The 57,671-nt window shown below is 73.0% G+C and carries 38 protein-coding genes (2 of these 38 cut by a window edge); 15 read left to right on the top strand and 23 right to left on the bottom strand.

Annotation, left to right across the window (positions count from 1 at the left end; translation table 11 throughout):
• From ABZX11_RS30235 to ABZX11_RS30265, 7 genes are all read right to left on the bottom strand, one after another.
• Positions 1–17,816, bottom strand: the 5' portion of a protein-coding gene (locus tag ABZX11_RS30235; RefSeq protein WP_354919227.1) for a type I polyketide synthase. It extends 529 nt beyond the left edge of the window; only the first 17,816 of its 18,345 coding nucleotides appear in the window; the start codon lies at positions 17,814–17,816; its stop codon lies beyond the left edge, outside the window.
• 138 nt (positions 17,817–17,954) lie between these two features.
• Positions 17,955–19,496: a long-chain fatty acid--CoA ligase gene (locus ABZX11_RS30240; protein WP_354919230.1), complete on the bottom strand. Its 1,542-nt coding sequence runs from the start codon at positions 19,494–19,496 to the stop codon at positions 17,955–17,957.
• On the bottom strand, positions 19,493–20,782 hold the full coding sequence (gene hemA, locus ABZX11_RS30245; protein WP_176172658.1) for a 5-aminolevulinate synthase: 1,290 nt from the start codon (positions 20,780–20,782) through the stop codon (positions 19,493–19,495). Before hemA ends, ABZX11_RS30240 begins: the two co-directional genes overlap by 4 nt.
• 52 nt (positions 20,783–20,834) lie before the next feature.
• Positions 20,835–22,406 (bottom strand): long-chain fatty acid--CoA ligase, encoded by a 1,572-nt coding sequence (locus tag ABZX11_RS30250; protein WP_354919233.1) that lies wholly within the window; start codon positions 22,404–22,406, stop codon positions 20,835–20,837.
• A 248-nt stretch (positions 22,407–22,654) separates the two neighbouring features.
• Positions 22,655–23,215, bottom strand: coding sequence for a hypothetical protein (locus ABZX11_RS30255; RefSeq protein WP_176172660.1), 561 nt, complete (start codon positions 23,213–23,215; stop codon positions 22,655–22,657).
• Between the two features lies 1 nt (position 23,216).
• Positions 23,217–25,067: a DEAD/DEAH box helicase gene (locus ABZX11_RS30260; protein WP_354919236.1), complete on the bottom strand. Its 1,851-nt coding sequence runs from the start codon at positions 25,065–25,067 to the stop codon at positions 23,217–23,219.
• An 8-nt stretch (positions 25,068–25,075) separates the two neighbouring features.
• Positions 25,076–26,641 (bottom strand): MFS transporter, encoded by a 1,566-nt coding sequence (locus tag ABZX11_RS30265; RefSeq protein WP_217709627.1) that lies wholly within the window; start codon positions 26,639–26,641, stop codon positions 25,076–25,078.
• A gap of 502 nt (positions 26,642–27,143) precedes the next feature.
• Here ABZX11_RS30265 and ABZX11_RS30270 point away from each other — a divergent pair.
• Genes ABZX11_RS30270 through ABZX11_RS30280 form a run of 3 tightly spaced genes read left to right on the top strand, consistent with a single transcriptional unit; the run spans position 27,144 to position 31,343 of the window.
• Positions 27,144–27,896: a response regulator transcription factor gene (locus ABZX11_RS30270; protein WP_354919239.1), complete on the top strand. Its 753-nt coding sequence runs from the start codon at positions 27,144–27,146 to the stop codon at positions 27,894–27,896.
• Between the two features lie 49 nt (positions 27,897–27,945).
• On the top strand, positions 27,946–31,119 hold the full coding sequence (locus tag ABZX11_RS30275; RefSeq protein ID WP_354919242.1) for a chemotaxis protein CheB: 3,174 nt from the start codon (positions 27,946–27,948) through the stop codon (positions 31,117–31,119).
• Between the two features lie 8 nt (positions 31,120–31,127).
• Positions 31,128–31,343, top strand: coding sequence for a hypothetical protein (locus ABZX11_RS30280; protein ID WP_354919245.1), 216 nt, complete (start codon positions 31,128–31,130; stop codon positions 31,341–31,343).
• Here ABZX11_RS30280 and ABZX11_RS30285 read toward each other — a convergent pair.
• Complete coding sequence (locus ABZX11_RS30285) at positions 31,340–31,780, bottom strand: MarR family transcriptional regulator (protein ID WP_354919248.1); 441 nt, start codon at positions 31,778–31,780, stop codon at positions 31,340–31,342. The two genes, ABZX11_RS30280 and ABZX11_RS30285, sit on opposite strands and share 4 nt — an antisense overlap.
• 62 nt (positions 31,781–31,842) lie before the next feature.
• Here ABZX11_RS30285 and ABZX11_RS30290 point away from each other — a divergent pair, with 62 nt between their 5' ends.
• From ABZX11_RS30290 to ABZX11_RS30305, 4 genes are all read left to right on the top strand, one after another.
• Positions 31,843–32,211, top strand: a complete 369-nt coding sequence (locus ABZX11_RS30290) for a VOC family protein (protein WP_176172665.1) — start codon at positions 31,843–31,845, stop codon at positions 32,209–32,211.
• Positions 32,212–32,368: 157 nt separating this feature from the next.
• Positions 32,369–33,262, top strand: coding sequence for a TIGR03619 family F420-dependent LLM class oxidoreductase (locus ABZX11_RS30295; protein WP_354919251.1), 894 nt, complete (start codon positions 32,369–32,371; stop codon positions 33,260–33,262).
• Positions 33,263–33,551: 289 nt separating this feature from the next.
• Positions 33,552–34,208: a lytic polysaccharide monooxygenase gene (locus tag ABZX11_RS30300; RefSeq protein WP_176172667.1), complete on the top strand. Its 657-nt coding sequence runs from the start codon at positions 33,552–33,554 to the stop codon at positions 34,206–34,208.
• Positions 34,209–34,375: 167 nt separating this feature from the next.
• The gene (locus ABZX11_RS30305) at positions 34,376–35,830 is read left to right on the top strand and encodes a ricin-type beta-trefoil lectin domain protein (RefSeq protein ID WP_354919255.1); all 1,455 of its coding nucleotides are present in this window, start codon (positions 34,376–34,378) and stop codon (positions 35,828–35,830) included.
• Positions 35,831–36,139: 309 nt separating this feature from the next.
• Here ABZX11_RS30305 and ABZX11_RS30310 read toward each other — a convergent pair whose 3' ends face one another.
• A complete protein-coding gene (locus ABZX11_RS30310) occupies positions 36,140–36,691 on the bottom strand; it encodes a TetR/AcrR family transcriptional regulator (protein WP_176172668.1) in 552 nt (183 codons plus the stop codon).
• A 131-nt stretch (positions 36,692–36,822) separates the two neighbouring features.
• On the opposite strand from ABZX11_RS30310, the gene ABZX11_RS30315 reads away from it, so the two are divergent.
• Positions 36,823–38,274 (top strand): aldehyde dehydrogenase, encoded by a 1,452-nt coding sequence (locus ABZX11_RS30315; RefSeq protein ID WP_354919258.1) that lies wholly within the window; start codon positions 36,823–36,825, stop codon positions 38,272–38,274.
• A 6-nt stretch (positions 38,275–38,280) separates the two neighbouring features.
• Here ABZX11_RS30315 and ABZX11_RS30320 read toward each other — a convergent pair whose 3' ends face one another.
• Together ABZX11_RS30320 and ABZX11_RS30325 are read right to left on the bottom strand one after the other, a co-directional pair.
• A complete protein-coding gene (locus ABZX11_RS30320) occupies positions 38,281–38,772 on the bottom strand; it encodes a carboxymuconolactone decarboxylase family protein (RefSeq protein WP_354919261.1) in 492 nt (163 codons plus the stop codon).
• Between the two features lie 71 nt (positions 38,773–38,843).
• Positions 38,844–39,026 (bottom strand): hypothetical protein, encoded by a 183-nt coding sequence (locus ABZX11_RS30325; RefSeq protein WP_354919264.1) that lies wholly within the window; start codon positions 39,024–39,026, stop codon positions 38,844–38,846.
• 52 nt (positions 39,027–39,078) lie between these two features.
• On the opposite strand from ABZX11_RS30325, the gene ABZX11_RS30330 reads away from it, so the two are divergent.
• Entirely contained in the window at positions 39,079–39,636 is a 558-nt protein-coding gene (locus tag ABZX11_RS30330; protein WP_354919267.1) for a hypothetical protein, read from the top strand.
• 22 nt (positions 39,637–39,658) lie between these two features.
• The gene (locus ABZX11_RS30335; protein ID WP_354919270.1) at positions 39,659–40,264 is read left to right on the top strand and encodes a GNAT family N-acetyltransferase; all 606 of its coding nucleotides are present in this window, start codon (positions 39,659–39,661) and stop codon (positions 40,262–40,264) included.
• A gap of 313 nt (positions 40,265–40,577) precedes the next feature.
• Here the strand turns inward: ABZX11_RS30335 and ABZX11_RS30340 are convergent, their stop codons facing one another.
• The 3 genes from ABZX11_RS30340 to ABZX11_RS30350 all read right to left on the bottom strand — a co-directional run bounded on the left by ABZX11_RS30340 (position 40,578) and on the right by ABZX11_RS30350 (position 45,659).
• Complete coding sequence (locus ABZX11_RS30340; protein WP_354919273.1) at positions 40,578–43,322, bottom strand: alkaline phosphatase family protein; 2,745 nt, start codon at positions 43,320–43,322, stop codon at positions 40,578–40,580.
• Between the two features lie 5 nt (positions 43,323–43,327).
• Complete coding sequence (locus ABZX11_RS30345) at positions 43,328–44,659, bottom strand: ABC transporter permease (protein ID WP_354919276.1); 1,332 nt, start codon at positions 44,657–44,659, stop codon at positions 43,328–43,330.
• Positions 44,660–44,762: 103 nt separating this feature from the next.
• On the bottom strand, positions 44,763–45,659 hold the full coding sequence (locus tag ABZX11_RS30350; RefSeq protein WP_354919354.1) for an ABC transporter ATP-binding protein: 897 nt from the start codon (positions 45,657–45,659) through the stop codon (positions 44,763–44,765).
• A gap of 310 nt (positions 45,660–45,969) precedes the next feature.
• Between ABZX11_RS30350 and ABZX11_RS30355 the strand changes: the two genes are divergently transcribed.
• On the top strand, positions 45,970–46,182 hold the full coding sequence (locus ABZX11_RS30355) for a DUF5988 family protein (protein WP_176172675.1): 213 nt from the start codon (positions 45,970–45,972) through the stop codon (positions 46,180–46,182).
• A gap of 183 nt (positions 46,183–46,365) precedes the next feature.
• On the opposite strand, the gene ABZX11_RS30360 is transcribed toward ABZX11_RS30355, so the two are convergent.
• Positions 46,366–47,031: a polysaccharide deacetylase family protein gene (locus ABZX11_RS30360; RefSeq protein WP_176172676.1), complete on the bottom strand. Its 666-nt coding sequence runs from the start codon at positions 47,029–47,031 to the stop codon at positions 46,366–46,368.
• Between the two features lie 2 nt (positions 47,032–47,033).
• Positions 47,034–47,699 (bottom strand): glycoside hydrolase family 11 protein, encoded by a 666-nt coding sequence (locus ABZX11_RS30365; RefSeq protein WP_354919281.1) that lies wholly within the window; start codon positions 47,697–47,699, stop codon positions 47,034–47,036.
• A gap of 204 nt (positions 47,700–47,903) precedes the next feature.
• Between ABZX11_RS30365 and ABZX11_RS30370 the strand changes: the two genes are divergently transcribed.
• Positions 47,904–48,224, top strand: a complete 321-nt coding sequence (locus ABZX11_RS30370) for a hypothetical protein (RefSeq protein ID WP_176172678.1) — start codon at positions 47,904–47,906, stop codon at positions 48,222–48,224.
• A gap of 41 nt (positions 48,225–48,265) precedes the next feature.
• On the opposite strand, the gene ABZX11_RS30375 is transcribed toward ABZX11_RS30370, so the two are convergent.
• Together ABZX11_RS30375 and ABZX11_RS30380 are read right to left on the bottom strand one after the other, a co-directional pair.
• A complete protein-coding gene (locus ABZX11_RS30375; protein ID WP_354919285.1) occupies positions 48,266–50,806 on the bottom strand; it encodes an ABC transporter permease in 2,541 nt (846 codons plus the stop codon).
• The gene (locus ABZX11_RS30380; protein WP_354919287.1) at positions 50,800–51,540 is read right to left on the bottom strand and encodes an ABC transporter ATP-binding protein; all 741 of its coding nucleotides are present in this window, start codon (positions 51,538–51,540) and stop codon (positions 50,800–50,802) included. Before ABZX11_RS30380 ends, ABZX11_RS30375 begins: the two co-directional genes overlap by 7 nt.
• A 118-nt stretch (positions 51,541–51,658) precedes the next feature.
• Between ABZX11_RS30380 and ABZX11_RS30385 the strand changes: the two genes are divergently transcribed.
• The 3 genes from ABZX11_RS30385 (at position 51,659) to ABZX11_RS30395 (ending at position 53,766) form a co-directional block, all read left to right on the top strand.
• Positions 51,659–52,858, top strand: a complete 1,200-nt coding sequence (locus ABZX11_RS30385) for a sensor histidine kinase (protein WP_354919290.1) — start codon at positions 51,659–51,661, stop codon at positions 52,856–52,858.
• Positions 52,846–53,499 (top strand): response regulator transcription factor, encoded by a 654-nt coding sequence (locus tag ABZX11_RS30390; RefSeq protein ID WP_176172682.1) that lies wholly within the window; start codon positions 52,846–52,848, stop codon positions 53,497–53,499. Before ABZX11_RS30385 ends, ABZX11_RS30390 begins: the two co-directional genes overlap by 13 nt.
• A gap of 72 nt (positions 53,500–53,571) precedes the next feature.
• Positions 53,572–53,766: a hypothetical protein gene (locus tag ABZX11_RS30395; RefSeq protein WP_354919293.1), complete on the top strand. Its 195-nt coding sequence runs from the start codon at positions 53,572–53,574 to the stop codon at positions 53,764–53,766.
• Here the strand turns inward: ABZX11_RS30395 and ABZX11_RS30400 are convergent.
• From ABZX11_RS30400 to ABZX11_RS30420, 5 genes are all read right to left on the bottom strand, one after another.
• Entirely contained in the window at positions 53,742–54,806 is a 1,065-nt protein-coding gene (locus ABZX11_RS30400; protein ID WP_354919296.1) for an MFS transporter, read from the bottom strand. The genes ABZX11_RS30395 and ABZX11_RS30400 overlap by 25 nt on opposite strands.
• 136 nt (positions 54,807–54,942) lie before the next feature.
• Positions 54,943–55,305, bottom strand: coding sequence for an HPF/RaiA family ribosome-associated protein (locus ABZX11_RS30405; protein ID WP_354919299.1), 363 nt, complete (start codon positions 55,303–55,305; stop codon positions 54,943–54,945).
• A 67-nt stretch (positions 55,306–55,372) separates the two neighbouring features.
• Positions 55,373–55,939 (bottom strand): TetR/AcrR family transcriptional regulator, encoded by a 567-nt coding sequence (locus ABZX11_RS30410; protein ID WP_354919302.1) that lies wholly within the window; start codon positions 55,937–55,939, stop codon positions 55,373–55,375.
• A gap of 59 nt (positions 55,940–55,998) precedes the next feature.
• Complete coding sequence (locus ABZX11_RS30415; RefSeq protein WP_354919305.1) at positions 55,999–57,312, bottom strand: ABC transporter substrate-binding protein; 1,314 nt, start codon at positions 57,310–57,312, stop codon at positions 55,999–56,001.
• Positions 57,299–57,671 carry the end of a branched-chain amino acid ABC transporter permease gene (locus ABZX11_RS30420; protein WP_176172687.1) on the bottom strand. 698 nt of this gene lie beyond the right edge of the window, so the window shows 373 of its 1,071 coding nt (coding positions 699–1,071); its start codon lies off the right edge, out of view — the gene reads right to left on this strand; it ends in the stop codon at positions 57,299–57,301. The genes ABZX11_RS30415 and ABZX11_RS30420 overlap by 14 nt, the downstream gene beginning before the upstream one ends.

The following is a 57,671-nucleotide window of genomic DNA, read 5'->3' on the forward strand; positions in this document are numbered from 1 at the left end:
AGGCCGCGGAACAGCTCGGGCAGCGCGTCCCCGAGGGCCCGCAGCGCGGCGAGGTCGAGGGCCACCGGCGCGAGCACCGGCCGGGCACCCGGGTTGACGGACATGGCCAGGTCCAGCGCCGCGAGAGCCTGGTCGTCGGGCATCGGCAGCACGCCGCCCCGCAGCAGCCGGGCCCGGTCGGCGTCCCCGAGGGCCGCCGCCATCCCGGCCTCCCACATGCCCCACGCCAGGGACACCGCGGGCAGGCCCGCGCCGCGGCGGTGCTCGGCCAGCGCGTCCAGGAAGGTGTTGCCCGCGGCATAGCCGGCCTGCCCGGCGTTGCCCACCAGCCCGGCCACCGAGGAGAAGAGCACGAACGCGGTCAGATCCAGCCCGGCGGTCAGCTCGTGCAGGTGCCAGGCCGCTTCGACCTTCGGCCGCAGGACGCGGGCGAGGCTCTCCTGGCTCAGACCCTCCACAGTGGAGTCTTCGACGACGCCGGCCGCGTGCACCACCGCGGTGAGCGGGTGCTCGGCCGGGACCGAAGCGAGCAGCCCGGCCAGCGCGGCCCGGTCGGCCACGTCGCAGGCCGCGACCCGCACCTCGGCGCCCAGCGCCGTCAGTTCGGCGACCAGGTCCTCCGCGCCGCCGCGGCGGCTGGTCAGCAGCAACCGGCGGGCGCCGTGGCCGGTCACCAGGTGCCGGGCGACCAGGCCGCCGAGCGCGCCCGTGCCGCCGGTGACCAGCACCGTGTGGTCCGGGTCGAACCGGGTGCCGGAGCCTTCGGCGGGCACCTTGGCCAGCCGGGTCACCCAGGCCTGGCCCCCGCGCAGTTCGAGCTGGGGCCGGGGATCCGCCAGGGCCGCCCGCAGCGCGTCACCCGCGAGCGGGCCGTCGGCGAGCACGTGCTGGAACCGGCCCGGGTGTTCCGACGCGGCCGTCCGGATCAGCCCGGACAGCGCACTGTGCCCCAGTTCCCCGGTGCCGAGCACGGCCAGCCGCGACCCGGACAGTGCCTCGGTGGCGAGCCACTGCCGCACCACCGCCAGCACTTCGCCGGTGACCTGGCCCGTCTCCTGCGGGGTCGACGGCCGGACCGGCAGCACGACCACGTCGGGCACGGCCGCCGCCGTCAGGGCGGCGAGGTCGGAGTGGCACTCGGCGCCGAGGCCCAGGTCGTCCGAGCCCAGCACCGCGATCGTCGGGGCTCCCGCGGCGGGGAGGTCCACCGCGGTGCGCTCCACCGCGTACACCGACGGAGCGGTGGGGCCGGCCGGCAGGGCGCGCAGCGCGAGCGACTCGACGGTGGCGACCGGCGTTCCCGTCTCGTCGGCGATGTGCACCGAGACGGCACCGTCCGGACCGGCCGAAAGCTTCACCCGCAGGGAGCCCGCCGGGCTTCCGGACAGCTGTACCCCGGAGAAGGCGAAGGGCAGCCGGACCTCCGGCTGGTCCTCCAGGAGCAGCGCGTGCAGCGAGGCGTCGAACAGCGCCGGGTGCAGGACGAACCCGTCGGTCTCGACGGAAGCCCTTACCTCGGCGTAGAAGTCGCCACCCGATCGCCAAGCCGCCTGGAGGCCCTGGAACGCCGGGCCGTACGTGTAGCCGCGGTCGGCGAGGCGGTCGTAGAGGTCGTCGACCGGCTGCGGTTCGGCCCCGGACGGCGGCCACGACCCGAGCTCCGGGTCCGGGCCGACGGGGAGAGCGGGCACCACGCTTCCGGTGGCGTGCCGGTTCCAGCCGTCGCCGTCCCGGTCACCCCGGGAGTGGACGGCCACCGGACGGCGGCCGCCGTCGTCGGGGCTGCCCACGGTGATCTGCAGCTGGAGTGCCCCGGTTGCGGGCAGCACCAGGGGTTCCTGCAGGACCAGCTCCTCCAGCCGGGCGCAGCCGGCCGCGGCGCCCGCGTGCAGGGCGAGCTCCACCAGTGCGGTTCCCGGCAGGAGCAGGGTGCCGGCGACGACGTGGTCGGCGAACCACGGGTGGCTGCGGGCCGAGACCCGGCCGGTGAACAGGACGCCGTCGGAGTCCGCGAGCGGAACTCCGGCGCCGAGCAGCGGGTGCCGCGCGGAGTCCAGGCCGGCCGAGGTGACGTCGCCGCCGCCGGAGCCGTCGGTGAGCCAGAAGTGCCGTCGCTGGAACGGGTACGTCGGCAGGTCCGCGCCCGGGCCGTCCGCACCGAAGAAGCCGGGCCAGTCCACCGGGACACCCCGGACGTGGGCGGTGGCCAGTGCGGTGACCGCGGTGTGCGGTTCGGGACGCCCGTCGCGCAGCACCGGGACCAGCAGCGCGGTCGCGTCGAGGAAGTCCTGCCCCAGCGCGCTGAGCACGCCGTCCGGGCCCAGCTCCAGGAACGTCCGGACGCCTTCGGCCTCGAGCGAACGGGCGGCGTCCAGGAAGCGCACCGGCTCCCGGACGTGGCGGACCCAGTACTCCACCGTGGTCAGTTCCTCGGCGGCCGGCTTCCCGGTCAATGCCGACACGATCGGGATGGCGGGCGGGGCGAGGGCGAACTCCTTCACCACCGCGTGGAAGTCGTCCAGCATCGCGTCCATGTGCGGGGAGTGGAACGCGTGGCTGACGCGCAGCCGCTTCGTGCGCCGCCCCCGCGCGGTGAGCTCCGCGCCGGCCGCTTCGACGGCGGCCGTGTCGCCCGAGAGCACCACGGACGCAGGGCCGTTGACGGCGGCGATGTCCAGCCGGCCCTCCCGCCCGTCGAGCAGGGCCAGCACCTCCTCCTCGCCGGCCTCGACGGCGAGCATCGTGCCGCCGCCGGGCAGGGCCTGCATCAGCCGGCCGCGGGCCGCGACCAGCTTCGCCGCGTCCGCCGCGGAAAGGACGCCGGCGACGTGCGCGGCGGCCAGCTCGCCGATGGAGTGCCCGGCGAGGAAGTCCGGCCGGAGCCCCCAGCTTTCGAGGAGCCGGTAGAGCGCCACCTCGGTGGCGAACAACGCGGCCTGGGCGAAATCGGTCCGGTTCAGCAGCTCGGCGTCCGCGCCCCACAGGACGTCGAGCAGCGGCCGCTCCAGCCACTGGTCGAGCTCGGCGCAGACGGCGTCCAGGGCTTCGGCGTACGCCGGGTAGGCGGCGGACAGCTCCCGGCCCATGCCGAGCCGCTGGCTGCCCTGGCCGGTGAAGAGGAACGCGGTCCGGCCGGCCACCGGCGTGCCCCGCACGCCCGGGGCCGCGAGGTCCCGGACGGCGTCCGGGACGGTGGCCGCCACGACCACCGCGCGGTGCGGCAGGGCGGCGCGCCCGGTGGCCAGGGTCCGGCCCGCCGCGGCCAGGTCCTCCGGCGTGGCCCCGGCGAGGGCCGCGCCGATCCGCTCGGCCTGCGCCGGCACGGCCGCTTCGGTGTGCGCGGACAGGACCAGCGGCACGACCGGCATCGGCCGGGACGGCGGCACCGGCTCGGCGGCCGGTGGCTGCTCGACGATGACGTGGGCGTTGGTGCCGCTGATGCCGAAGGAGGAGACACCCGCCCGGCGCGGCCGCCCGGACTCCGGCCACGGCGTCGCCGCGGTGAGCAGCTCGACCTGACCGGCGGACCAGTCCACGTGCGGGCTGGGCTCGTCGATGTGCAGGCTCTTCGGCACGACCCCGTGCCGCATCGCCATGACCATCTTGATCACGCCGGCCACCCCGGCCGCCGCCTGGGAGTGCCCGATGTTCGACTTCAGCGAGCCCATCAGGAAAGCCGACGGGCGCTCCCGGCCGTAGGTGGCGAGCACCGCCTGGGCCTCGATCGGGTCGCCGAGGGTGGTGCCGGTGCCGTGGGCTTCGAGCGCGTCGACGTCCGCGGCGGTCAGGCCCGCGTTGGTCAGCGCCTGCCGGATCACCCGCTCCTGCGAGGGGCCGTTGGGCGCGGTGAGGCCGTTGCTAGCGCCGTCGGAGTTGACCGCGGTGCCACGGAGCACGCCGAGGATCCGGCGGCCGTGACGCCGGGCGTCGGAAAGCTTTTCCAGCAGCAGGATTCCGGCACCTTCGGCCCAGGCGGTCCCGTCCGCCCGGCCGGCGAAGGGCTTGCACCGGCCGTCCGGGGCCAGCCCGCGCTGCCTGCTGAACTCGACGAACATCCGCGGCGTGGCCAGGACGGTCACGCCGCCGGCCAATGCCAGCCGGCATTCGCCGTTGCGGAGTGCCTGCGCGGCGAGGTGCATCGAGACCAGCGAGGAGGAGCAGGCGGTGTCGACGGTGATCGCCGGCCCCTGCAGGCCGAAGGTGTAAGCGACCCGGCCGGAGGCGACGCTGACCGTGCTGCCGACCGAGAGGTAGCCCTCCATGGCCTCGGGGGCGTCCTGCAGCCGTCCCGCGTAGTCGTTCGCCATCACGCCGGCGAACACCCCGGTATCGCTGCCCTTGAGCGAGGCCGGGTCGATGCCCGCGCGCTCGAACGCCTCCCAGCAGATCTCCAGCAGCAGCCGCTGCTGCGGGTCGACGGCGGTGGCTTCGCGGGCGCTCACCCCGAAGAACTCGGGGTCGAACCGCGTTGCCCCGTCGAGGAATCCGCCGTGCCGGGTGTAGGAGGTGCCGGCGTGGTCCGGGTCCTCGTCGTACAGGTTGTCCAGGTCCCAGCCGCGGTCGGCGGGGAACGGCCCGATGGCGTCCCGCTCTTCGGACAGCAGCGCCCACAGCTCTTCCGGCGAGCTGACGTCACCCGGGTAGCGGCAGGCCATCGCCACGATCGCGATCGGCTCGTCCGCCGCGGCAGCGACCGGTTCCGCGACCGCCGCCGCGGGGGCGGCCCCGAGGAGCCCGGTCCGCAGGAAGGCGGCCAGCTCGGCCGTGGACGGGTGGTCGAACACGACCGTCGCGGGCAGCTTCAGCCCGGACGCCGCGTTCAGCCGGTTGCGCAGTTCCACCGACTTGAGCGAGTCGAAGCCGAGGTCGTTGAACGCACGGTCCGGGGACACCTCGGCCCCGCCGGTGTACCCCAGCACCGAGGCCACCGCGTCCCGGACCAGCTCCAGCAGGACGCGGTCCTGCTCCGGGCGGGGCAGGACGGCCAGCCGCTCCGGCAGCGGGCTTTCCGCGGCCCGCTCCCCGGCGGCCGACCGGCGGGCCGGGGGCACCAGCCCGGAGAAGAGCGCGGGCAGCGTGCCCTCGTCGCGCTGCCGCCGCAGGGCGGTGTGGTCCAGCGGGGCCGGGACGAGCACCGGCCGCCCGGTCGCCAGAGCGGCGTCGAACAACGCCGTCCCCTGCTCGCTGCCGATCGCGGCGATCCCGCTCCGGGCCAGCCGGGCCAGGTCGGCGTCGGTCAGGTGGGCCGTCATCCCGCTGTCGTCGGCCCACAGGCCCCAGGCGAGCGACGTCCCCGGCAGGCCCAGCGCCCGGCGGTGCACGGCGAGGGCGTCGAGGTAGGTGTTGGCCGCCGCGTAGTTGGCCTGTCCCGCAGTGCCGACCGTGCCGGCCAGCGAGGAGAACAGGACGAACGCGGCCAGGTCGAGGCCGGCGGTGAGCTCGTGCAGGTGCCGGGCGGCGTCGACCTTGGGCCGCAGCACCGCGTCCAGCTGCCCGGGCGTGAGCGCCGGCAGCGTGCCGTCGTCGAGCACGCCCGCGGTGTGGAGCACCGCGGTGAGCGGGTGCTCGGCGGGGACGTCCGCCAGTACCGCGGCGAGCGCGGCGCGGTCGGCCGTGTCGCAGGCGGCCACCGAAACCCCGGCCCCGTGGGCGATGAGCTCGGCTTCCAGTTCCAGCGTGCCCGGGGCCTCCCGCCCGCGGCGGCTGACCAGCAGCAGGTGCCGCACGCCGTGTTCGGCGACGAGGTGGCGGGCGAACAGCCGGCCCAGGGTGCCGGTCGCGCCGGTGATGAGCACGGTGCCGTCGGGGTCGAGGGCCGGCGTGGCCGCACCCGCCGCCGGTGCCTTGACCAGCCTGGGGACGAACAGCGTGCCGTCCCGGAAGCTCACCTGGGCGTCCGGGACCGCCAGCGCGCGGCCCAGCTCGGCCTCGGTGAGCTCGCGGTCCGCCACGTCCACCAGGCCGAACCGGCCGGGGTTCTCGGCCATCGCGGTCCGCACCAGCCCCCAGACGGGCGCCGAGGCGAGACCGGTCTCCGTGCGGGCGGTGGTCGCGTCCCGGGTCAGGAAGACCAGCCGTGAGCCTTCGAACCGCTCGTCGGCCAGCCAGTCCTGCGCCAGCCGCAGGGCGCGGTGGGCCACGGCACGAGGACCGTCCGCCGCGTCGACGGGCACCACGACGAACGGGGGCACGTCGACGATGTCCGGCAGGGCCGCGTAGGTCCCCGCGGGGGCCGGCCGGCCGTGGCCGCGCACCGCCCACCGGGTACTCGCCGGGCCGTCCGGGGCGGCCGTCCACGCCACTTCGAGCAGCGGGGGCTCCGGGGTGGTCCGGCCGGTCAGCTGCGCCGGGTCGACCGGCCGCAGGTTGAGCGATTCCACCGTGGCGATCGGGGCACCGGTGGGGTCGGCGAGGGAGAGCCTGGTGCCCGAGCCGTCCGGGGTGAGCCGCACCCGCAGCGCGGTGGCGTGCGCCGCGTGGAGCCGGACGCCGGTCCACGCGAACGGCAGCACCAGCCTGCCGTTTCCGGCCAGCGCCAACGGGTGCAGCGCGGCGTCGAGCAACGCGGGGTGGATGCCGAACTCGCCCGGTGCGACGTCCTCCGGCAGGGCGACTTCGGCGAACATCTCGTCGCCGTCCCGCCACAGCGCGCGCAGCCCCTGGAAGGCAGGGCCGTACTGGAAGCCCCGCTCGGCCAGCGTTTCGTAGCCTGCCGACAGGTCGACCGGTTCGGCACCGGCGGGCGGCCAGGCCGTCGCGTCCGGCAGCTCGGTACCCGCCTGCGCGCGGCAGAGCGTTCCGGTGGCGTGCAGCACCCACGGGCCGGGCGGCGCGTCGGCGTTCTCCGGCTCCGGCCGGGAATGGATCGACAGGGCACGCCTGCCCTCCTCGTCCGGCGCGTCGACGACGACCTGCAGCTGCACCCCGCCGCGGCCCGCGAGGACCAGCGGGGCCTGCAGCATCAGCTCGTCGAGCCGGTCGAGCCCGGTGTGGTCGCCCGCGCGGACGGCGAGGTCGACGAAGGCACTCGCCGGCAGCAGCACCGTGCCCGCGACGGCGTGGTCGGCCAGCCACGGCTGCGCGGCCGCGGCGATCCGTCCACTGAGGACGATCTTGTCCTCGTCGGCCGTCCGGAGCACAGCACCGATGAGCGGGTGGCTTTCGGCGGTCAGCCCGAGGCCGCCCGCGTCCCCGGCGAGCGGCGGGCCGTCGAGCCAGTGGCGCTGCCGCTGGAAGGGGTACGTCGGCAGGTCGACCGGGACGGCGGGGCCGCCGGTCACCGCCGCCCAGTCGACCGCCACGCCGGCGACGTGCGCCTCGGCGACCGAAGCCAGGAACCGGCCCCGGCCACCCTCGTCGCGGCGCAGCGAACCGACGACGACGGCGTCGCCCACTCCGGCCGCGTCGGCGGTGTCGGCGAGGGCCGAGGTGAGCACCGGGTGGGCACTGACCTCGACGAACACCCGGTACCCGGCACTGAGCAGCGCCCGGGTGGCCTCTTCCAGCCGGACGGTCTGCCGGAGGTTGCGGAACCAGTACCCGGCGTCGAGCTCGGCGCCGTCCAGCGGCTGCCCGGTGACGGTGGAGAAGAACTCGACGGTGCCGGGACGCGGCGAGACGCCGGCCACCAGCTCCCGCAGCTCGGCTTCCAGCACGTCGACGTGGGCCGAGTGGGAGGCGTAGTCGACCGGGATCGCGCGGGCCCGGGTGCCGTGGGCCTTGCTGTGCGCGACGAGCTCGGCCAGCGCCTCCGGGTCACCGGAGACGACCGTGCTCGCCGGGCCGTTGTGCGCGGCGATGTCGATCGCGCCGTCCCAGCGGGCGATGAGCTCGCGCACCTCGCCCGCCGGCAGCGCCACCGACACCATCCCGCCCGTGCCGACCAGCCGCACGATCGCCCGGCTGCGCAGCGCGACGAGCTTCGCCGCGTCCTCGAGCGACAGCACCCCGGCGACCACGGCCGCCGCGATCTCGCCCTGCGAGTGACCGGCCACCGCGTCCGGCTCGATGCCCACCGAGCGCCACAACGCCGCCAGCGACACCATCACGGCCCACAACGCGGGCTGCACGACGTCCACCCGGTCGAGACCGGGCGCACCGGCCACACCGCGCAGGACGTCCAGCAGCGACCAGCCGGTGTGGGGCGCCAGCGCCTGGGCGCACTCCGCCAGCCGCGAGGCGAACACCGGGGCGGCATCGACCAGCTCCAGCGCCATCCCCGGCCACTGCGAACCCTGGCCGGGGAAGACGAACACCGTCTTGCCCGCACCGGAAGCCGTGCCCTGCACCAGGTTCGGCGCGGACCGCCCGGAGGCCAGCGCCTCGAGACCCGCCAGCAGATCGTCGCGGTCGGCACCCGACACAGCCGCCCGGACCGGGAGGTGCGGGACGCGCGTTGCCAGCGTCGAAGCGACCGCCGCCGGCGTCACGTCCGGGGAAGCCAGGAGGCCGCGGATCTGCTCGGCCCTGGCCGCCAGCGCCGCCTCGCTCCGGGCGGACACGACCACCGGAAGCCCCGCCGCGTCCGGCGTCCCGGCCACGACCGCCGGCCCCTGTTCCAGGACCACGTGCGCGTTCGTGCCGCTGATCCCGAACGAAGACACCGACGCGCGGCGGGGACGGTCCCGCTCGGGCCACTCCCGAGCCTGCGTCAGCAGCTGCACCGTGCCCGCCGACCAATCGACCTCGGGGGACGGCTCGGCCACGTGCAGGGTCGACGGCAGCTCGCCGTGGCGCATCGCCATCAGCATCTTGATGATGCCCGCGACGCCGGCCGCGGCCTGCGTGTGCCCGATGTTCGACTTGATCGAGCCGAGCCACAGCGGCTGCTCGCCGGACCGCTCCCGGCCGTAGGTGGCCAGCAGGGCCTGCGCCTCGATCGGGTCGCCCAGCCGGGTGCCCGTACCGTGCGCTTCCACGGCGTCCACTTCGGACGCCGCCAGGCCCGCGTTGGCGAGCGCCTGCCGGATCACCCGCTGCTGCGCCGGGCCGTTCGGGGCGGTGAGGCCGTTGCTCGCCCCGTCCTGGTTCACCGCCGAGCCGCGGATCACGCCCAGGACGTGGTGTCCGTTGCGCTGCGCGTCCGACAACCGCTCCAGCACCAGCACGCCCGCGCCCTCGGCCCAGCCCGTGCCGTCCGCCGACGACGAGAACGCCTTGCACCGGCCGTCCGGCGACAGCCCGCGCTGGCGGGAGAACTCGATGAACGTGTTCGGCGTCGACATCACCGTCACGCCGCCGGCGAGCGCCATCGAGCACTCGCCGCGGCGCAGGGCCTGGGCCGCCAGGTGCACCGCGACCAGCGACGACGAGCACGCCGTGTCCAGCGTGACCGCCGGGCCTTCGAGGCCGAAGGTGTAGGCCACCCGGCCCGAGAGGACGCTCGAGATCGTGCCGGTCAGCAGGTGCCCCTCGAAGCCCTCGGGCGCACTGCCCAGCCGCGAGCCGTAGTCGTTGTACATCACGCCCGCGTACACGCCGGTCGCAGAGCCGCGCAGCGAAGCCGGGTCGATGCCGCCCCGCTCCAGCGCCTCCCACGCGACCTCCAGCAGCACCCGCTGCTGCGGGTCCGTCGCCACCGCCTCACGCGGGCTCAGCCCGAAGAACTCGGCGTCGAAATCCGCGGCGTCGTAGAGGAAACCGCCGCGGCGGGTGGACGACTTGCCGGTCTTGTCGGGGTCCGGGTCGAAGAGCCCGTCGACGTCCCAGCCGCGGTCCTCGGGGAACTCGCCGGTCGCGTCGCGGCCCTCGGCCACCAGCCGCCACAGCTCTTCCGGCGAACCGGCCCCGCCCGGGTACCGGCAGCCCATGCCGACCACGGCGATCGGCTCGTCCGCCACCGCGTCGTGGGCGGCCACCACCGGGACGCCTGCCGATCCGGCGCCGCCGAGCCGCTCCAGCAGGAAGTCCGCCACGGCGGCCGGCGACGGGCAGTCGAACACCAGGGTGGCGGGCAGCCGCAGCCCCGTGGTTTCACCGAGCCGGTTGCGGAACTCGACGCCGGTCAGCGAGTCGAAGCCGGCGTCCTTGAACGCCCGGCCCGGGTCGACGTCGACCGCGGCGCCGTGCCCGAGCACGAGGGCGACGGTCTCGCGGACGGTGTCGAGCACGGCCTGCGCCCGGTCGTCCGCGGCGGCCATCCGCTGCGGCCAGGACGAGCCGGTGGCGGCGACGGCACCGGCCGCCGTCCGCCGTCGCACCCGGACCAGACCGGAGTACAGGCCGGGCAGGCCGGCCCCCTCGGCCAGGGTGCGCAGCGCGCCCAGGTCCAGCTCGACCGGGACCAGCAGCGGCTCCGGCGAACCCAGGGCGGCATCGAACAGTGCCATGCCCGCTTCCGGGCCCAGCGGGCGAATCCCGCTGCGCTGCCACCGGGCGACGTCCGCGTCGCCCAGGCTGCCCGCCATGCCTTCGGTGCTGTCCCACAGGCCCCAGGCGAGCGAGGTGGCCGGCAGGTCCTGCGCCCGGCGGTGCTGCGCGAGGGCGTCCAGGAAGGTGTTGGCGGCCGCGTAGTTCGCTTGACCGGCGTTGCCCACGAGCCCCGCGATGGACGAGAAGACGACGAAGGCGGACAAGGTGCTTTCACGCGTGAGCCGGTGCAGGTTCCACGCCGCGTCCACCTTGGGCCGCAGCACCTGCTCCAGGTGGTCCGCCGTCAACGAGCCGATGGTCGCGTCGGCCAGCACGCCCGCCGTGTGCACCACGGCGGTCAGCGGGTGCTCGGCCGGGACCCCGGCCAGCAAAGCGGCCAGTGCGGCGGCATCCGCCACGTCGCACGCGGCCACCGAAGCCCGCGCACCCAGTTCCGCCAGCTCCGCCACGAACTCCGCGGCACCCGGCGTCTCGGCGCCGCGGCGGCTCACCAGCAGCAGGTGCCGCGCACCGTGCCGTTCGACCAGGCGCCGGGCCACCAGCCGGCCCAGCGTGCCCAGGCCACCGGTCACCAGGACGGTGCCCTCGGGGGCCAGGCCCGCGAACTCGGCCGCCGAGGCCGTCGCCCGCGCCAGCCTCGGCACGAACAGCTCGCCGCCGCGCACCGCGACCTCGGGCTCGCCCGACGCCAGCACCGCCGGGAGCGCCGCCGCACCGGTTTCGTCCAGGTGCGCCAGGACCAGCCGGCCCGGGTGCTCGGACTGGGCCGTGCGGATCAGGCCGGTGAGCGCGGCGGTGGGCAGCGCGCCGTCCGGCAGCGTGACGACCAGGCGGCTCCCGGCGAACTGCGGGGCGGTCAGCCACTCCTGCACGGCTGCCAGGCCGCGTGCCGCCGTCGTGTGGGTCTGCGGCAGCACATCGGGCGCAGCACCGGCCGCCAGTTCGTGGCCGTCGATGACGACGAACTCCGGCGCCGGACGGCCCGCGTCGACGGCGGCGCGCAGCGCGTCGAGATCGGTGTGCGGTGCCTCGCCCGAGCGGACCCACTGCTGCTCGCCGACGGACTCGGCCGCGGGCACGGCCTCCCACGCCACCCGGTACAGGGACTCCGTGGCCGGGCCGGCCGGAGCGAGCTGGTCACGGCTGATCGGCAGCAGGGCGACGGCGTCGATCGTCGCCACCGGTGCGCCGGCGCCGTCCGCGACGACCAGGCGCGCGGTGTCCTGGCCCGTGTGGGTCCAGCGGACGCGGAGCACGGTGGCACCGACCGCGTGCACGGCGAAGCCGGTGAACGAGAACGGCAGGCGGATCGTGCGGTCGTCCTGCGCCCCTTCGAGGACCAGGACCAACGGGTGCAGCGCGGCGTCGAGCAGTGCGGGGTGCACACCGAACCGGCCGGCTTCGTCGTGCAGCCTGCCGGGCAGCACGACCTCGGCGAAGAGGTCGTCACCGGCCCGCCAGGCCGCGCGGAGCCCGGAGAAGGCCGGCCCGTAGTTGTAGCCGAGGTCGTCGAGGCGGTCGTAGACGCCCTCGAGCGGGATGGCGACGCCGCCGGCCGGTGGCCACTGGTCCAGGGACACCCCGGGTGCGGGGGCGGCGGCCGTGAGCAGGCCGGCCGCGTGGGCGGTCCACTGCTCGCCGTCGGTGCTCGAGTACACCGTGAACCGGCGGTCGCCGCCCGGACCGGCCGGGTCGACGGTCAGCCGGAGCGAGACGGTGCCGGCCAGGCTGAGCGGGGTCTGGAGGGTGAGCTCTTCGACGGCGGCGCAGCCGAGCTGTTCGGCCGCCTGTCCGGCCAGTTCGAGGAACAGGGTGCCCGGGACCAGGATCGTCCCGCCGATCGCGTGGTCGGCCAGCCAGGGGTGCGCCGTCAGCGACAGCGACCCGGAGAACTGGACCCCGGCGCCGTCCGGCTCCGCGATCACCGCGGCCAGCAGCGGGTGGTCCACCGCCGTCAGGCCCAGGCTGCTCGCGTCACCGGACCTGGGGGCGGTCAGCCAGTAGCGCTCACGCTGGAACGCGTAGGTGGGCAGGTCCACCACACCGGTGCCGGGCAGGAACCCCGTCCAGTCCACGTCCACGCCGTGCGCGTGCACCGCGCCCAAGGCGGTGAGGAGGGACCGCTTCTCGCTACGGTCCTTGCGCAGCACCGGAACCACGACGACACCCTCGGCCAGACATTCACTCGCCAGACCCGCCAGCGTCCCGTCGGGGCCCAGCTCGATGAAGGCCGTCACGCCGAGACCGGCCAGCGTGGTGATGCCGTCGGCGAACCGCACGGCCGACCGGGCCTGCACCGCCCAGTACTCCGCCGTGAACTCCTCGACCACCTCACCGGTCACGTTCGAAACGACCGGGATCCGCGGAGCCGAATACGTCAGCTCCCGCGCCACCTCGGTCAACTCCGCCAGCATCCCGTCCAGGTGTGCGGAATGGAACGCATGACTCACCTTCAACCGGGTCGCCTTCACACCCTCCGCACGAGCCAGCTCCAGAACTTCGAGCACCGCGGCCTCGTCACCCGAGATCACCGTGCTCGCCGGGCTGTTGACTCCGGCAATGTCCACATCGGACCGACCGGCGAGCCACCCGGCGACCCGTTCTTCGCCCGCGTTCAGGGCCACCATCGCGCCGCCGTCGGCCACCGCGTCCATCAGCCGGGCCCGCGCGCACACCAGGCGCGCCGCGTCCTCGAGCGACAGCACGCCCGCCACGTGGGCGGCCGCCAGCTCGCCGACCGAATGCCCGACCAGGTAGTCCGGCGTCACCCCGTGGTGGGCCAGCAGCCGGAACAACGCGACCTCGATCGCGAACAACGCGGGCTGGGTGAACGCCGTCCGCTGAAGCAGCTCCGGCTCACCCCCGATGACGTCGGCGAGAGAACGATCCAAATGTACGTCAAGGGCCGCAACGACTTCGTCGAACGCCGCCGCGAACACCGGTTCGCCCGCATACAGTTCACGGCCCATCCCGACGCGCTGGCTGCCCTGCCCGGAGAACAGGAACGCCACCGAACCGGCCGAGACGGCCTCGCCCGGCGTCAGCGTCCGCAGCCCGGCCAGGAGTTCTTCGCGGGTCTCCCCCACGAGCACCGCGCGGTGGCCGAACCGGGCCCGCGCCCCGGCCAGTGACCGGCCCACGGCCACGACGTCCAGCTCCGGCCGCTCCGCCACGAACGGCACCAGCCGGGCCGCCTGCTCGGCCAGGGCGGCACGCGACTTGCCCGACAGCACCCACGGCACCGGACCGGTCGACGCCGTCACCGGAGCTTCGGTCTCGGCGACCTGCTCGACGACGAGGTGCGCGTTGGTCCCGCTGATGCCGAACGACGAGATGGCCGCCCGGCGCGGGCGGTCCAGCTCCGGCCACGCCTGCGCCCGCGTCAGCAGCTCCACCTTGCCCGCGGACCAGTCGACGTGCGACGTCGGCTCGGCCACGTGCAGCGTCGCCGGGAGAACACCGTGGCGCAGGGCCATCACCATCTTGATCACACCGGCAACGCCCGCCGCGGCCTGCGTGTGCCCGATGTTCGACTTCAGCGACCCGAGCCGGAGCGGCTCCTCGCGGTCCTGGCCGTAGGTGGCCAGCAAAGCCTCCGCCTCGATCGGGTCGCCGAGGCGGGTGCCCGTGCCGTGCGCCTCCACGACGTCCACATCGGACGCCGAAAGCCGCGCGTTCGCCAGCGCGGTCCGGATGACCCGCTCCTGCGACGGACCGTTCGGGGCGGTGAGCCCGTTGCTCGCGCCGTCCTGGTTCACCGCGGAGCCGCGGATCACGGCCAGCACGCGGTGCCCGTTGCGCTGGGCGTCCGACAGCCGTTCCAGCACCAGCACGCCGACACCCTCGGCCCAGCCGGTACCGTCGGCCGACGACGAGAACGCCTTGCACCGCCCGTCCGGCGACAGCCCCCGCTGCCGGGCGAACTCGACGAACATGCCGGGCGTCGCCATCACCGACGCGCCACCGGCCAGCGCCATCGTGCACTCGCCCTGCCGCAGCGCCTGGGCCGCCAGGTGCAGCGCGACCAGCGACGACGAACAGGCGGTGTCGACCGTCACCGCCGGGCCTTCCAGGCCGAACGTGTAGGCCAGCCGTCCCGACGCGATGCTGGCGGAGTTGCCGGTCAGCAGGTAGCCGTCGTGGCCGCCGGACGACTCGTGCAGCCGCGGCCCGTACTCCTGTGCCGTCGCGCCGACGTACACGCCGGTGCGGGTGCCGCGCAGCACGGCCGGGTCGATACCCGCGTGCTCGAACGCCTCCCAGCCCGTCTCCAGCAGCAGCCGCTGCTGCGGGTCCATTGCCGCCGCTTCACGCGGGCTGATGCCGAAGAACCCGGCGTCGAACCGGTCCGCGTCGTGCAGGAACCCGCCCTGGGTGGTGTAAGTGGTCCCGGTGCTGTCCGGGGCGAAGAGCGCGTCGAGGTCCCAGCCGCGGTTGGCCGGGAAGCCGCCGACCGCGTCGACCTCGCCGTCGACCAGCCGCCACAGGTCGTCCGGGGAGGCGACCCCGCCGGGCAGCCGGCAGGCCATGCCCACGATCGCGATCGGCTCACCCGGGGCGACGGCCTCGGGGGTGTCGTCGCCGCGGCCCTGGTCCAGGCCGCCGAGGTGACCGGCGAGGATGGCCGGGGTCGGGAAGTTGAAGAGGAGGCCGGAGGGCAGCGGAAGCCCGGTGGCCGCGGTCAGCGCGTTGCGGAGTTCGACCGCCGCGAGGGAGTCGAACCCGAGGTCCTTGAACGTCGTGTCGACGTCGACGTCCTGGGCGGAGCCGTGGCCCAGGACGGCCGCCACGTGCGCGCGCACCAGGTCCAGGCGGTCGCCGCGCGGCGCGGGCCGCTCCGGCTCGGCCGCCGCACCGTCCAGCCAATAACGCCGGCGCTGGAAGGCGTAGGTGGGCAGGTCCGCCAGAGCCGAGCCCGGCAGGAATCCCGTCCAGTCCACGTCCACGCCGTGCGCGTGCACCGCGCCCAGGGCAGCGAGGAACGACCGCTGTTCGGCCCGGTCCTTGCGCAGCACCGGGACCACGACGACACCCTCGGCCAGGCACTCGCCCGCCAGACCCGCCAACGTCCCGTCGGGACCGAGTTCGACGAACGCCGTCACGCCGAGACCGGCCAACGCGGCAACCCCGTCGGCGAACCGCACGGCCGACCGGGCCTGCACCGCCCAGTACTCCGCCGTGAACTCCTCGACCACCTCACCGGTCACGTTCGACACCACGGGAATCCGCGGCGGCGAATAGGTCAGCTCCCGTGCGACCTCGGTCAACTCCGCCAGCATCCCGTCCAGATGCGCGGAGTGAAACGCGTGACTCACCTTCAGCCGAGTCGCCTTCACACCCTCCGCACGAGCCAGCTCCAAGACTTCGAGCACGGCCGGCTCGTCACCCGAGATCACCGTGTTCCCCGGACTGTTGAACCCGGCGACGTCCACGCCCGGCCGCAGCCACCCCGAAACCCGTTCTTCGCCCGCGTTCAGGGCCACCATCGCCCCGCCTGCGGTCACCGCACCCATCAACCGCGCCCGCGCGCACACCAGACGCGCAGCGTCCTCGAGGGACAGCACACCAGCGACGTGAGCCGCCGCCAGCTCCCCCACCGAATGCCCCACGAGATAGTCCGGGGTCACCCCGTGGTGGGCCAGCAGGCGGAACAACGCGACCTCGATCGCGAACAACGCCGGTTGCGTGAACTCCGTCCGTCCCAACAGCTCCGGCTCGCCCTCGATCACGTCGGCGAGGGATCGATCCAGATGGACGTCAAGCGCCGCAACGACTTCGTCGAACGCCGCCGCGAACACCGGCTCCGCCGCGCACAGCTCACGGCCCATGCCCACCCGCTGGCTGCCCTGCCCGGAGAACAGGAACGCCACCGAACCGGCCGCCACGCGACCCGACACCACATCGGCGGCGGGGAGCCCCGTGGCCAACGCCCCAGCACCCGCGAGCAGCTCCTCACGGGTCTCCCCCACGACCACCGCCCGGTGGTCGAAGCGGGCCCGGGACACCGCGAGCGCACGGCCCACCGCCGTGACATCCAGCTCCGGCCGCTCCTCCAGGAACGAAACCAGCCGCCGCGCCTGACCGGCCACGGCCTCGGCCGAACGACCCGACAGCACCCACGGCACCGCACCCGGGTCCGACCCGGCACCGGGCAGCGGCGCCGGCTCGGCCGTCCAGCCGGAAAGCACGACGTGGCAGTTGGTCCCGCCCATGCCGAACGAGCTGACCCCGGCGTAGAGCGGCTCGTCCGGCCGCGGCCACGGCCCGGCGTCCCGCTGGACGGCGAGCTTCCACTCGTCGAACGCGATGTCCGGGTTGGGGGTCTCGAAGTTCAGGCTGGGCACCAGTTCGCGGTGGTGGAGGCAGAGCGCCGCCTTCAGCAGGCCGACGATGCCTGCCGCCCCTTCGAGATGCCCGACGTTGGTCTTCACGGAGCCGACGCGCAGCTCGGCCCCGGTCCCGCGGCCGTCGCCGAGCACCGCGCCCAGCGCCGACGCCTCGATCGGGTCGCCCAGCTTGGTGCCCGTGCCGTGCAGTTCGACGTACTGCACCCGGTCCGCGGCCACCCCGGCGCGCTCGTACGCCTGGCGCAGGACGTCCTGCTGGCCGGCCGGGCTCGGCACGGTGAGGCCCTCGGTCGTGCCGTCGTTGTTCATCGCGCTGCCGTGCAGCACGCAGTAGACCGGGTCGCCGTCCGCCACGGCGGCGGACAGCGGCTTGAGCACCACGAACCCGCCGCCCTCACCGCGGACGTAACCGTTCGCCCGCGCGTCGAAGGTGAAGCTGAGGCCGTCCGGCGAGAGCGCACCGAACCGCTCCGCGCCGATCGTGCTGTCCGGCACGAGGTTCAGGTTCACGCCGCCGGCGATGGCCAGCTCGGACTCGCCGCGGCGCAGGCTTTCGGCGGCCAGGTGCACGGCGACCAGCGAGGAGGACTGGCCGGTGTCCACGGCCGCGCTGGGGCCGTGCAGGCCCAGGGTGTAGGAGATCCGGTTGGCGACGACCCCGCGGTTGAGCCCGGTCAGGGTGTGGCGGGTGATGCCGTCGATCCCCCGCTGGTGCGTCAGAGCGGCGTAGTCGTCGGCGATGATGCCGACGAAGACCCCGGTCCGGCTTTCGGCCAGCGAAGCCGGGACGATCCTGGCGTCCTCCAAGGCTTCCCAAGCGAGCTCGAGCATCAGCCGCTGCTGCGGGTCCATCGCCGACGCCTCGCGCGGGCTGATGCCGAAGAAGGCCGCGTCGAACCCGCTGACGTCCTCGAGGTAGCCGCCCGGCCGGGAGGGCAGTCCGGGACGGTTCGCCGGCGGCGCGCCGATCGCGCTGCGGCCTTCGCGCAGCAGCTGCCACAGCCGGGCGGGGTTCTCCGCCTGCGGCAGCCGGCAGGAGAGCCCGACGACGGCGATCGCCTCGGTCGATGTCGACGTGTCCGCTTGGAATTCCACCATGGTCGAGCTGCCCTACCCCTGTTGTCACGTACGAAGCCTGAGCGCAGGCGTAGCACCCGCAGCGGTGCTGCGGGCGCTACGCCGTTGTGCTGTTCCGATTGCTCGGCGGAGGTCGCGGGGGCACCGCCGGGGTTCCCGCTACGCGACGGTCGTCGCCGCGTATTCCGCGACGAGCACCCGCTTGAGCACCTTTCCGCTGGACCCCGTCGGGAGTGCGTCGGTGAACTCGATCCGACGGGGGTACTTGTAGGCGGCGAGCCGCTGCTTGGTCCATTCGACGAGCTCCCCGGCCGAGCTGCCGGTGACGTCCTGCGGCCGGGACGGCACCACGACCGCCCAGACCTCCTCCCCGAGCACCGGGTGCGGGACGCCGATCACCGCCACCTGCGCCACGGCCGGGTGCCCGGCGAGCAGCTCCTCGATCTCGCGCGGGTAGACGTTGTAGCCGCCCCGCAGGATCAGGTCCTTCTTCCGGCCGACGACCGCGAGGTAGCCGTCGTCGTCCAGCCGGCCGAGGTCGCCGGTGCGGAACCAGCCGTCGCGCAGCACCTCGGCGGTGAGGTCCGGGCGGCCGAGGTAGCCGGCCATCACGCTCGGCCCGCGCACCACGATCTCGCCCACCTCGCCGACGGGCAGGAGCTCGACCGCCTCGGCGTTCGGCTGCGCGATCCCGACGACGACACCGTTGATCGGCACCCCGACCGTGCCGGGCCGGAACGCCACGCCCGGGTAGTGGTAGGCCACGCTGCAGGACAGCTCGGTCGCCCCGTAGCCCTCGTACACCGGGCACCCGAACACGGTCCGGACCTCTTCGAGGGTCTGGGCCGGGAGCGGCGAACCCCCGCTGTACACGCGGTCGAGCCGGGGCACCGGCCCGCCCTGCGCCACGGCGTCGAGCAGCCCGAAGTACATCGTCGGCACCCCCATGAACACCGTGCACCGGTGTTCCGCCATCAGGTCGAGGGCCTCCCGGCCGGAGAACTTCGACATCAGGACGAGGGTGATCCCGGCGCGGAAACCGGTGAGCATGACGCAGATCTGCCCGAAGCTGTGCGCCAGCGGCAGGCAGGCCAGCAGCACGTCGTCGCCACGGAACACGTACGGCGTGGCGACCATCCTCTCGACGTTGTAGAGGATGTTCCGGTGGGTGAGCATGACGCCCTTGGGCGCCCCGGTCGTGCCGGACGTGTAGAACACGACCGCGACGTCGTCGGGCGCCGGCTCGGCGAGGTCCTCGAGCGGCGCGGTGTCCCCCGCGGCGGCCACCAGGTCGACGGTGCCCGCGGGCCCGGGGCCGACGGTGAACAACGCCGTGCCGCGCGGCCCCGCCGCCTCGCTCGCCCGGGCGAGCAAGGAGGCGGAGCAGACCAGGACCGGCGCGTCGGCGTCGGTCAGCACGTGCCCGACCTCCGCCGCGGTCGACAGGACGTTCAGCGGGATCGCGACCGCACCGGCCGCCAGCACACCGAAGTAGACCGCGGGGAACTGCGGGGTGTCGACCAGGAGCAGGACGACCCGGTCCCCCGGCCGCACCCCGTTTGCCCGCAGCACGGCGGCGTACCGCCGGGCCCGGTCCCACAGCCACTCGTAGCTGACGGTCCCGGACTCGTGCACCACGGCGGGGTGGCCGGGCCGCTGTGCCGCCGTCTCGGCCAGCACGCCGGCGACTGACCTGGTCATCGCGGCAGCAGTCCGGCTTTCGCGGCGGTGCGGGCGCCGTCGCCGCGGAACTCCGAGGTCAGCCAGTCCCGCGCGCTCGCGGTCGGGATGCCGAGCTCCGTCCAGATGCCGTGCAGGGCGTCGGCGAAGCTTTCGACCTCCTTCTGCTCGTGCACGGCGGACGGGGCGATCCGCAGGATCTCCCGGCCCGCGGGCACGCTGGGGGCGTTGATCGACTGGACGTAGATCCCGTGCCGCTCGAACAGCAGCCGGGACGCCCGCTTGCACAGCTCGTCGTCGCCGATGAAGGCCGAAACGATGTGCGAGTCCGTGGAAAGGAACGGGATGTCGGCCTCGACCAGCAGGCGGTGCAGCAGCTTCGCGTTCTCCGACAGCAGCTTCCGCTCGACGTCGGAGGACCGCAGGTACCGGACCGACGCCAGCCCGCCCGCCGCGATCGCCGGCGGCAGCGAGGTGGTGAAGACGAACGAGCGCGCGTAGGTCCGCACCGCGTCGACGAGGGCCGCCGGTCCGGTGATGTAGCCGCCGACCAGGCCGAAGCCCTTGGCCAGGGTGCCCATCACGACGGTGAACCGGTCGGCGATGCCCTCCCGCGCGGCGATCCCGGCGCCCTGCGGGCCGTACATGCCGACCGCGTGCACCTCGTCGATGAAGGTGGTGGCGCCGTACCGCTCCGCGATGTCGGCGATCTCGGCCAGCGGCGCGACGTTGCCGGACATGGAGTAGACCGTCTCCACGACGATGAGCTTCGGTCGCTCCGCGGGCGCGGCCGCGATCAGCTCTTCCAGGTGGGCGACGTCGTTGTGCCGGAAGACCTGCTTCTGCGCGCCGCTGTGCCGGAGGCCGTCGATGATCGAGGCGTGGTTCTTCGCGTCGGAGAAGACGATGGTGTCCTTCGGCATGCTCGCCAGCACGGTGAGGGCACCTTCGTTCGCGGTGTACCCCGAGGCGAACAGGAGCGCGGACTCCTTGCCGTGCAGGTCCGCGAGCTCGTTTTCCAGCAGGACGTGGTAGTGGTTGTTCCCGCCGATGTTGCGGGAACCGCCGGAGCCGACGCCGTGGACGTCGATGGTGGCCTGCACCGCGTCGATCACCTGGCGGTTCTGGCCCATGCCCAGGTAGTCGTTGCTGCACCAGACACTCACTTCCGAATCCACCCCGTCGCGCCGCGCGCTGGCCATGGGGTAGTTGCCGGAACGGCGGCCGATCTCCAGGAACTCGCGCTTGCTTTCCGCAAGGTCGTGCGCGGTCTGCCCGCTCAGGTAGGAATCCAGGTGGACGTTCATTCACTCGCCTTCTCGACGTAGCAGCTGGTTTTGGTGGGACGAACCGGAAAGGTCAGTGCCGGGCGGCCGCCGACCGCAGGATCACCTTGTCCGGCTTGCCGTTCCGGTTCATCGGCAGCACTTCCAGGACGTTGATCGTTTCCGGTACGTGGATCGGGGAGAACGCTTCGGCGATGCTCGCGCGGATGTCGTCCACGTCGACCGCCAGCGTGGGATCGCATTCGATGGCGGCGTGGATGTGCTCGCTGCCGTCCTCGTCGCGCACGCCGTAGACGGCGGCGTGGCGGACACCGGGGTGGGCCAGGATCTCCGACTCGACCACGATGGGGTGCACCTTGACGCCGTCGACCTTGATCACGTCGGCCACCCGGCCCAGCAGGGTCAGGTACCCGCGCTCGTCGAGGCAGCCGATGTCCCCGGTGAAGTACCAGCCGTCCCGCAGCACCCGGGCGGTGAGCTCCGGGTCGCCGAGGTAGCCGTCCATCGTCTGCGGCGTGCGCACGCGCACCTCGCCGATCTCGCCCGCGGCCAGCGGCGCACCCGATTCCGAGTTGCAGACGACGACCTGCACCTCGGGGAAGGGCCGCCCGACGGTGCCCGCGAGGTCCGGGTCGCCGTGCTGCAGCGGGGTCAGCGTGGTGATCCGGCCGGACTCGCTCGTGGCGTAGCCCTGCGCCAGCACCGGGCCGAAGAGCTCGAAGGCCTGCGCGATCCGGGCGGGCGCCGCGGGGCTGCCGCCGTAGACGATCCGCTTCAGCGAGGACAGGCCCGCGGCCGCCACCGCGGCCCGGTCGCCGATGCCCTGCTCCAGCAGGTGGTCGCTGAGCTGGAAGACGTGCGTCGTCGCCATGAACGTCCAGGTGATCTCCGGTTCCGCGGCGACGGTCTGCACGAAATTCGCGGCGTCGAAGCTTTCCTGCGCGTAGAGCGCCGAGCCCGAGGCGAGGACCGCGTCGGCCATCGGGGCGACGCCGTGGCTCAGCGGGGTCGACACCAGTAGCGACGTGCAGCCGGCTTCCCCGCCGAGGCCCTGCCACGCCCGGAGGGTGGCGTCCCACGCCCGGCCCGAAACCCGGATGCCCTTGGGCCGTCCCGTGCTGCCGCTGGTGAAGTTGATGAAGGCCAGCGCCTCGGAGTCCCACGCCGCGGCGTCCGGGACGTCGGCGCCTTCGCTGTGGCCGGCCTCGCCGCGCGTCACCGGAATGCCGTGGGCGGCCGCGATTTCCGTGGCCCGTTCCGCGCATTCGGCGTCGGTGAACACGGTCACGGCGCCGGTGTCCTGCAGGATCTGGATCTGCTGGTCCAGCGGCAGGACGGTGACCTTGGTGCCGGGGTTGGTGGTGCGCAGGTAGCACACGGCCCCGCCGAGCAGCTGGGTGGCGTACCGCGCGGTGAGCGTCTCGGGGCTGTTGGCGGCGACCAGGATCGCCACGACGTCGCCGCGGCCCACCCCGCGCTCGCGCAGCGCGAGGTAGGTGTCCGTCACCGACCGGATCAGGTCAGCACCGGTGAAAGCCGTGCCACGCCAATGGAAAACCTCGCGCCCGGGCTCGGCCGCGAACAGCGAGAGGATCTCCGAGACGTAGCTTTTGCTGGCACTCCACCAATGCCCGGACAGGCTCATGGGAACTTCCTTCGATTTCGCCGGCTACCGCGATGTCGTCAAACAAGCGGTTTTCATCTTCGCCGTGCGATCGAGGAGCGCGGGAGCTCGTTCGACGGGCTACAACGGAGTGCCGGAAGGCATCCCGGCCCGGGTAGCCGATCGGGGCGCCCTCTCGGGGTAGCCGATCGGCTACCCCGAGGGCCCGGGCGTCCCGGAACGAGGAAGGGGAATGCGTGCGGGTGCGTCGGTGCGAGCGGTGCGGCCGGTTACCCGGAGACGGTGAAGTACCCGGCCGGATCCAGCGCGGTGAGCGCGATCCACCGCTGCGGGGCCGCCGCCGCGGGCACCCGGGTGTTCTCCGAGGAGGCGTGGAAGAACTCCTGGACCTCGAGGGCGATCCGCGGGTCGTCGTCGACGCGCCGGGCCATCTCGTAGAAGACGGCGAGCACGTGGATGCACCGCCCGGTGTCGTCCGAGCAGGAGCAGTCGACGCCGGCGAGGACCGGCGCGGGCGGGTGGCCTGCCTCGGTGACCACGCGGTGCACCTCGTCGGTGAGGATGGGCCGCGCCCCGCACAGCTGGCCGGTGATCCCGGTGATCGTCTCGCGGGCCATCGGGGCCACCTCGATGCTGGTCACCGAGGTGGTGCGGCCGCGCTGGACGGTCCCGCGCACGGTGCGGCCGTCAATCGTGAGCTGCACGCCGCCGAGGCGCGCCAGCTTGCGGGCGCGGGGGAGCGCCGGGTTGGGCAGGGTCTGGCGCAGCGGCTGGGCCAGCCGGACCCAGTCCCGCCCCCACGCCGTGTAGCCGAAGTCGTCGTCGGGCACGTCAGCTGCTCCGCTTCCGGCGCAGGGTCGCGATCAGGCGGTCGTCGTCCAGCTTGGCCAGTTCGGCGACGCCGGACATGTCGGCGATGTCGGAGAGCGCCGACTTGCGCGAGTGCATGGCCGCGATGTGCTCCTCGACGGTGGTGTTGGTGGTCAGCGTGGTGACGGTCACCGTGCGGGTCTGCCCGATCCGGTGCACCCGGTCGGAGGCCTGCGCCTCCACGGCCGGGTTCCACCACCGGTCGAAGTGGATGACGTCGGCCGCGCGGGTGAGCGTGAGCCCGGTGCCGCCGGCCTTCAGGCTGAGCACCAGCACCTTCGGCCCGTCGTCGGCCTGGAAGCCGCGGACGATTTCGGCCCGCTGGTCGGAGTTCAGGCCGCCGTGGAAGAACGGGACGGACACCCCGAACTGCTCGCCGAAGTGCCGCACGAGCAGCTCACCGGTCTTCCGGTACTGGGTGAAGATCAAGGTCGGCGAACCGGTTTCGAGGTTGTTGGCCACGATGTCCGTGCACAGGTCGAGCTTGCCCGACCGCCCGGCCAGTTCCCCGGCGTCGGGGTCGTCGGCGTCGGCAGGCCCGCCGGCGACCAGGGTCGGGTGGTTGCAGACCTGCTTGAGCGCGGTCAGTGCCGCCAGCACCCGGGCCTGGCGCTGGGCGCCGCTGCCGAAGCCGTCGTCGATCGCCTGCTCCAGCACGCGGTCGTACCGCCGCTGCTGCTCTTCGGTGAGGTCGCAGATCAGGTCGGCGTGGATCTTGGGCGGCAGCGAGCCGGCGACCTGGGACTTCTTCCGCATCAGCACGACCGGCTCGATCACCCCGCGCAGCCGGGCCGCGGCGGCGACCGAGCCGTCCGCGATCGGCCGGATGAACCGGCGGCGGAACTGCGTCTTGTGCCCGAACAGCTGCGGTGCGACCAGGTTGAGCAGCGCCCAGAGTTCTTCGAGCCGGTTCTCGACGGGGGTTCCGGTCAGCGCGATCCGCGCGTCGGCCGCGATGGTCCGCGCGGCCTTCGACACCTGGGTGCGCGGGTTCTTCAGCACCTGGGCCTCGTCGAAGACCGCGGTGGCCCACTGGTGTTCCAGCAGGGCCGGGCCGTGCAGCCGCAGCGTCGGGTACCCGGTGAGCACCACGGTCCGCTCGGCGATGGCTTCCAGCGGCTCTCCCCGCCACGCCACCGCCTTCAGGTCCGGGGCGAAGCGCGCGATTTCGTGCGCCCAGTTGCCGACCAGTGAGGTGGGACAGACGACCAGCTGCGGGCCCGCGTCGGCGCGCCCGACGAGGTAGCCGATGGCCTGCAGCGTCTTGCCGAGCCCCATCTCGTCGGCGAGCACCGCGCCACCGTGGGCGTCGACGGCCTCGCGCAGCCAGCTCACCCCGCGGACCTGGTAGGGCCGCAGCTCGGCGGTCAACGCGGTGCGCAGTTCGGCCGCGACCTCGGTGGTGTGCCGGAACACGGCCGCCGCGTGCTCCGCCGACGTCACGGCGGTGCCGGTGGCGTCGGGTACGGCGTGCGCGGCGATCGGCAGGGCGGCGTCGCCGCCCGCGATCCGCGTGCGCCAGGCCTCGACCGACGCGCCGGGCGAGTCGAGGGGCGCGCCGGCGAGCTTGTCCGGCTCGATCAGCGCGCAGTCGACCTCGGCCACCTCGAACTTGGCGTGGTCGGGTGCCGGGACGACCAGGGCGAGCCGCTCGACGTCACCGACGGGCGGCGGTGCCCCGGGCGCCCGCGACGCCCAGTTCCACAGGGCGAACATGTGCCGGTCCAGCAGGTAGGTGGCCTGGCCCGCCACCTGGACACCGGCCGGGCTCGGCTCGGTTTCGCGCACTTCGGCGGCGGTCCGCACGGGCACCCCCGTCTTCACGGCCGGGGCGCCGGGGCGGCCACGGCCTCGGCGCCGCGGGTCTCTTCGTGCTCCGCGACCGGACCACGCTTCTTCCCGGCGGGCAGGGTGACCAGCAGGACGACCGCGCCGAGGAGCGCGATGGCCGCGATCCAGCCCGCGCCGGTGTGCATGGCGTGGACGAACGCGTCGTCGGCGGCCCCGGCCAGACCGGGCGCGGCGTGGCGCGCCTGCTCGGCGGACACCCGCGCCTGCTCCTGCACCGGGCCGGGCACGCCGACCAGCGCGGGTTCGATCGCCCGCCGGTACCCGATCGACAGGATCGTGCCGCCCACGGCGATTCCGATCACGCTGCCGGCCTGCCGCACGGTGTTGGTGACGGCCGAGCCGGCGCCGGCCTGCGCCAGCGGCAGGTGGCCGATCAGCGCGGCGGTGACCGGGCCGATCACCATGCCGATCGCGAGCCCCTGGACGAACAGCAGCACCTCGATCCAGGCGAGGGGGGTCTGCAGGTCAAGGAACGCGTACGCCCCGATGGTCAGCGCGGCCACGGTCAACGCCGGTACGGCGACCGGGCGCACCGACCGGCGGCGGACCAGCCGCGCGGCGAGCGGCGCGCCCACGAGGGCACCGGCCGCGGTGGGGATGTTGGCCAGCCCCGCCGCCATCGGCGAGAAGCCGAGCGCGCCCTGCAGGTAGAAAGCGTTGTAGAAGGTGATGGCGGCGACCCCGAACAGCAGCAGCCCGAGCGCCAGGTTGCCGCCGCCGAAGGTGCGGTGCGCGAGCAGCCGCGGGTCGAAGCCGGGCGCCTTGACCCGCAGTTCGACGAGGACGAAGGCGGCCAGCAGCACCAGGCCGGCCAGGATCGGTGCCCAGACGTCGGTCCGGCTCCACGTCGCCACCTGCCCGGCCCGGATCAGCCCGTAGACCAGCGCCACCAGCCCGGCGATCGACAGCAGCATCCCGGCGGGGTCCAGCGGCCGCCGGGTGGGGCTGCGGAAGTTCGGCACCAGCACGGCGATCCCGGCGAGCGCCACGGCCGAGACCGGGACGTTGACCAGGAAGACCGAGCCCCAGTGGAAGTGGGCGAGCAGGAAGCCCGCCAGCACCGGGCCCGCCGCCATGCCGACCCCGGCCGACGTCGAGAAGATGCCGATGGCGGCGGCCCGCGCGGGGCCGGTGAAGGTCCACATGAGAATGGCCAGCATCGCCGGCGTGATCAGCGCGCTGCCCACGCCCATCGCGGCCCGGGCCGCGATCAGCTGGCCCGCGTCGCTCGCGTACGCCGCCCACAACGAGGACGCGGCGAACACGACCACGCCGCCGAAGAACACCGTCCGGTGCCCGAACCGGTCGCCCAGTGCGCCCGCGGTGAACATCAGGGTGGCGAAGGCCAGCGTGTACGAACCGGTCGCCCACTGCAGCTCGCCGGGATCGGCGCCGATTCCCCGGACCGGGTCCGCCAGCGTCTCCAGCGTGGTGCTGAGGACGGTGTTGTCCAGCCAGATCAGCACCGAGCACAACATCAGGACGGCAAGAATCAGCCGCTGCCTTGATTTCGGCAGCGTCGGCGGCGCGTTCATGGACACCTTCGGATGGCGGTCGGCGGGAACCGGACCGACGATAAGCAAGTCCGCCCGCGATTGTCAACTTTGTGACATCGGCCGGACTTGTTGCTTTCGAACTGATTCTGTGCCCTCCTGCGGATTTGCACAGGAACCGAATTTGTGCCTCCGCAGGACCGCCGGTGAGAGATCCTATCAATGTTGGTGGCTTGCAATCGGACCGATTCCATGCCTTCCCGCGCGCCGTGACCTGCGATCCCGAGCCCGGCGCCGCGGGGCCGCCCGCCGTCGCACCCGCTGGAACAGCGCATTTGACCCGCGCTTTACCCGGCACCAATGGACACTTAATCACCATGCCCGCCAGCACGGGGTGGACAGTTCCCGGCACCTCGTGCCATGCTCGATCGCACGGGTAGACCCCGTTATTCAGCATACACGGTATTTACGTGAGAATAGGCCTGCGCAAAGAGGCGTCCACACGCCGACTGGGCCACATGGGGGCTGGAAAATGACAGAACAAATGACAGTGACATCCGGGGCGTCACCGGGATTCGACGGCGCGATCATCCCCGACATGCGCGACCGGCGGAGTTCCCCGTGGCTGGGGCGTTCCCCGCTGCCACCGGGCACCAAGGACACCAATCTGCAGATCATGCTGGTCGTCGAAGACGGCATTCGCCGGTACAGCGTCGAAGGGATGTTCCGCTCCCTCGACATCCGGCTGACCGCGCGGTTCAGCACGGACGTCGAGGACATCTCCACGTTCGGCAACGGCCAGTTGATCATTTCCTCCGGCAGCGCGCGCACGCCCATGCCCACCGGCATCGCCGAAAAGCTGCGGCGCCACCACATCGACGTCCTCATCCTGGTGGACCCGGCCGACGTCATCGACCAGTCATGGGCCGACCACGCGAACGGCTTCCTGGACTGGGCGGACCTGCGTCCCGAGACCCTGGGCGACGCGATCGCCGACGTCGCGGCCGGCCGGTTCCACGTCTCGGCCACGCTGGCCCGGCGCTCGGTGGCGGCCCCCGACCAGGCCGGCGCCGACGCCACCTCGAAGCGCGCGTCGATGATCGCCCTGACGGGGCGGGAACACCAGGTGCTCCGCCTGATCGCCGAGGGGCAGAGCAACCGGCAGGTCGCCCGCTCGCTGAGCATCTCCGAACACGGCGTCAAGCGCACGGTCGGCATCATCCTGGCCAAGCTCAACTGCCCGAACCGGACGCTCGCGGTCGTCCGGGCCATGGAGTCGGGGCTCCTCGTCATGTGAGGAGCCCGGTCCGCTCGCCCCCGGCGCCGTGGGCGAGCAGACTGGGTCCGTGCTCTCCCTCCCGCGCGAATCCCCCGGCCCACCCGAGCGGGCGGTCGTCGCGCTGGTCGCGTCCGCGGGCGGGCTCGGGGCCATCACGTCGGTGCTGAGCACGCTGCCGCCCGGCTTCGGGTTCGCCGTGGTCGTCGCCCAGCACCTGGGCGGGCACGGCGCGAAGCTGGTCGACGTCCTGCGGCACCGGCTGCCGCTGACCGTCGAGTGGGCCGCCGACGGCACCCCGCTGCGGGATGGCGTGGTGGCCGTCTGCCCGCCGCGGACCGTGCTGGAACTGCTGCCGGACGGGACGCTTTCGCTGGCTCCGGCCACCGGGCCCGGTTCCGGGGGCGTGCTCGACGCGCTGCTGGCCTCCCTCGCCGGGTCCGCCGGCGAGCGCACGGTGGCCGTGGTGCTGTCGGGCATGGGCCAGGACGGCCTGGCCGGCGCGCAGGCGGTCAGGCGGGCCGGCGGCACCGTCATCGCCCAGAGCGAGCAGTCCGCCGAACACGCGTCGATGCCACTGGCCGTCACCGAAGCCGGCGTGGCCAACCTGGTGCTGGACCTGTCCGACATCGGGCCGGTGCTGTGGGACGTCGTGCGGGGCGGCCCGCTGCCCCACGCCTCCGGGGACCGCCCCGGCCCCGACGTCGTGTTCGCCGGCGACGGCGAAGTCGCCAGGCTCTCGCGGGAGATCGACTGGAGCCAGACACCGCTGGGCCCGGTCCGGCAGTGGCCCGCCCAGCTGGTCACCCTGGTGCGGACGGTGCTCGACAGCCCGGTGGGCATGTGCCTGCTGTGGGGCCCGGACCTGCTGCAGTTCTACAACGACGCCTACCGGCTCCTGATGGGGGCCAAGCACCCCGCCGGCCTCGGCAGGCCCCACCGCGAGTGCTGGCCCGAGGCGTGGCACCTCAACGAGCCCCGCTACCGGCGGGCGCTGGCCGGGGAAGCCGTCTCGGTGGAGGACGCGCTTTATCCGATCACCCGGCACGGCGACACCGAGAACGCCTGGTTCGACCTCACCTTCAGCCCCCTGCGGGGCGACGGCCCGGCACCGGCGGGCGTGCTGGTCACGGCCATCGAGACGACGCGCGAAGTGCTCGGCCGCCGCCGGCTCGACCTGCTGAGCACCCTGGCGGGGTACACGCGGAAGTCGGCGTCCGGGCGAGCGGCGCTCGAGTCGTTCGTCGGGGCGCTCGGCGCCGACGCCCCGGACATCCCCTTCGCCGCCGCCTACCTCACCGACCCGACGCGGCAGCGGGCGGAGCTCGTGGCGGCGGTGGGCACCCCGGCAGGCGGGCCGCTGGCCCCGCACACCGCGTTGCTGTCCTGGCGGTCGCCGAGGTGGCCGCTGGCCGAACTGGTGGCGACCGGCGAGCCCGTCCTCGTCCCGGATCTGGCGCGGGTCTTCCGCGGGGTGACCGTGGGCGCGGACGGCGAAGAGCCCGGCTGCGCGATGCTCTTCCCGCTCGGCGAGACGCCCGCCCGCGCGCCGACCGGGGTGCTGATCCTCGGCGTGAGCCCCCGGCTGCCGCTGGACGAGGCCTACCGGCACTTCCTCGTCCTGGTCGCCGCGCAGGCCACCGCCGCGCTCACCGACGCCGTGCACCGCCGTCGCCAGGGCGACCGGATCGACCAGCTCGTCGAGCTCGACCGGACCAAGACGCAGTTCCTCTCCACGGTCAGCCACGAGCTGCGGACCCCGCTCACCCTGCTGCTCGCCCCGCTCGACGACCTCGCCGCCCCGACCGCCGGCGTGCCCGCCGAGCTGCGGGAACACGTCGACGTCGCGACCCGCAACGCCCGCCGGCTGCTGGGCATGGTCGAAACCCTGCTCGACTTCTCGCAGCTCGAGGCGGGCCGCGTGCGGGCCAGGTCCGAACCCACCGACCTGGCCCGGCTCACCGAGGACATCGCCAGCACGTTCCGCGGCGCGACCGACCGGGCGGGGGTGGCACTGCACGTCGACTGCCCCGCACTGAGCGCGCCCGTCCCGATCGACCCGGAGATGTGGGAGAAGATCGTCGCGAACCTGCTGTCGAACGCCGTGAAGTTCACCTTCGCCGGCACGATCACCGTCACCCTGCGCGAGCTGCCCCAGCACGTCCAGCTCACGGTGCGCGACACCGGTGTCGGCATCCCGGAAGACGAGCTGGCCAAGGTGTTCACCCGCTTCCACCGCGCGCCCGCCACCCGCTCGCGCACCCACGACGGCGCCGGCATCGGCCTGGCGCTGGTCCAGGAGCTCGCCCGGCTGCTGCACGGCCGGGTCAAGGTGCGCAGCACGGTGGGCGAGGGCACCGAATTCACCGTGTGGATCCTGCGCAAGCAGCCACGGACCACCGCCGTCGCCGAACCCGGCCACGTCCACCGCGCCACCGCCACCACCCTCGCCGAGGCCGCCGAGCACTGGGACACCGACGACGTCCCCGGCCCCGCGCACCCGGACCGCGAACGGCTGCTGGTGGTCGACGACAACCGCGACATGCGGGACTACCTCACCCGGCTGCTGTCGCCGAACTGGCAGGTGCACGCCGTCGGCGACGCGGCGCGGACGCTGGAGTCCGCGCGCCGGGACCCGCCCGACCTGATCGTCGCCGACGTCATGATGCCGGGGATGGACGGGCTGGAACTGGCCCACCGCCTGCGAGCCGACCCCGCGCTGCGGGAGGTGCCGCTGATCATGCTCAGCGCCCGCGCCGGCGAGGACGCCACCGTCGAGGGCCTCACCGCGGGTGCCGACGACTACCTGGTCAAGCCGTTCGCGCCGAGCGAGCTCGTCGCCCGCGTCGCCGCCCAGCTCGAGCGCCGTCGCCTCCGGGCCGTCGCCGACCGGCGCTTCCGCGCCCTCGTCGCCGCGGCGTTCGACGCGGTGTACCGGATGAACCCGGACTGGAGCGAGCTGCGCGAACTCGACGGCCGCGGGTTCATCGCCGACACCACCGCCCCGAGCCACTCGTGGCTGGACAGCTACGTCGCCCCGCACGACCAGCCCGGCGTGCTCGCCGCGATCGACGAGGCGATCCGCACCACGAGCGTGTTCGACTCGGTCCACCGCGTCAAGCGCGTCGACGGCAGCCTCGGCTGGACGCATTCCCGAGCCGTCCCGCTCTTCGACGACGACGGCGAAGTCGTCGAATGGGTCGGCACCGCCACCGAAGTCCCCGGTCCCGACGCTCAACGCTGAGGAGCACCATGCGCGACGAACTCGAGCAACGCGTCGCCGCCATCACCCGGGCCGCGGCCAAAGCCGACGACCTGGAGGAGCAGGCGAACCGGCTGGCGGCGACCGCGCAACGCGCGTACGCCGAAGCGCAAGCCTCCCGGCACCCCGCCGAACTGCTCGAGGTCCAGACCCGGGCGCGGCTGCGTCCCACCGAGCCGGAGCAGGGCGCGGCGGAAACCGGCTAGTCGTCGCGCAGGGAGCGGATCATGCTCCGCAGCAGCCGGAAGGCGGTGGCCTGCTCGGTTTCGCTCAGGCCGGCCAGCATCCGGAGCTCGACGGACCGGACGGCCACGGTGGCCTTCTCCAGGCTCCGGCGGCCGCGGGGCGTGAGCCGCGCCGGCAGCACCTTCCCGACGGGCGCCTCCGCCGGCCGGGTCACGTAGCCGTCCCGTTCCAGGGCCTGGAGGAGCACGTTCATCGTCTGGCGGGTGACGAACGCGCCGCGGGCGAGCTCGGAGTTCGACAGGCCCGGCCGTTGCGCCAGCAGCTCGAGGCAGGAGTAGTGCGTCACGCTCATCCCGAGCGGCCGCAGCACCTCCTCCATGGCCACGCGCAGGGCGCTCGACGCCTCCTTCAGCAGGTAGCCCAGTGACGTCGGCAGGTCGACCCCGGCTTGACTCATGTCAGCATTCTGACATAGAGTCGATCGTGTCAGAAAGCTGACACGAAAAGAAGGAGCAGCGCATGCCCGCCACCGGCCCCGACTTCATTTCCCTGCAGGCGCGCGATCTCGCCGCCTCGCAGGCGTTCTACGAGCGCTACCTCGGCCTGGTCCGGTCGCCGGCCGGACCGCCGCACGCGGTCGTCTTCGAGACGAAGCCGATCACCTTCGCCCTCCGCGACATCGTTCCCGGAACGGACCTGGACGCGGCCCCCCGCCCGGGCCTCGGCGCGGCGATCTGGCTGCACGCGACCGACGTGCAGGCCATCCACGACGCACTCGCCGCCGACGGCCACCCGATCGTTTCGGCCCCGATCGACGGTCCGTTCGGCCGGACGTTCACGTTCGCCGACCCCGACGGCTACCACGTGACGCTCCACGACCGCAGCTGACCGGCGGCCCGCGCACCGCACCGGCGGCCGCCGGATCCTGCGCCCCCCTAGCGCCGCCGAGCGGTCCGCCCAGCGGACTGCTTGAACGCGCAACTGAATGCGAGTAGTAGTGGCATGAGGACCGAACGCGGTCCGTTCACTCTTCAGGGGAGAAGCAATGCCACTTGGTTTCAGCCTTCCGGTGTTCGGCAAGGCGGCGGCCACGCCGGGCGGGATCGCGCGGTACGCGCGCGAGGCGGAGCGGGCCGGTGCGGCCGGCCTCTGGGTCGGTGACCGGCTGCTGTCGCCGGTCGACCCGGTGGTGTCGTACCCGGGCTACGACGGCATGCCGGAGGAGTTCAACACGGCGCAGGACCCGTTCGCCGCGCTGGCCATCGCGGCGGCCGTGACCGAGACGGCGGTGCTGGGGTCCAGCACGATCAACGCGACCCAGTACCAGCCCGCGAACTTCGCCCGGCTGCTGACCAGCATCGACGTGGCGAGCAACGGCCGGCTGCTGCCCGGGCTGGGCATCGGCTGGTCCCCCGACGAGTACGCGGCCGTCGGCGTGCCGATGTCCGAGCGCGGCAAGCGGCTCGACGACCTGCTCGACCTGCTCGAAACCTGGTGGACGAAGGACACGGTGACCCACGACGGCGTCGGCTACCGGATCGCGGAGTCGAACGTCGCCCTCAAGCCGGTGCGCAAGCCGCCGGTCTACCTCGCCGGCTTCGGCGAGAAGTCCCTGCGCCGGGTCGCCGAGCGCGCCGACGGGTGGCTCCCGGTCTGGTCGGTGCCCGAGCAGTTCCCGGCGGAGGTGATCACCTCGACGCTGGCCAAGCTCCGCGAGGACACCGAGCGGGCCGGCCGCGACCCGCAGGCGCTCGGCGTGGCCCTGCGCGTGAACGCCGACCCCGGCACGGCAGCGGAGGCGATCGCCGAGTCGGTCACCAAGATCGTCGAGCTGGTGGCGCCGGACCACACGTTCGTCGACATCACCTACCTGACGAGCAGCGTCGAGGAACACCTCGACCTCACCGGCCGGTTGCTCGACCTGACCGCCAAGGGCTGATCCCCCGGCGGGAGCCCCGGCGATCCCGGAGCTCCCGCCGGCTCACTGTCCGAAATGGACTACGAACGGCGGAAATGCGCGTGCCACGCTTTCCGCCGCGGGCGGCCCCGAAAGTTTCGGGGCCGATCCCGGTATTTTCGAAAAGACGCGACAATGGCGGGGAATAACCCCAACACCGACTCGGCGTTTGGTTGACGTTTGTCCGGATCGCGCCTAAGCTGCTGCCATCCTGGGAGCGCTCCCATATGAACCACCACCGCTCGCTCTTTTCGAGAACGGAGGCTCATCCATGCGTAGGCGCACCTTTTCCGGGACCGGACGCCGCGGCCTCGTCGCCCTGGTCGTCGCCGGGCTGGCCTGCTTGTTCGCCGGGGTCCCGGCCGCCTCGGCGCACGGCACCATCGTCGACCCGGCCACCCGGGCCTACCAGTGCTGGAAGGACTGGGGCAGCCAGCACACGAACCCCGCCATGCAGCAGCAGGACCCCACGTGCTGGGCCGCTTTCCAGGCCAACGCCGACACCATGTGGAACTGGATGAGCGCCCTGCGGGACGGGCTGCACGGCAACTTCCAGGGCGCCACGCCCGACGGGCAGCTGTGCAGCAACGCCCTGTCGCGCAACAACTCCCTGAACACCCCCGGCCCGTGGCGGACCACCAGCGTCGGCAGCAGCTTCACGATGCACCTGTACGACCAGGCCAGCCACGGTGCCGACTTCATCCGGGTCTACGTCAGCAAGAACGGCTACGACCCCACCACGCAGCGCCTCGGCTGGGGCAACCTCGACCAGGTCACGCAGACCGGCCGGTTCGCGCCGGCGAAGGACATCACCTTCACCGTCCAGACCTCCGGCGGCTACCGCGGGCACCACGTCGTCTTCACGATCTGGCAGGCTTCGCACCAGGACCAGACGTACATGTGGTGCAGTGACGTGAACTTCGGCTGACGCATTCCGCACCGGGCCGCGGCGAAGTGTTCGCCGCGGCCCGGTGCGTGTTCTTTCCTGACCGATCGTGAGCGTTTCGCTTCGAAAGTATGGCCGCTTTCCGGGGCCGGGTGTTACCAGTGTCTCGGACAACCACGGCTGCGCGAGGATCCGGGAGGAACGAACCGATGAAACGCACCCCATCCGTGTTACGCAGGACGCTGTCCGCGGTATTCCGGTTTTCGGCGCTGGCCGCGCTCGCCGGCGGGTTGCTGACCGCCGTCCCGGCGCAGGCCCAAGCGGCCACAACCGGGTTCAAGGGCGTCAACTGGGCCGACACGCGGGACAACTTCGTCAACGGCACGCTGTACGTGTCCGGGCTCGGCGCTTCGGACACCTACGCGTCGGCGGCCACCGTGGCGGACCAGGTGGTCGGGCAGCTGTACTCGATCACCGGGGCCGACACGGTCCGGATGCCGATCAACGAGCCGACGGTGTCGGGTTACTGGGGCACCTACACCGGCGCGATCGACACCGCGCTCGCCAAGGGCAAGGTGATCCTGGCGTACTGGGCGTACACCGGCGGGAAGCCTGCGGACACCGGCCGGTTCCAGCAGATGTGGGACACCGTCGTCGCCAAGTACGGCAGCAACCCGAACGCCTACTTCGAGGTCGTCAACGAGCCGTACGGTTACGGCACCGCCGACCTGAACAACTTCTACAGCTCCTGGCTGGCCCGGTACCCCGGCGTGCCGCGCGGCCGGGTGATCCTCGACGGCGCCGGACTGGCCCAGAACGTGCCCGCGGTCGGCGGCGACCGGCGGCTCGACGGGACGCTCCTGGCGGCCCACGACTACTCGTTCTTCGCCGGCTACGAAAGCGAAACCGAGTGGGCGGACCACATCGGCGGCTACATCGGCGCGTACGCGGACCGGACCGTCGTCACCGAGTGGGGCGGCCCGATGTCGCCGGGCAGCAAGAACGGCGTGCACTACGACACCCTCGACTACAGCGTCCCGAGCGGGTCGTTCTTCGCCGACTACATCCGCGGCGTCAGCGCGAAACTGAGGAGCCTCGGCGTCGGCAGCGTGTACTGGCCGGGCCTGCGCGACGGCGACTGGTACAGCATGACGACGAAGACCGGCACCGGCGCGGGCATCCGCCTGACGCTGTCGAACCCCAGCGGGCTGACCCGCCTCCGGTACGCCTGGGGCCTCGGCGACGGCGGCGGCACGTACGTCCGGATCGTCAACGCGGCCACCGGCCTCTACATCGACGGCCTGGGCCGGACGTCCACCGGCGCCGGGACGGGCCAGGCCACCGGCGACCCCGCGCGCGCCGACCAGCAGTGGATCATCGAGAACGCGGGGAACCGGGTGCGCATCAAGAACCGCGCGACCGGGCTGTACCTCGACGGCGCGGGCCGCACCACGAACGGCGCGGCGGTCGGCCAGTACCCGGCCAGCAGCAGCGGCAACCAGCAGTGGTCGGTGGTGACGGACGCGAACAACGTCCGCATCCGCAACAGCACCACGGGCGAGTACCTCGACGGCATGGGCCGCACGGGCAGCGGAGCGGAACTCGGCCAGTACGCCGACAGCGGCAGCGCCAACCAGCGCTGGCGCATCATCGCCGCCCCCTGACCCACGACCGGACGGGTCGGCCAACGCACCCGGGCAGTCAGCTCGCGCACCCGGCCGGTCGACCCGCACACCCGGACAGTCGGCCTGCGCACCTAGAGGGTCGACCCGCGTACCTGGCCGGTCGGCTTGCGTACCTGGACAGTCGGCTTGCGTACCTAGGCGGTCGGCTTATGCACCCGGGAGGTTGGCCCGTGCGGAGGGCGAGCCGACCCTCCAGGTACGCCGGCCGACCCTCCAGGCACGTGGACCGACCCTCCAGGTACGCAGGCCGACCCTCCAGGTACGCGAGCCGACCCTCCGGGGGCGGGACTAGGAAGCGTCGGTTTTGCCGAAGGCGCGCAGGAATGTGTCGACGATGACGTCCGCCGCCTGGGCGTCGCTCAGCTCGGGCAGTTCCCGGGTCGACAGGTGCACCAGTGACCCCAGGACGTTGCCCGGCCAGCGGTCCGGCAGGCCCGGCCGCAGGAACCCCTCGTCGGCCGCCCGCTGCAGGAACCGGTCCACCTCCTCGATCGCCCGCAGGCGGCGAGCCCAGATCTCCGGGTCCGAGCGCATCCGGCTCACCTCGGTCGGCCACGTGCGGTTCACCCCGACGATCCCCTCGACGTACCGGTGCAGGGCCACCGGCACCGGCGCCTCCCGCAGCCGGGCCGCCTCGATCGCCGCTTCGATCGCGTCGAGGCGGGCCTGGTAGACCGCCGCCAAGAGCTCCTCGCGGCCGGTGAACCGGCGGTACACCGTCCGGCGGTCCACCCCGGCCTCCGCGGCGATCGCCGCGATGCTCGTGGCCGGGTCCTCGGCGAGCATCCGGGCGCCCGTGGTGAGCAGCAGTTCCAGGTTGCGTGCGGCGTCGGCTCTCACTCCCGCACCATACCGTCACACCACTGAGGCACTCGGGAGAACTAACGCCCCTGTGCAGTGACTCACAAGCGAGCCCCTTAAGCGCCTCAAGTGCTACATTGATGTGACAGATAGCGTGTCAGGAGGCAGCAGTGATCACCTACGAAGAACTCTTCATCGGCGGCACGTGGACCGCCCCGAGCAGCGCCGAGCTGCTGGACATTCGATCCCCGCACGACAACGCGGTCATCGGCCGCGCCGCGCAGGCGCTGCCCGCCGACGTCGACCGCGCCGTCGCGGCCGCCCGGCGGGCCTTCGACGAGGGCCCGTGGCCGCGCACCTCGCCCGCGGACCGGATCGCCGTCGTCCGCAAGCTCGCCGCTCTGCGCGAGAAGCGCGCCGACGAGATCGCCGCGCTCATCTCCGCCGAGAACGGCTCCGCGCTCTGGTTCACCAAGGCGGGCCAGTCCAGCCTGACCCGCCAGGCCGACGCCTACCTCAAGGCGGCCGAGGAGTTCGGCTGGGAGGAAACCCTCGAGCCGTCGGATCCCGCGGCGCCCTTCCGGTCGGTCGTGCGCCGGGAAGCGATCGGCGTGGTCGCCGCGATCATCCCGTGGAACTCGCCGTTCTCCTCGGCGTCGGCGAAGATCATCCCGGCGCTGCTCGCCGGCAACACCGTCGTCCTGAAGGTGTCGCCGGAGAACTCGCTGAGCATGAACCTCCTCGCGGAACTGCTCGCGGAGGCCGGCCTGCCCGACGGCGTCATCAGCGTCCTGCCCGCCGACCGCGAGACCAGCGAGTACCTGGTCAAGCACAGGGAAGTCGACAAGGTCGCCTTCACCGGCTCGACCCGCGCCGGGCGCCGCATCGCGTCGCTGGCCGGTGAACAGCTCAAGCGGGTCAGCCTCGAGCTCGGCGGCAAGTCGGCGATGCTCGTCCTGCCCGACGCCGACCTCGGCGCGGCGATCCAGGGCGTCAAGTTCGGTTCCCTGCTCAACAACGGCGAATCCTGCATCGCGCAGACGCGCGTCCTCGCACCGCGCGCCCGCTACGACGAGGTGGTCGCCGGGCTGAAGGACCTGGTGGAGTCCCTCGGCGTCGGCGACCCGGCCGACGACCGGACGTTCATCGGCCCGATGATCCGCCGCGACCAGCAGCAGCGCGTCCTGGACTACATCCGCCTCGGCATCGAGGAGGGCGCGCGGCTCGTCACCGGCGGCCCGGAAGTCCCGCCGGGCCTGGAAAGCGGCAACTACGTCACGCCGACGCTGTTCGCCGACGTCGACAACACCATGCGCATCGCGCGGGAGGAGATCTTCGGCCCCGTCCTGGTCGTCATCGCCTACGACGACGAGGACGACGCCGTCCGCCTCGCCAACGACTCGGAGTACGGCCTCTCCGGCGGCGTGTGGTCCGCGGACCCGGCCCACGCGCTCGCCGTCGCCCGCCGCGTCCGCACCGGCACGGTCACCGTCAACGGCGCCCCGATCGGGTTCGACGGCCCGTTCGGCGGCTTCAAGGCCAGCGGCCTCGGCCGCGAGTACGGCGCCGTCGGGCTCGGCACCTACACCGAGTACAAGACGATCACCGTGCCCGCCCGCTGACCACGCTCAGCCGCGGTCGGCCATCGCGGCGAACATCCCGGGCTCGTAGGACCCGCCCTTCTGGTGCACGATCACGGCGAGCCGGTTGGCGGCGTTGATCAACGCGACCAGCGACACCAGCGCGGCGACCTGCTCGTCGTCGTGGTGTTCGCGCACGCGCGCCCAGGTCTGGTCGGACACGCCTTCGGCGGCGTCGGCGAGCCGGGTGCCCTCCTCGGCCAGCGCGAGCGCGGCCCGCTCGGCCTCGGTGAAGACGGTCGACTCCCGCCAGGTGGCGACGAGCGCGAGCCGGACGGCCGTCTCCCCGGCCGCGGCGGCCTCCTTGACGTGCATGTCGACGCACCAGCCGCACCCGTTGATCTGGCTGGCCCGCAGGCTGACGAGCTCCCGGGTGGCCGACGGCAGCGGCGAGCGGTCGATGACCTGCCCGAGGCTCGCGAACCGCTTGGCGAGCCGGGAGCCGGTTTCGGTGCCGAACAGGTCGAGGCGGGTGTCCATGGTTTCGTACCTCACTCGTGTCGTCGGGGTGGAACGCCCTCAAGACACCGGTGCGGCGGAGTTCGTGACAGTCAGGGGCGCGGATCGGCCACCTGGAGTTCGACGCGGGGCCGCAGGTGGTCGTCGGCGGAGGTCCGTGCGAGGTGCACGGCTTCGGCGACCAGCGGGTGCAGTTCGGCCGGGCCGAGCGTGAGCCCGGGCAGGAGTGCCCGGTCCGTCGGCCCGGACGATCCCGTCGCTACCGGACGTATCACCGCCCGGTCCCGCGCGCTCGGAAGGGTGCTACGGATCGAGGAAGGAACCGATATGTCCACTACGTTTTCCGGGCTCCGGCGCCGTTGGGGCGGCGTGACCCTGGCCGCCGTCCTGTCCGCCGCGCTGCTGGCCGCCACGGCCGGGGTGGCGCACGCGTCGCTGTCGCAGGTGCAGGACGGCTTCGAGGTCAACCCGCAGGGATCGTGGCTGGTGGCGACCGGCGGGGCGGCGTCGGCCGGGTTCGACGTCGGGGCGGGCACGGCGCGGTCCGGCCGGAACAACGGCTGGCTGTTCGCCACCAACGGCTGGGCGTTCGAGGGTTTCTGGGTGCCGACGAACTCGGTGCCGGGCTACGCCCAGTGCGCTTCGCAGTTCTACATGCAGACGGCGGGCGGGGCGCAGGTCGGCATCGAGATCTGGGACGCCAACGCGCACCTGCTGTACAGCACGTACCCGTGGCTCAACGGCAGCGGCGCGTACCAGGCGGTCAACACCGCCCGCTGGAACCTCAACGGCGTCAACCCGGTGTTCGTCAAGGCGATCATCGGGGCGAACGGCTCGTCGAAGTTCGTCCGGCTCGACGACATGACCACGCAATGCTATTGGTGACCGGGATGTACCATCACTGCCGATGAGCTGGGCGGGGTGGAAGGTGCGGTTGCGGGAGGTCCGCCCGGCGGATCACCGCACCCTGATCGGCTTCGACCGCGCGTCCGACCGCCAGCTCGGCGGCTACCGCCACTGGGCGACCCACCGGGACACCACGGGCGACGACTTCCACTTCGCGATCGAGACCCTGCACAACCGCACGCTGGTCGGGTCGATCTGGATCCAGGCCGACCCGGCCAGTGGCCACTTCAGCTACGGCATCGGCATCGGAGCCCAGTACCGCCGCTGCGGCTACGCGGCGGACGCGGTGACGGTGTTGCTGGCGTACATGTTCGAGCTGCGGCGGTACCGCAAGTGCGAGGTCAGCATCAACGGGAGCAATTTCGCTTCACTGGCGTTGCACGGGGAGCTGGGTTTCCGCGAGGAGGGCCGCCCGAGGGACACGGAGCTCAGCCGCGGAGAAGTCCGCTACCCGGTCCTGATGGGTTTGACGGCGGCGGGGTTCGCCGAGCACCAGCCGGCATTCATCGCGGCACGGGGCCCGGCGCGGCCGTTGCGGGGACGGCATTGGCGCACGCCGCGGCGGGGACGGCACTGGCGCGCGGATCACCTGCGGCCGGCCCGCTGAGCGGTTCCGGCCGGTTGGGGCTGCGCCGAATGCGGTAGCTCGCCATCGGAACACCGCCGGCCGCTGCGGCCGGCGAGGCCGGGCGGGCTGACCGAGATGAAGCAGGGCAAGCCGAGGCGGAGTCGGCCCGGGCGGAGCCGGGCTGGCCTGGGCTGGGCTGACCCGCCCGGGCCAGGGCTTGGCCGGGCTTGCTGGCGGCGGCCCCGAGCGGGCCGGGCCTGGGCTGGGGCCGGCTGAGCTGAGCTGAGCTGAACTGAGCACGATGATCGACCGGCAAACGGGAGGCCCCGCACAGGAGCCTCCCGGTCACCGATCAGCCGTCCGACTCCGCCGACGGCAGGAACGCGCCCGGCACCTGCTCCGGAGCGAACACCTCGCTCTCCCCCGGATAAGGCACCTGCCACCCGTGCGTCTGGTACCACGTGAAGTGGTTCATCTGCGCCGGGTTGGCGTAGTCGGCTACCGCGTCCGGGCCGGTCAGCCGCTGGTGCGTCGTCCACTCCTGCCACTGCGCCGCCACCTCGCGCTTGCCCGCCGGCACCGCGGACGACGGCACCGGCGCGGCCGCCGGGTCGGGCGGGGCCGGGGTGTCCGCTCCGCAGGCGGGCTGGGTGGCCAGGCCCGCCGTCAGGGATGTCCGGTTCGGGACCGCCGTGAACGGCGTGTAGTCCGGCTTCGACGTGAACGCCGCGCTCATCGGCGTCGCCGCGCTGTCCTTCTGGTTCATCGGCTTGACCCCGAGGATCTGCTCGATCGTCCGGATCATCGTGATCTGCGAGTAGTAGTGGCTGTCGACCACGCCGTGCCGGGCGTACGGGCTGATGATCTGCACCGGCGCCCGGTGCCCGTCGACGTGGTCCAGCCCGGCCTGCGAGTCGTCCTCGACGACGAAGATCGCCGAATCCTGCCAGTACGGGCTGTGCGAGATCTCGTCGACGATCCGGCCGACCGCGAGGTCGTTGTCCGCGACCTGGGCGGCCGCGTTCGGCGGGCCGCCGGTGTGGTCGCTGGAGAGCCAGAACATGTTCAGGTTCGCCGGCCCGTGCTTCTCGAAGTCGTCCTTCCAGATCTGGTAGCGGTAGACGTCCGGCACCGACGTGTCGAACTTCGGGAAGCCCGGCACCGAAACGTCGTTCAGCGAAGGGATCGGCGACGACGAAACCAGCGGGTACGCGCTCGGCTCCCCGGTCGCGGCCATGTTCTTGGCGTCGCAGTAGAAGTTCTGCCAGCTCGCGCCGGCCGGCTTGGTGAGGAACTGCTGGAACTCCCCGAAGTCCCGCACCGACTTCCCGGCCGCCTGCGCGCCGGTCCAGAGGAACCCCGTGCTCTGGTGGCCGAGCGCGTCGTCCTCGGTGTCGTAGCTGCGCAGGTACTCCCCCGCCGACGACTCGGTGTACTCGGGGTTGTCGGCCTGCATCAGCCAGTTGTGGCCCTCGGCGGAGTTCGTGCCGATGTCGTAGGTGTTGTCGTACAGCCCGAACTGGCGTGCCAGCGCGTGCTGGTTCGGCGTGACGTTCTCGCCGAACTGCGTCACGCTCGGGTCGCCGTTGCCGCGCGGGTCGTCGCCGAACACCTGGTCGTAGGTGCGGTTCTCCTTGACCAGCAGGAAAACGTGCTTGATCGTCGACGGGTCGCCGAGCCGCGCCGGGACCGGCACCGGACGGCGGTGGCCGTCGTCGTGGGCCACCTGGACCGAACCGGGCGTCCAGCCGTTCTGCCGGAAGACGCGGTCGGTGTACCCGCGGATCGCCGGGTCGGCGGGCAGCCGGAACTTCTGCAGGCTCGACGTCGTGTCGTGGGTGCCGTGCCCGGCCGCGGTGGTCGGGCGGCGGGCGTCGACACCGCGGGTGTTCGAGACCAGGACGTCCTGGCCGGCGGCGGCGATCGCCGTCGGGAAGTAGTCCGTCGGCAGCAGGCCGACGTAGCTCACCGGCTCCTGCGCCCGGTGGTAGCGGTAGACGGCGACGGCGTTGGCGCGCCCGAGCGTCACCAGCAGGTGGCCGTCACCGGTGAGGGCGACACCGTCGGGCTCGTAGCCGACCGCCGCCTCCGGCCACGGCTGGGTCGCGATGGTCTGGACCACCTGGTCGCGGCCGGTGTCGATGACCGAAACCGTGTCGCTCGCGGTGTTGGTGACGAACAACGCGCCGTCCTTGGCGTACACCGCGGTCGGGTGCAGGCCGACGTCGATGCTCTTCGGCGCGGCGGCCGGGTGCGCCAGGTCGACGACGCTGACCGTGCCGCTGGTGGTCGCACCGGTGAACCGGCTGGCGGGCACCTGGGTGTTGTAGGAGTTCAGCGTCGGCTCGCCGGGCCGCGCCTGCCGCCCGCCTTCGTTGCTGACGTAGAGCTTGCTGCCCACGCGGACCAGGTCGCGCGGGGCGTTGCCGACGGCCCAGCTCTGCTCGATCGCCCCGGTCACCGCGTCGAGCGCGACCACCCGGTTCTGGCCGTTGACCGCGGAGTACACAGTGGACCCGTCGGGCGAGAACACCGCCTGGGCGACCAGCGCGTGCTTCGGGCCGTCCGCGGGGATCTTGACCACCACCGGGGCCGCGACCGTGCCGTCGGGGTTGACCGTGAACCGGGTGTAGCCGTCGGTCTGGGCCAGCCACAGCGTTTTGCCGTCCGGGGAGTACGACGGGCCTTCCTGGCCGACGTCGTTGCCGGGGATGCGCAGGTTCGCCGTCGCGGAGTTGCCGACGAGCTGCTGCACCTTCCAGCTCTTGAGGTCGACGACGGTGAGCGCGATCCCGCCGTCGGTGGTCAGCGCGGCGAGGTGGCTGCCGTCGGGGCTGACCGACGACGCCATGATCTTGCCGCCCGGCACGACCAGCCGGTCCCCGATCGGCTGGATGTACTGGTCGGCGGCGACCACCTGGCCCTGGCCGGTGACCTGGCCGACCTGGTCTTCGCCGAACTGCCGCGTCGACGCGACACCGACGTCGGTGCCGGTCGCGACCAGCACGAGCGTGACCGAGCCCGCCGTCGCGAACCGGAACCGGTGGTGGCGGCGGCGGTCCTTCCCGGGCCGCCGCCTGCGGCGTGTCACCTGCATGGATCTCATCCCTTCGGGTTGGCCGAGGCGAGCAGGTCGACGTCGGCGTCGAACTGCCAGAGCGGGTTGGGCTGGTCGCCGGCGGGGGTCCGCACCTGGAAGTAGCCGTTGACCTCCTTCGGCCCGTCGCCGTCGGCGACGTACCGGCCGTCGGCGGTGACGTCCAGCTGGTAGATCGCCGAGCCGGTGGCGGTGAGGCCGGGCAGGTGCCAGGTCACTACGCAGCGCCAGTCGTTGCCCGGCCCTTCGGGGGCGACCAGGCCGTCGCCCTTGGTGCACGCGGCCGTGGCCGCCAGCTGCGCTTCGGTGACGTCCGGGCGGTGCAGCTGGGCGGCCTGCAGGCGGTAGAGGTGCGCGAACGCGGTGGCCACCGACTGCTGCACCTTGTCCTGGGTGATCCCGGAGCCCAGCGCGGGCGTCGCCACGGCGACGATCCCGGCGGTGGCGCCGAAGAGCACGACCAGCGGGAGCGCGGCGAGCGCCCGGCGGCCCGTGCCGTCGTGCGCGGCGTTGGTGAAGTCGCGGCGCACGAATTGCCGGTACGCGAGCGCGGTCGCGGCGACGGCCCAGGCGAGGCTGACGCCGACGGCGACCAGCAGCGGCCCGAGCTGCGCGGGGTCGGTGAACAGGCCGTTCCACGCGATGAAGGCGTAGCTGGGCAGGGCCAGGCGCACGGCGACGGGCAGCGGGAGCAGCTGGGCGAGCGCCATGGCGAGCGCGACGACGGCGGGCAGCAGCAGGCCCATCGGCGACCGTCCCCAGAGGACGGACCCGAGCAGCCCGATGGCGGCCAGCGCCAGCGTGGGGGCGAGCACGCTCACCCAGGCGAGGAGGACCGTGGCGGCCGCGTCCCCGGGGGTGAGCAGGTGCCCGTCGAAGCCGACGAGCACCCGGTTCCCGGCGGTGAGCAGGCCGCCGGCGGTGGCGGAGACGGCCATCCCGGCCACGAGCACGAGCAGGACGGTGAGGCTGGCCAGCGCTTTCGCGGCGAAGAGCCGTCCCGTGGACCGGACGGCGACGAGCAGGTGCCGCCAGGTTCCGAGCCGGTCTTCGGCGGCGAAGACATCCCCGGCGACGACGGAAGTGAGCAGCGGGAGGGCGTAGGTGCCGGCGAAGCCGAGCATCACGAGCGGGCCGGCCCACCCGGTGGCGTTCATCCACCGGCCGAAGAGGGTGTCGACGGGCAGCGAGCTCTGTTCACCGACGGCGGCGACGAAGACGGCGGGCGCGAGCCAGCAGGCGAGAACGAGCAGCCGGATGCGCCAGGCGGCGAAGAGCTTGACGAGCTCGAAGCGGTAGATGCGCGCGAGAGGGACGGGCCGGGTGGGTGCGGTCATCGGAGAGCCTCCTGCCGAGCGAGTGCGAAGAACGCCGCCTCCAGCGGCGACCCGAGCGCTGAGCAGCAGGAACGCGAGAACGCAACAGCCGGAGCGAGTGCGGTCATCGAAGGGCCTCCTGCCCGGTCAGCGCGAGGAACGCCGCCTCCAGCGGGGACACGACCGGCGCGAGCTCGCGGACCGCGATCCCCTCCCGGCCCAGCCGCAGCACCAGTTCGTCGAGCGCAGGCACCAGCGCGCGCACGACCACCCCTTCGCCCTCCCCCGGTGCGTCCACGAGCCGGATCCCCCGCATCTCCCCGAGCACCCGCCGCGCGGCCGCCGGGTCCGCGGTCCGCAGGCGGTAGGCCAGCTCGCCGTTCTCCGCCGAAAGCTTGGCCAGTGGTCCGGTGAACACCACGCGGCCGGTCGCCAGGATCGTCACCTCCGCGCACAGCGCCTCGAGGTCGTCCATCCGGTGGCTGGACAGCACCACCGCCGTGCCGCCGCCGGCCAGGCGCTCCAGCACGCCGTGGACATGCCTCTTGCCCGCCGGGTCGAGGCCGTTGGCCGGCTCGTCGAGGACCAGGAGCCGGGGCGAGGTCAGCAGGGCCGCCGCGAGGCCGAGGCGCTGGCGCATGCCAAGGGAGAAGCCGCGGACCCGGTCGTCGGCGACGTCGGCCAGCCCCACCTCCTCGAGGACCGTCCCGACCGGGTGGCCGCCGAGCTTCGCCAGTGCCGCCAGGTTCTGGCGCGCGGTGAGCGACGGGTACAGCCCCGGCCCGTCGACGAACCCGGCGACGCCCTCGGGGGCGGCGAGCGCCCGGCCGACGGGCGTCCCCAGGATCTCCAGCCGTCCTTCGTCGGCGACGGCCAGGCCCAGCAGCAGGCCGAGCAGCGTCGTCTTGCCCGCGCCGTTCGGGCCGGCCAGGCCGTGGATCCGGCCCGGTGCCACGTCGAAATCGATGCCGTCGAGGGCGACGACGTCGCCGAAGCACTTGGTGATCCCGCGGGCTCTCACTGCCAGAGGTGCGTCCACGCGAAGAAACTTAGGTACCGCAAATGACGGGGGCGGGGGACGGAAGTGAACGCTGCGGGAACGGCGGCCGACCGGCCGTCGCCGGACCGGTGAAATGTCCGAGTTAACCGGCACCTTGCCTTGGCGGCGGCCACCACCCCTGCCCGGCTTTGCCGTCAACCCCTATTTTCCGGCAATTCCAGAGCGACCCCGAATAGGAGGCGCGAATCTTGACACGCCATTCCGAGCTCAGGCATCGTCGAGAGACGAAGGACACATTTCCCGCGCCGACCGAATCACGGGAGAAGGAATCATGCCCCAGATCAAGGTGACGCTTTCCGGTGGTCCCGCCGAACTGACCGAACGCCACCGCGAGTGGACGGTCGCCAGCATCGGCGAAGTCGCGAAGGTGAGCTTCGGCGCCGGCTACGAGCACTTCTCCCACGACGGCGAGTTCACCACGTCCAGCAGCGGCGACCGCGTCCCGGTGTTCGCCTGGTGCGGCCGCACCCGCGTCGCCGAGTGATCCACCCGGGCGCCGGACCCGTTTCCTTTCCGGCGGAACCATCCGGAAACGAAAACCGGGAACGAAGCGCTCGTTTCCGCGCGTTCGCCATGAAGAAGCCACGCCGTGGGGCGGCCCGGCCGCGTCCTTTGTGGAGGATCAGTTGGTGGCGCGGCGGGGTGCAACCGCCGCGCCACCGCACCGTCAGCCCGGGGCGACCGCCCGCCCCGTCTGCGGCGATATCATCCCGGCGCAGAGGCCGCGGCTCGCGAGCGTCTGCGCGATGCGCGGGATGGCGGACAGGGTGTTGGCCGGCCACTCGTGCATCAGGATGACCTGGCCGTTGCCGAGCCGGGCGTTGGCCTGGACGATCGCGTCGACGCTCGCGTTGTTCCAGTCACCCGAGTCGACGTCCCAGATCACCTGGCGGAGCCCGTAGCGGGACGCCACCGACTGGACCGTCGCGTTCGTTTCCCCGTACGGCGGGCGGAACAGCCGGGGCGTGCCGCCCCCGGCGGCCGAAATCGCCTGCTGGGTACGGGAAATCTCCGAATCCACCTGCGCCTGGCCCAGCTGGGTGAGGTGCGGGTGGGTGTAGCTGTGGTTGCCGACCCACATGCCCGCGCTCGTCTGGGCGCGGACCTGCGCCGGGTACGCGGCCGCGTACTGGCCTTCGTTGAACATCGTCGCCCGCAACCCGTTCTGCCGCAACGCGTTCAGGATGGCCGGGGTGTGGGCGTTCGACGGCCCGTCGTCGAAGGTCAGGCCGACGTACCCGTTGCAGGCGGCCGCGTGCGCCGCCGGCGTGACGGCGATGGTGCTCGCCACGGCGAGGGCGGCCGTGGCCAGGAAGGTGCTCCAGCGGCGCATGGTCACCCCACCGTGATGTTCGAGTTGCCGCTGCTCTGGTAGCCCTCGGTCGCCAGGATCATGTAGTAGTTGAAGCTGCCGAGGGGCATGCCCGCGCGGCCCCAGGCGTCGAAGTGGTTGCCGGTGGTGATGCTGCCGCCGGTGCGGCGCTGCTGGCGGACGCTCCAGTACTGGTTGAACGTCTTGTTGCCTTCGACGGACGGCGCGTTGTAGCGGGTCGTCTGGTAGATGTCGTAGGTGCCGCCGTCGCTGGTCACCGTGCCCTTGTACGTCCCGGTCGGGCGCCAGCTGCCCCAGTTGTCGACGATGTAGTACTCGACGAGCGGGTTGGACGTCCAGCCGTAGAGCGCCAGGTAGCTGTTGCCGGAGGGGTTGAAGCTGCCGGAGTAGTTCACCGTCCGCCGGCTGCCGTTGCTCCAGCCCTTGCCGGCGACGAAGTTGTTGACGTTGCTCCAGTTGGTCCGGTAGTTGCCACCGGAAGAGAGCGTCATGGAGACCGAGCCACCGCCGGCGGTCCAGAACGAGTAGTAGTACCCGTTGTCGGTGCCCGTCCGGTTGGACGTGATGACCGTGTCGGCCCATGCGGTCCCGGGCAGGAACGCCGCGATCAGCGCAAGGACGGCGCCGCCGGCGAACACCCTGCTGCGGCCGCGTTTCTTGGTGAGCATGCTTCCTCCTCGTCGAGGCTGGCAGGCAAGCCAGGATGGCAAAAGCATGCGAGCAGGGCCGCTGGCCGGGCAATCACTTTCGGAAAGTTTCGATGTTCCCGCGGCCCGGGATCCCCGTCAACCCCTAGGAATTGAGGGGCATTTCCGCGCCCCGGAAAGCGCTAGCGTCGGTACCGCACTGTTTCACGCACAACGGGGGGTTCCATGAAACGCATTGCGGTGGCGGCCGTGCTCGGCCTGGCCTTGACGGCCGTGCCCGCGGGCACGGCGTCCGCGTCGGCGCAGGTCACCTGCGGCAACTACGCCACGCAGGGCGCGTCCGGCCCGAACGCGCGCGACTACTACTGGGGCAACTGCGGTTCCGCCGCCACGAAGATCGAGGTGTGGGGGCTGGCCTACGGCGGCGGCGTCCGCGCCAAGCAGGGCGAGACGTGCGTGCCCGCGGGCACGGCGGTGCTGATCGGACGGACGACCCAGTACCTGGTCACGTCCTTCGAAGGCGTGGACACCCACACGGCCTGCTGACCCGCGGGCGGGGTGGGCCGGTCCGGCCCACCCCGCTCCCGTCATTCGCGGACGCCGATCGCGTCGATCGGCCGGGCGCGCAGCGCCACCGACGTGGCCACCCCGATCGCCACCATCCCGAGCGCGGCCGCGCCGGCGATGATTCCCAGGTAGACGGACGGCGGGCCGGCCGGGACCGGGTTGCCCCGCAGGCCGAAGTTGAGCAGGGCCAACGGGATCAGCGCCACCAGCGTGCCGAGCACGAGCGCGATCCCGACCGTGGTCACCGCTTCGAGCCGCATCATCCGGGTCACCTGGCGGCGGGTCGTGCCGACCAGCCGCAGCAGGGCGAACTCGCGGCCGCGCTGCGCGGTGGTCAGTACCAGCGTGTTGGCCACCGAAATCGCCAGGTACCCGACGATCACGCCGGCCGCGACCAGGTTGAGGTAGAACTGCGCCTGGCGTTCGCCCCCTTCCGGGGCGGCGAGCACCGAGGCCGGTGCCAGTACCAAACCGGGGTAGGGCAACGCGCTCAGCGCCGAAGCCACCGCGTCCGCGTCGGCGCCGGGCTGCCGCCGGACCAGCACGGAGTCGTCCAAGCGGCCGCCGACGTGCTCACGAGCCAGCGCGACCGGCAGCACGAAGTCGCCGAAGGCCAGGTCGTGCGTGTAGGTGGCGACCAGCCGCAGCTTCGCCGGGACGCCGTCCCCGAAGTAGAACTCCACTTCGTCGCCGAGCTTCTTCTCCAGCCAGTCGGCTTCCGAGCGGCTCAGCGCCACGGTGTCGCCGGTCAGGTCGGCGAGCCGCCCGGCGTCGACGCCCAGCTCGAGGGCGGCCCCGGCACGGTCGCCCGCCAGGCCCTGCGCCGGGGTCCGCTGGACCTCGACGCTGTCGCCCACCGGCGTCGCGGTGATCACGGACGTGCGGACCACCGGCGTCGCCGCCGCGACCCCGGGCACCCGCCCGGCCGCCTCGGCCACCAGGGGCGAGACACCGCCCGGGGCACTCAGCACGTAGTCGGCGGTCGTCGACCGCGCCGACTCCTGCTGGGCGGCCGCGGTCATCGCGGTCGGCCCGTAGAAGGTGGCGAGCGCGAACGCCACGGCCAGCATCAGCGGGGTCACCGCCGCCGCGACCCGCCGGGCGTTGGCGTGCGCGTTCGCCCCGGCGAGGTAGCCGCTGATCCGCCAGACCCTCCCCAGCACCGGGACCAGAACCCGCACCACCAGCCCGGTCACCTGCGGCCCGACCACGGCCAGCCCGATGACGACGACCAGGGTGGCCATGGTCGAGATCGCGGCGGCGATGTCCCCGTGCAGGAAGAGCGGGACGAACGCGCCGCCGACGCCGGCCAGCACCAGGCCCCAGCCGGTGAGCAGCCGGACCCGGCCGAGCTCACGGCGTTCCACCGCGGCCTCGCCCAGCGCCTCCACGGGCCGGATCGACGACGGCCGCCGCGACGCCGCCCAGGCCGCCAGCCGGGCCGCGCCCAGGCCGAGCAGGACCGCGGCCAGCAGCGGGAGCGGACTGATCGCCAGCCCGAAGTCGGCCGGGATCACACCGATCGCGGCGAACGCGTCCCGCAGGCCACCGGCGACCGCCAGGCCCAGCCCGCTGCCCAGCAGGCCGGCGACCAGCGCGATCAGCGTCGTCTCGGTGCCGATGAGCTTGCGGATCTGCCGCGGGGTGGCCGCGACCGCGCGCAGCAGCGCGAACTCCCGGCGGCGCTGGTTGATGGTCAGCGCCAGCGTGCTCGCCACCACGAACACCGCGACGAGCAGCGCGAACCCGCCGAACGAGCCGGCGATGGCCAGCAACAGCGTCCGGGTCTGGCTGACGTCGAGGAACTCGATGCTGCTGCGCTCGACGCCGGTGGTGACCTCGGCGCCGCCGGCGACGGCCCGCACCCGCTCGGCTAGCGTCTCGGCCGCCACCCCCGGGTCGGCGAGGACGCCGATCGCGTGCACCTGGCCGGGCCGCCCGGCCAGCTCGGCGGCCCGGTCCGGGGCGAAGAACACCGCCGCCTGCCGCGCGGTGCCGTCGACGACCCCGCTCACCTTGAAGGTCGCCGGTCCCGACCGGGTGGTGATCCGCACCTGGCCGCCGATGCCGACGTCGGCCCGGCGCGCCAAGTCGGCGTCCAGCACGACCTCGTCGGCGGTCTTGGGCGCGTCCCCGCCGCGCAGGGTGAACGGCGCCAGCACGGCGGCGTCCCAGTTGTGCCCCAGTGACTCCCGGTCGGCGAGCACCCGCCCGTCCCGGGCGACGACCTGCGCCGGGAAGCTCTGCTCGGCGATCGCCGCGCGCACGCCGGGCACCGCGGCGATCCGCCCGGCCAGCGCGGCCGGGACCGGCGGCTGCTCGCCGACCTGCTCGCCCGAGAGGATGTCGGCGCCGGGCGGGCGCACGGTCTGCGCCCCGCCGACGACGACGGCCGCGGCGGCGTAGCGCTGGGTCGGGACGCCGGCCCGCAGGCCGGATTCCATGAGGATCCCGCAGGCGGCGACCAGTGCGGTGCCGCACAGGATGGCGATGAAGGCGCCGGCGAACCCGCCGAGCCGGGTCCGGATCGTCTGCCACGCGATGGCCAGCACGCTCACCACTCCCCGAGGTGCGTCATCCGCTCCGCCACCCGCTCGGGGGTGGGGTGCGGGAGGTGGCCGGCCAGCTTGCCGTCGGCCAGGAAGAGGACGCCGTGCGCGGCGGAGGCCGCGACCGGGTCGTGGGTCACCATCAGCACGGTCTGGCCCATCTGCTCGACGATCGCGCGGAGCAGGTCCAGCACCTGCCGCCCGGTGCGGGTGTCGAGGGCGCCGGTCGGCTCGTCGGCCAGCACCACCTCGGGCCGGGTGACGAGCGCCCGCGCGATCGCCACGCGCTGCTGCTGCCCGCCGGACAGCTCCGCCGGGCGGTGTTCCAGCCGCTTGGCGATGCCGACGCCTTCGACGATCTCCCGCAGCCACTGCGCGTCCGGCTTGCGGCCGGCCAGCCGCAGCGGGAGCGTGATGTTCTGCAGCACGTTCAGCGACGGCAGCAGGTTGTAGGCCTGGAAGACGAACCCGATCCGGGTCCGCCGCAGCTCCGTCAGCTCGCGTTCCTTCAGCCTGCCGATCTCGGCGCCGCCGAGCAGCACCCGCCCCGACGTCGGCCGGTCCAGGCCGGCCGCGCAGTGCAGGAAGGTGCTCTTGCCGGAGCCGGACGGCCCCATCACGGCGGTGAACGTCCCCCGTGCCACCCCGGCCGACACCCCGTCGAGCGCGGTGACCGCGCCGTCGCCGGCGCCGTACACCTTCCGCACCCCGCTCAGTTCCAGCGCATACGCTGTGCTCATTGCCATCCCCTTCGTTGTCTCACAACGAAAACTAGGTCGCCGGGGGCGGCGGATCGATCCCGTGGGGAGGTGGATCGGGGGTAGCGCCAGCGCTACCCCGGTGGTGGGGTGGGACACTGGCGCGGTGACGACCCGCTTGCGCGAGTGCTGGTCGGCGGTTCGTTTCCTCGTGGTCGGCGCCGGCACTTCGCTGCTGTCGATGTTCGCCCTGACCGGGCTGTTCGCCGTGGTCCTGCTGTGCCCGTTCGGGATCGGGATCCCGTCGCTGGCCCCGATGATCCGGCTGGCCCGGAGGCCGGTGGGCGTCGACCGCCGCCGCGCCGCACGCCGGCTCGGCGAACCGATCCCCGAGCCCTACCGGGACGGCCACCCGCTGAAGGACCCGGCCACCCGCCGCGACCTCGCGTGGCTCGCCGCCCACGCGGCGACCGGCCTGGTCATCGGCGCGCTCGCGTTCGGCCTGCCGATCGGCGCCGTCCAGCAGGTCATCACCGTCCTCATTTGGCCGCTGGTGCCCGGCGGGATCGAAGGCTCGCTCGGGATCGTGGTGGATTCCTGGCCGCGGGCCGCACTCGACCTGCTCGTGGCCGTCGCCATGGGCGTGGCGACGCTGCAGCTGCCGCGCGTGGCCCGCTGGCAGGCCCGCACCGCGCGGAAGCTGCTCGCGCCCGCTCCCGGCGTCGTGCTGGCGGACCGGGTCGCCGAGCTGACCGCGACCCGGGCGGCGGCGCTGGAGGCGCACGGCGCCGAGCTGCGGCGGATCGAGCGTGACCTGCACGACGGCACGCAGGCGCGGATCGCGGCGGTCGTGCTGCAGCTGGGCATCGCGGACCAGCTCTACGACCGCGACCCGGAAACGGCTCGCGACCTGCTGGTCAAGGCCCAGGACACGGCGACCGACGCGCTGGCCGAGCTGCGCACGGTCGTCCGCAGCATCCACCCGCCGCTGCTGAGCGAACGCGGGCTGGCCGGGGCGGTCCGCGCGCTCGCCGAGCGCAGCCCGGTGCCGGTCGCCGTCGACGTCGAGTACGAGGCGGGCCGCCCGGCCGCGGTGGAGGCGGCCGCGTACTTCGTCGTCGCCGAGGCGCTGGCGAACGTCACCAAGCACGCCGATGCGTCCCAGGTGGACATCACCCTCGGCGGCACGGCTTCGGTGGTGCGCCTGGAGATCCGCGACGACGGCCGCGGCGGCGCCGACGAGTCCGGTGGCAGCGGGCTGGCCGGCATCCGCCGCCGGGCGGAAGCCTTCGACGGGACCCTCACCCTGACCAGCCCACCCGGTGGGCCGACCGTGCTGAGAGTGGAGCTGCCATGCGGGTCGTGATCGCCGAGGACGACGCGTTGCTGCGCGAAGGCCTCTCCCTGCTGCTGAAAACGGCGGGCATCGAGGTGGCGGCGGCGGTCGACAACGCCGAGGACTTCCTGGCGTTCATCGAGGGCGAGCGGCCGGACGCGGTGGTGATGGACGTCCGCATGCCCCCGACCCACCGCGACGAGGGCCTGCGCGCGGCCGTCCGCGCCCGCGAGATCCACCCGGCGCTGCCGGTGCTGGTGCTCTCGGCGCACGTGGAGACGAGCTACGCGGTGGAACTGCTCGCCGACGGCGTCGGCGGCGTGGGGTACCTGCTGAAGGAACGCGTCGGCAAGGTGGAGCGGTTCCTGGACGCGCTCCAGCGGGTCGCCAAGGGCGGCACGGCGATGGACCCGGAGGTGATCGGCCAGCTGATGGCCCGCCGCCGGTCGGACCCCCTGGAGTCGCTGACGGCCCGCGAGCGCGAAGTGCTGGGGCTGATGGCCGAGGGCTACAACAACAGCACGATCGCCGAGCTCCTGGTGGTCAGCGACGGCGCGGTGCTCAAGCACATCCGCAACATCTTCGCGAAGCTGGGCTTGCCGTCCGACGAAGGAGCGGGGCACCGCCGCGTGCTGGCGGTGCTGGCCTACCTCGGCCGCGATGCGGGGTAGCGCAGGCGCTACCCCGCATCCGGGTGCGCGCGGCATTACGGCTTTCCGCGGGGCGCCTTAGCCGTTCAGGACATGAACGACGACAAGGTTTCCACGCGTACCGCAAGCCCGATCCTGCTCTGGCTGGTCCTGGTGATCAGCGGAGCCGTCAACGCGGCCGGTCCCCTGCTGGGGCTGGGGTGGCCGGTCCGGATGGTCGCCGGGGTCATCGCCATCGGGGCGATCGCCGGCCTGGTCGTCCACTACGTCCGGCGCAGGCAGGCGTAGGTCACCAGCGCCGCCGCGACCAACCCCGCGGCCGGCCAGAACGGGTTCGCGACCGCCCCGGCGATCACCGGCCCCGCTGTCGCCCCGACGTTGAGCGCGGCGGTCGCGTAGGACCCCTTCATCGTCGGCGCGTCCTCCGCCAGGTGCAGGATCCGCGCGATGACCGTGCCCCCGACGGCGAACGACAACGCGCCTTGGGTGCAGGCCAGCGTCACCAGCACCGCCGGGACGTGTGCGCACAACGCCGCCGCGAGCCACCCGGCGAGCAGCAGCGGACCGCCGACCGCCACCACCCGGCCGGGCCACCGGTCGGCCAGGCGGCCGGCCGCGGTGATCCCGGCCAAGCACCCCGCACCGAACGCGCCGAGCACCACCGGCACCGGGGCGACGCCCGCGGCCACCGTGGCCAGGAACGTGAAGACGCCGAAGGTCGCCGCGTTGACCAGCGCGGCGACCGCGAGCACGCCGGCCACCGGCCGCAGGACCGCGAGTTCGGCCCGCAAGCCGGCCGGCCGGGTGCCCGCCGCGGTGTCGGGGATCCACCAGAGCGCGGCGAACGCGGGCAGACACAGCAGGGCGACGGCCCAGAACGCCGGCCGCCACCCGAGCAACGACCCACCCGGGACGCCGGCCACGCAGGCCACGGTCGAGCCACCCAGCAGGACGGCGAGCGCCCGGCCGGCCGGGCCGAAAGCGGTCGCGGCCGTCAACGCGACCGCGAGGAACCCGGCGTTGGCGACGGCGGCCACCAGCCGCGTCCCGACCAGGACACCGAACGACGTCGTGAGGCCGCCGACGACGTGCATCGCGACGAAGACGACGAGGAAGCACAGCAGCGCGGTCCGCCGCCGCCAGGACCGCGCCAGCGCGGCCATCACCGGCGCTCCGGCGACCATCCCGGCGGCGAAAGCGGAAGTCAGGTACCCCGCCTGCGCCGCCGAGACGTCGAAGGCCGCGGCGATCCCGGGCACCAGCCCGGCGAGCATGAATTCGGACGTGCCCATGGCGAACACGGCCAGGGCGAGGAGGAACAACGGCACGGAAGCTCCAGGAGAACACGAGATCGACAGGACGATTTCGTGGTCACCCGGCAACCCGGGAACGGGGGGTTATCGGGCCGCCGGGAAGACCGGCAGCCCGGTCCTGGACGCTTCGGGGCTCGACACGGTGCCGAGACTAGCCGATCTCCGGCTCTTCCGGCGCGGGCATGTGCCGGATGCTGTCACTGCCCTTGTGGTCGTGGGCGCGGTCGTACCGGGTCTCCAGCGCCCGCACCAGCTTGTGCGTCGCCCCGGTGTACGCATCGTCCACAGTGGCCGCGTGGTGGGTCACCGCCACCGGCTGCTTGCCGCCGGGCCGGGCCTCGATCACGCACTTCTTGTCTTCCGGCCCGGCGCCGCCGTCTTCGCCGAGGTGCACCTCCACCCGGGTCAACCAGCCGCCGAACCGGGACAGGCTCTCCTCCAGGCCGGTGGTCACGTGGGCGGCCAGCCGTTCGCCGCCGTGGACGTTGTGGTCGGTGTTGACCTGGATCTGCACGAGCACCCTCCCGTGTGGACAGCGGTTGATGCCGGTCAGTACCACGACCGCCGCCGCGTCAAACGGGTCAGGGTCGCAGGCTCCGCAGCATCAGGTCCGCGAAGTGCTTCCCCACCTGCTCCCCCGACAGCTCACCGTCGGCGTGGTACCACATCCCCAGCCGGTGGATCGCGCCGAAGTGGTAGTTGATCACCAGGTCGGCCGGGACGTCGGCGCGGAAGACGCCGGTCCGCTGCCCTTCGGCGACCAGGTCGCGCACCCGCTCGTGGTAGGTCCGCCGCTCCGCGCGGACCTGGACCTGCTTGGACTTCTCCAGCAGCGGGAACGACTGGAAGAACACCGTCGCCGCGTCGAGGTCGGCGATGCTGGTGACCACGACGTCGGCGATGATCGCGTGCAGCCGCTCGGCCAGCGGGAGATCCGACTCGGCGATCGTCACCATCCGCCGCGTCTGCATCCGCAGCATCGCCGCGTAGATCTCGAAGAGCAGGTCGTCCTTGGACTCGAAGTAGTGGTACAGCCCGCCCTTGGTGACGCCGGCCTCCTCGACGATCTCCCGGACCGTCGTCGCCTCGAAGCCCTTCTCGGCGAACAGCCGCACCGCCGCCCGCACGACGTTGTCCCTGACACTCATGCCGCCACCCTATGTGAGCGGACGGGCCGGCCCGCGGCGCCCACGAGCCGGCCCGGTCGTCACTTGCTCACCAGGTTCACCTGCTCCGGAGTGGCGCGCTCACCGGAGTACGGCGTGATCGCGCCGGTGCCACGGTCGGTGACCGCCGGTGGCTGGATCACCGTCGTCGTGGTGTCCGGGTTGATCTTGAACACGTACGCGCCCGTGTAGCCGGCGTGCGAGTCCTTCGAGAACCCGAACGGCGTCAGCCCGGGCCCCTTGAGCGCGCCGGAGCTCATCGCGTCGACGACCTTCTGCCGCGTCGGGTCCGGGCCGGCCGCCTTGAGCGCCTGGCCGAACGTGTACGCCTGCACCATGCCGAACAGCACGGTGTTGGTGAACGGCTCCTTCGCGATGTACTTGTCGTGGATGCCCTTGAAGTAGGCGACCCACGGGTCGGCGATCTGGGCGACGTCCGGCAGGTAGCCGGTGCCGATCAGGCCGGCCAGCAGCTGCCCGCTCGAGACGCTGGCGCCACCGCGCTTGGCGAAGTCCTGCAGCAGCCCGGACAGCGTCGCCGGGTCGGCGCCGATGCTGCTGACCACGAACTGCGGTTTGTACCCGATCTTCGCCGCGGCCAGGATGGACAGTGCGGTGAACGCCGGGATGCACGCGCAGACGACGACCTCGGCGCCGGCCGCCTTGAGCGCGGACAGCTGCGGCGTCACGTCGGTGTTGGCGCTGTCGTAACCCTGCCGGACGACGACCTGGTCCTTGACGAACCGGTCGAGCCCGGCCTGGGTGTCGCGGCCGACGTCGTCGTTCTGCGTGAAGTAGCCGATCTTCTTGCCCGCGAAGGTGTCCTTGACGTACTGGCCCTGGATCTTGCCCTCGCGCGTGTAGTCCACCTGGTACCCGAAGGTCATCGGGTCCTTCTGCGGGTTGTCCCAGGCGAGCGCGCCCGAGGACACCAGCAGGTCCGGCACGCCTTCGGAGTTGAGGTAGTCGACCACCTTCGAGTGCGTCGGCGTCCCGAGCCCGCCGACGATCGCGAACACCTTGTCCTGCAGCACCAGTTTCTTCACGACTTCGACGGTCTTCGTCGGGTTGTAGCCGTCGTCCTCGACCTTGTACTCGATCTTCCGGCCGTTGATCCCGCCGCCGTCGTTGATCGCCTGGTACACCGCGCGGGCACCGACGGAGATCTTGCTGTACCCGGGCGCGGCCGGGCCGGTGAGCGGCTGGTGGGTGCCGATGACGACGGTGTCCTTGGTGACGCCGACCGCCGAATCGGCGGCCTGCTGCCCGCCCCCGTCGCTCTCCCCCGCGCCGCCGCACGCGGTCAATGCCAGGGCGAGGGCGAGGAACCCCGCGCCGTACCTAGTGGTTCTCATGGTTCTCCTTTTTCTCGGCGGGCTTGCGGAGAAGAGCGCGGAGCCGGTGGAAACCGCCCTGGATGCCGCGCGGGAAGGCGAGCACGACGACGATGAGGATCACGCCGTACACCGCGAGCGGGAGGTTGTTGGCCACGTCGGTGTTCAGGTGCAGGACGTCGGCGAGGTCCTCGGACCAGGCCTGGAAGTACACGAGCGCGACCGCGCCCCACAGCGCGCCCCACAGGGACCCGAGCCCGCCCAGCACCACCGCGGCCAGCAGGCTCAGCGACAGCGCGGGGGTGAACGAGCCGGGTGCGGCGGTGCCGAGCAGGAACGCCTGCAGGCCACCGGCGAGCCCGCCGCACACCGCGCTGACC

The sequence above is a fragment of the Amycolatopsis sp. NPDC004169 genome, from assembly GCF_040610315.1.
Taxonomy (GTDB): Bacteria; Actinomycetota; Actinomycetes; order Mycobacteriales; family Pseudonocardiaceae; genus Amycolatopsis.

Excerpts from the sequence above, each read along its gene's own strand:
- ABZX11_RS30365 (WP_354919281.1), bottom strand. The coding sequence starts at position 47,699 with ATGCTCACCAAGAAACGCGGCCGCAGCAGGGTGTTCGCCGGCGGCGCC.
- ABZX11_RS30395 (WP_354919293.1), top strand. The coding sequence starts at position 53,572 with ATGAACGACGACAAGGTTTCCACGCGTACCGCAAGCCCGATCCTGCTC.
- hemA (WP_176172658.1), bottom strand. The coding sequence starts at position 20,782 with ATGAACGTCCACCTGGATTCCTACCTGAGCGGGCAGACCGCGCACGAC.
- ABZX11_RS30305 (WP_354919255.1), top strand. The coding sequence starts at position 34,376 with ATGAAACGCACCCCATCCGTGTTACGCAGGACGCTGTCCGCGGTATTC.
- ABZX11_RS30410 (WP_354919302.1), bottom strand. The coding sequence starts at position 55,939 with ATGAGTGTCAGGGACAACGTCGTGCGGGCGGCGGTGCGGCTGTTCGCC.
- ABZX11_RS30270 (WP_354919239.1), top strand. The coding sequence starts at position 27,144 with ATGACAGTGACATCCGGGGCGTCACCGGGATTCGACGGCGCGATCATC.
- ABZX11_RS30355 (WP_176172675.1), top strand. The coding sequence starts at position 45,970 with ATGCCCCAGATCAAGGTGACGCTTTCCGGTGGTCCCGCCGAACTGACC.
- ABZX11_RS30320 (WP_354919261.1), bottom strand. The coding sequence starts at position 38,772 with ATGGACACCCGCCTCGACCTGTTCGGCACCGAAACCGGCTCCCGGCTC.
- ABZX11_RS30390 (WP_176172682.1), top strand. The coding sequence starts at position 52,846 with ATGCGGGTCGTGATCGCCGAGGACGACGCGTTGCTGCGCGAAGGCCTC.
- ABZX11_RS30330 (WP_354919267.1), top strand. The coding sequence starts at position 39,079 with ATGTCCACTACGTTTTCCGGGCTCCGGCGCCGTTGGGGCGGCGTGACC.
- ABZX11_RS30265 (WP_217709627.1), bottom strand. The coding sequence starts at position 26,641 with ATGAACGCGCCGCCGACGCTGCCGAAATCAAGGCAGCGGCTGATTCTT.
- ABZX11_RS30250 (WP_354919233.1), bottom strand. The coding sequence starts at position 22,406 with ATGAGCCTGTCCGGGCATTGGTGGAGTGCCAGCAAAAGCTACGTCTCG.
- ABZX11_RS30380 (WP_354919287.1), bottom strand. The coding sequence starts at position 51,540 with ATGGCAATGAGCACAGCGTATGCGCTGGAACTGAGCGGGGTGCGGAAG.
- ABZX11_RS30295 (WP_354919251.1), top strand. The coding sequence starts at position 32,369 with ATGCCACTTGGTTTCAGCCTTCCGGTGTTCGGCAAGGCGGCGGCCACG.
- ABZX11_RS30285 (WP_354919248.1), bottom strand. The coding sequence starts at position 31,780 with ATGAGTCAAGCCGGGGTCGACCTGCCGACGTCACTGGGCTACCTGCTG.
- ABZX11_RS30300 (WP_176172667.1), top strand. The coding sequence starts at position 33,552 with ATGCGTAGGCGCACCTTTTCCGGGACCGGACGCCGCGGCCTCGTCGCC.
- ABZX11_RS30340 (WP_354919273.1), bottom strand. The coding sequence starts at position 43,322 with ATGCAGGTGACACGCCGCAGGCGGCGGCCCGGGAAGGACCGCCGCCGC.
- ABZX11_RS30280 (WP_354919245.1), top strand. The coding sequence starts at position 31,128 with ATGCGCGACGAACTCGAGCAACGCGTCGCCGCCATCACCCGGGCCGCG.
- ABZX11_RS30345 (WP_354919276.1), bottom strand. The coding sequence starts at position 44,659 with ATGACCGCACCCACCCGGCCCGTCCCTCTCGCGCGCATCTACCGCTTC.
- ABZX11_RS30240 (WP_354919230.1), bottom strand. The coding sequence starts at position 19,496 with ATGACCAGGTCAGTCGCCGGCGTGCTGGCCGAGACGGCGGCACAGCGG.
- ABZX11_RS30415 (WP_354919305.1), bottom strand. The coding sequence starts at position 57,312 with ATGAGAACCACTAGGTACGGCGCGGGGTTCCTCGCCCTCGCCCTGGCA.
- ABZX11_RS30360 (WP_176172676.1), bottom strand. The coding sequence starts at position 47,031 with ATGCGCCGCTGGAGCACCTTCCTGGCCACGGCCGCCCTCGCCGTGGCG.
- ABZX11_RS30370 (WP_176172678.1), top strand. The coding sequence starts at position 47,904 with ATGAAACGCATTGCGGTGGCGGCCGTGCTCGGCCTGGCCTTGACGGCC.
- ABZX11_RS30290 (WP_176172665.1), top strand. The coding sequence starts at position 31,843 with ATGCCCGCCACCGGCCCCGACTTCATTTCCCTGCAGGCGCGCGATCTC.
- ABZX11_RS30335 (WP_354919270.1), top strand. The coding sequence starts at position 39,659 with ATGAGCTGGGCGGGGTGGAAGGTGCGGTTGCGGGAGGTCCGCCCGGCG.